The following is a 56,513-nucleotide window of genomic DNA, read 5'->3' as shown; positions in this document are numbered from 1 at the left end:
TCGCGGCCATCAATGAACAGCTGCTGCGGAGCAACGGGAAGATGTCTCAGGGCGTCGATGCGGGCCTGATCAAGCATGGGCCTTGTCCTTGGCGCGGTTGCGCAGATGCGTGGTGATGTGCAGGCCGATCGCCAGGATGATCATGGCAAAGAGGATGAAGGCGATCGGACGGTCGATGAAGTCGAGGGGGGAGTTCACCCGGGTCATGGCCGTGCGCAGCTTGGTTTCCATCAGCCCGCCCAGCACGATGCCGAGGATCACCGGCGACGTCGGCAGGTCCAGCCGCTTCAGGATGAAACCGAAGACGCCGAAGCCGGCGGCGATGGCGCAGTCCGTCAGTGAATTGCGCAGCGAATAGACGCCGATGAGGCTGAAGGTGAGGATCATCATGCCAAGGAAGCGGCTGGGGATGCGCATCACCTGCATGAGGATGTTGGTGGAGGTCATCAGGAACAGGATGACCAACACGTTGAGCACGAAGAGGGCGATGTAGAGCGCGAGGACGAAGTCCATCTGGTCGCGGAACAGCTGCGGCCCGGGGATGACGTTGTGGACATAGAACACCGACAGCATCATCGCCGTCAGTTCCTCGCCCGGGATGCCGAGGGCGAGCAGCGGGATCATGGCGGCGGGCGGCACCGAGTTGTTGGCGGCCTCCGAGGCGACGATGCCTTCCGGGTTGCCCTTGCCGAAAAGGTCCGGCGTCTTCGATGTCCGCTGGGCATAGCTGTAGGACAGGAACTGCGACATGAACTCGCCGACGCCCGGGATCATGCCGCAGATGACGCCAAAGCCGGAGCCGACGGTGGCCAGGCGCTTGTACTTGAAGATCTCGGTGAGGCCCTGCAGGAACTTGCCCTTCACCGGCGGCAGCTCGTAGGTCGTGTCGCGCTGGGTCAGCAGGAAGAAGGCCTGCGACAGGGCAAAGATGCCGAGCACCACCACGATCAGGTCGACACCCGAGGCAAGCCAGGTCTGGCCGAAGGTGTAGCGCTGGGTATAGGCGGTGCCTTCCAGCCCGACCGTCTTCAGAAAGATGCCGAAGCAGACCAGCATGCCGGCGGCAAGGATCTGGCCGCGGTGGGTGAGCACGACCAGCACGATGCCGAGAAGCGCCGCGAGAAAGATCTCCCGCGCTCCGAACATCGGCGCGATGGAGGCCAGCACCGGCGCCAGCAGGATCAGGCAGAGGATGGCAAAGATGCCGCCGAAGAAGCTGGCACCATAGGCCAGGCTGAGGGCGCGGCGGGCCTCGCCGCGGCGGGTCATCGGATAGCCGTCATAGGTGGTCAGCGCGTTGACCGGCGTGCCCGGCGTGTTGATCAGGATCGCCGGGATCGCGCCGCCGAACATCGACGAGCCATAGATGCCAAGCAGGGCCGTGAGGCCGACGATCGGCTCGAGCGAAAAGGTTGCAGGCAACAGGATGGCGATGGCGACCGCCGCGCCGACCCCCGGCATCGCCCCGACGATGACGCCGCCCACCGAGCCGACGACAAGGGCGGCGAACACATCCCAGCGCGCGAGGATCTCAAGGCTGGAGAGAAACAGGTCCATGATCCGCCCCGGTCAGAAGTAGGTGAGGAAGAAGGAGTTGAGCGGCGCCGGCAGCAGCTCGTAGATCGCGCCGCCGGGGATCTTGGCGGCAAGCGCCGTGCGGAAGAACAGCACCACGCCAAGCCCGAAGCCAGCCGCCGACACCAGGGCAAAGCGGCCGCGATAGCCGCAGCGCCAGGTGAGGCTGACGCAGAAGATCAGCGTGGCCGGCAGATAGCCCAGATACGGAACGCTGAAGACATAGGCGAGATACCAGGCCACGAACTCCAGCGAGCGCACCCACACGAGCGCCTCCGCCCAGCGCCCCGGCGTGCGCCGGACCCGCCGGGTGGCGAGGAGATGCAGGGCACCGAACAGGACCATGCCGGCCAGCCCGATGAAGGGCCAGGTGCGCGGCTGCGCGGCGAGCCCCTTGCCGGGCAGCCACTGGGTCTGCCAGCCAATCTGGGCCAGCAGCAGCACCGACAGGCCGAGAAACAGCATGGCGAAGAGAAGTTCGCCCGGCCGCCGGGCAGTGGGGAAGACATGGGGGGTCGGTGTGTCCGGCTGCATGGACGGGCCTGCCTGATCAAAGCGCAACGGAAGAACGACCGGCGCGACACCCCGCGCCGGCCGGGGGGCTCACTGGCCGAGCAGCGTGTTCACGCGGGAGACGACGGCCTTGTCAGCCTCGATCTGCGCCCCCGAGGCAGCCGCATCCTTCCAGTAGAGGATGGCGCCGGTATCGGCAGACAGCTTGCGGGCCCGCTCCGACACCATGGTCTCCTTCGCCACGGCGGCGAGCTTGTCCTTCACGTCCTGCGGCGTTCCCTTCGGCACGAACAGCCCGTTCCAGAGCGACAGTTTCAGCTCGGGCGCGACGGACGACAGCTGCGGCGCATCCGGGATCACGGGGATCGGGCTGTCGGTGATCGTCGCCAGGATCTGCACCTTGTCGAGGCAGGGGAGCAGCTGCTGCATCGTGGTGGTCACGACGTCGAAATCGCCCGAGGCGAGCGTGTTACAGTCCAGCGCGTCATTGGCGGCTTCCGCGCCCCACTCGAAGCCCATCACCTTGGCCGCCGCCAGCGTCGCCTGGGTCGGCAGCAGGAAGGCGCCGAAATGGCCGAGCGCGACGCCGTCGCCCGTGTCCTTCACGTGTTTGGCAAGCTCGGCCATCGTGTCGTAGGGCGCATCCTTCAGGGTGGCGATCACGAAGGGATAGGTCAGGAAGATGCCGACCGGCTCGAACGGATTGGGGTTGAGCGCCGGAATGCCGACTTCGGGCCCGATGACCGGAATGTCCACGACGAAGGAGCCGACCGTGTAGCCGTCCGCCTTGCTGCCGGCCACATCGACCGCCCCGGGGAAGGGGCCGCCGTCACTCGGCTTGTTGATGACAGCGGCGGCGACGCCGTACTTCGCCTGGAAGTCTTCCGCGATCATGCGCGTCAGCACGTCTTCCAGATCGCCCGGAGGAAAGGGCACGACGAAACTGACCGGCTTTTCAGGGTACTCGGCACCTGCCGGCCCGGCGGCAATGAGGGGGCTCGAACATGTCACTGCCGCGGCCAGCGCGGCAAGAAGCGCCTTCTGCATGGATCTGTCCTCGTTTGCTGTTCCCGTGGCCATTCGGCCTTATCGGTTCATTATTTGAACCTGCATTTCAAATATAGACTTGCAAACGAATCCGGCTGCTGTCAAGTTAATTGCGATGTTATTGATCTCGGGAGGATCACGGTGAGCACGGTCGGCAAGGCGCTGTCGCTCCTCAATCTGGTCGCCTCGCTCAGCGAGGACACGGGCCTGTCGGACATTGCCCGGCTGGCCGGCCTGGACAAGGCGACCGCGCGCCGGCTCCTGGTCGACCTGGAGGCGCATGGCTTCATCGAACAGGACAAGGCCAGCAAGCGCTACCGCATCGGCGCCGCCCCGGTGCGCCTTGCCCGGATTCGCGAGGCGCGGTTCCCGTTCCTGCGCACCGCGATCCCTGTGGTGAAGGCGCTCAACGAGGAAACGGAGGAAACCTGCCACCTCAGCGAGTTCTCCGGCCACGAGCTGTGGACCGTGCATGTGGAGACGTCGCCCCGCGCCAACCGCGTCATCGTCGATGTCGGCTCCTGCTATCCGCTGCATGCAACGGCGTCGGGCCTTGCCCTGCTGGCATTCCTGCCCGAGGAAAGCCGCGAGGCGTTTCTGGCGCAGCCGCTGAAGGCCTTCACGTCGCACACCGTCACCGATCCCGACGCCCTGCGCGCCCGCATCGCGGAAACCCGCGCCCGCGGTGCCTCGGTCAGCCGCAACGGCCTCGAGCCGGGCGTGATCAGCACGGCCGCACCGATCCTGTCGCCCGACGGCTTGCCGGTCGGAACGATTTCCATCGCCGCGCCGGAAGTGCGTGTCGATGACGCGCGCCTCGCCGCCCTGAGCGCGGCGGCGCAGGCAGCCGCCAGCCGGCTGGCTGCCGCCCTGTACGGACTGGACATCCGCCAAAAAAGATAACCAGAGGGACCTTGAACCATGACCAGAGGCGAGCGAGCGCCCGCGATCCTGCTTGTCGGAACCGGCGACACCAAGGCCGACGAACTGACCTACATGGCCGAGAAGATCCAGGAGGCCGGGGGACGCCCGGTCATGATGGACGTCAGTGTCCTCGGCAACCCGCCCTACATTCCCGAGCATGACAAGCATGCGGTCGCCGCCGCGGCGGGAACCACGATCGAGGCCATCGCCGACAGCGGCGACGAGAACACCGCCATGGCCGCCATGGCGCTCGGCGCCTCCACCCTCGCCCGGCAGTTGCACGACAGGGGCGAGGTCGACGGCGCGCTCATCCTCGGCGGCACGATGGGCACCGATCTGGCGCTGGACGTGGCGCTCGCCCTGCCGCTCGGCGTGCCGAAGTTCGTCGTCTCGACGATTTCCTATTCCCACCTGGTGCCGCCGGAGCGGGTGGCGGCCGACCTGATGATGATCCTGTGGGCCGGCGGGCTCTATGGCCTCAACGAGACCTGCCGCGCCGTGCTGTCACAGGCCTGCGGCGCTGTCGTGGGCGCGGCCCGCAGCGCCCAGCCGCCGCGCCGGTCGCGCCCGGTGGTCGCCATGTCCTCGCTTGGCAAGAGCTGCCTGTCCTACATGGTCCGGCTGCGCCCGGAGCTGGAGAAACGCGGCTACGAGGTCGTGGTCTTCCACACCACCGGCATGGGCGGCCGCGCGCTTGAGGCCCTCGCCGCGCAGAAGCGCTTTGCCGCCGTGCTCGATTTCAGCCTGCAGGAGGTGGCCAATCACCTCAACGGCTCCGTCGTGACCTCCGGCGCCGACCGGCTGGAAAGCGCCGGCCTTGCCGGCATTCCGCAGATCGTTGCCCCCGGCGCCATCGACATGGTCGACTTCCCCACCTGGCAACCCGTTCCGGCCCAGTTCGCCGACCGCCCCTACCACGCCCACAACCGCCTGCTGGCCTCCGTCACCACCGGCCCCGAGGGTCGGCGCGAGGTGGCCCGCGAGATCGGCCGCAAGCTGGCAACGGCAACCGGTCCGGTCGCAATCCTGCTGCCGACAGGCGGCATCCAGCAATGGGACCAGGAGGGCGAGCCGCTGCACGACCCCGAGAGCCTTGCCGCGTTCCTTGACGAGATGCGCCGGATGGTTCCCGCCAATGCCGAGCTGGTCGAGATCGACGGACACATCAACAGCGCCGCCTTCTCCGACTCCGCCCTCGCCCTGTTCGACCGCTGGGTCGCGGCCGGCCTCATCGAACCGGGCGCCCCGGCAGCAGAGGGAGCGGCTGCATGACGGCCCAGGCTCTTGTCCTCGACTTCGGCGGCGTGGTGACGCGGACGCTGTTCGAGACCCATGACCTGACCGAGGCAGCGCTTGGCCTTGCGCCTGGCACGCTGACCTGGCGCGGACCGTTTGCGCCCGCCGAGGGACCTGAGACAGATGCGCTGTGGCAGGCGATGCAGCGCGACGAGATCTCCGAACGCGACTACTGGATGACGCGCACCCGCGAGACCGGGGCCTTGCTGGGCGAGACCTGGACGAAGATGGAAACCTTCGTCCAGCGCGCCCGGGGGGCTGATCCCGAAGCCGTCATGCGGCCGGAGGCGCTGACGTCCATTGCCCTTGCCAAGGCCGCCGGCAAGCGGCTCGCCATCCTGTCGAACGAGCTGGATCTCTTCTACGGCGCGGACTTCCGGCAGAAGCTGCCGTTCCTCGCCGACTTCGAGGTCATCGTCGACGCGACCTACAGCGGCATCCTGAAGCCCGATCCCCGCGCCTATGCCGCCATCACGGAGGCGCTGCAGCTGCCGGCCGGTGCCTGTGTCTTCGTCGACGACCAGCTTCGCAACATCCGCGGCGGCGAGGCGGCGGGCATGATCTGCGTGCACTTCGATGTCACCCGCCCGGGCCAGTCCTACGCCGAGGCGCTCCGCCACCTCGGCCTTCCCTCCCCCTTCTGATCCTCCAAGAGGAGTGCGCCATGCGCGACATGAACTTCCTGACGGAAAACAACGCCCGGCCGATCTGGCATCCCATGGCCCATCCGGCCGAGATGCAGGCCAGCCCGCCCCGCGTCATCATGAAGGGCGACGGCGTCACCGTGACCGACATCGACGGCAAGTCGGTGCTGGATGCGGTCGGCGGCCTGTGGAACGTCAACCTCGGCTATTCCAGCGATCCGGTGAAGGAGGCAATCGCCCGGCAGCTGGCAGAGCTGCCCTATTACTCCGGCTTCCGCGGCACCTCGACCGGCCCCTCGATCGAGCTGGCCTACGAGCTGGCGGAGTTCTTCGCCCCCGAAGGCATGGTGCGCAGCTTCTTCACCTCCGGTGGCTCGGATTCGGTGGAATCCGCGCTGCGTCTTGCCCGCCAGTACTGGAAGATCAAGGGCGAGGCCGACCGGACCAAGTTCCTCGCGCTGAAGAAGGGCTACCACGGCACCCATTTCGGCGGGGCCTCCGTCAACGGCAACGCCAATTTCCGCCGCAACTACGAGCCGCTGCTGCCGGGCTGCTTCCACATCCCCGCCCCCTGGACCTATCGCAATCCCTTTGACGAGACCGATCCGGCGAAACTCGCCAGGCTCTGCATCCGCGCGCTGGAGGACGAGATCGCCTTCCAGGGCGGCGACACGATTGCCGCCTTCATCATGGAACCGGTGCTGGGGGCAGGCGGCGTCATCGTCCCGCACGAGACATTCATGCCGATGCTGCGCGAGGTGCTCGACCGGCATGGCATCCTGCTGATTGCCGACGAGGTGGTCACCGGCTTCGGCCGCACGGGGGCCTGGTCGGGCTCGCGCCTGTGGGGCGTGAAGCCGGACATGATGACCATCGCCAAGGCCATCACCTCCGGCTACTTCCCGCTGGGCGCCACCCTGATCAGCCAGAAGGTCGCCGACGTCTTCGAGGCCGACCGCACCTCCTTCGGCGCCATCGGCCACGGTTACACCTATTCGGGTCATCCGGTCGGCTGCGCGGCGGGGCTCGCCGCCCTTGCCGAGACGAAGCGCCTGAACCTCGCCGGCAATGCCGCCGCCCGGGGCGAGGAGCTGGCCGCCGTGCTGGCGGACCTCAAGGCCCGCTTCGATGTGGTGGGCGACGTGCGCAGCAAGGGGCTGATGGCCGCGCTCGAACTGGTCAGCGACCGCGCCAGCAAGAAGCCGGTCGACAAGAAGGTGATGGCCGCCGTTGCCGACGGAGCCTACGAGGCGGGGATCATGATCCGCGTGTCGGGCAACAACATCATCCTGTCGCCCCCGCTGGTGATCACCTCTGCCGATGTCGCCACGATTGCGGACGGTCTGGCGGCGGGTCTCGCCCGCGCCTGACCGGCGCCGGCGTTGCCCCGGCGGCTGCGCCCGGTCAGGGGCGCGGCCAGTCAGGCTGCGATCAGTCAGGCTGCGGCAGGTCGGGTGCGGCCGCTGAGGGGCGTGGCCGGCGGGAGGGTCAGTCCTCGAAATCGCCGAACCGGTCCTGCAGGGCCGTGAGCCGGTCCACCCGCGCATTGACGCTGTCGCCCAGCGCCACGATCAGGTTGGCGACCAGCAGGTCAAAGACCGCGACCATGGTCACCGCACCGTCCCAGAGCGGACCGCGTGCACCGGGCATGATGATCGGGATGTCGGCGCATTCGTCGGCAAAGGTGCAGGCATCGTCCGAGATCAGCACGACCTTCACCCCCGCCTCCCGGGCGGCGCGGGCCAGCGGCTGGGCCTTGGACGCGAAGCGGCGCACATCCGCGAGAATGAGCAGCCGGTTGTCCACGCTGCCGTCGAGAAGCTCGGCATAGGTGCCGTTGAGGCCATCGACGAACTGCACGCGCGGCCGGGCGTAGGACAGTTGTGCGGCGAAATACTGCGCCACCCCGCGCACGTTCTGGTAGGCGGCGACATAGACTTCCTCGGCCGCGACGATCGCCTCGATCGCCTGCTGCCATTCGGGCGCGGTGGTGATGTCATACATGCGCGACAGGTTGTCGACCTGCTGCTGGATGAGCTGCGCCAGCAGGCGGCCCTCGCGCGCGTCCTCCTTCAGCCGGTCAAAGCCGCCGCGCACGTCCCAGGCCGTCCGCGCCGAGCCTTCCCTGAGGTCCTGCTTCAGGTCCTCAAGCCCGCTGTAGCCCAGCCGCCGCAGGAAGCGGCCGACGGTCATCTGACTGACGCCGACCCGTTCGGCGATGGACTTGGCCGTCTCGAACGGAACCTCGGCCAGGTTCCGCTCCATGTAGTTGGCGATGAGAATGTCGGATTTCGTCTGCCGCGCCTCGGGCGATCGCAGACGGGTCAGGACGACCGGCGTCATGGCCCCCTCCCGGTGCCTGTGTCGTGATGGGGCTGCGGCAGCAGGCCGCCGCAGCCCCGGTTTCCGTTATGGCGGAAGTTTATTGCGCCGTCTTCACCTGCGTCCAGACCCGGTCCATCTTGCGCAGGTCGGCGCCCAGATCCTCGAAGATCTGCAGCTTCGCCATGACGTCTGCCGGCGGATTGATTTCCTCGGAATTCTTGATGTTGTCGGGGGTCAGGGCGCGGGCGGGCACGTTCGCGGTGCCGTTGGTCTGCTGCGCGATGTTGAGCGCCACGATCTCGGGCTTGGTGTAGAACTGCAGGAAGCGCAGGGCGTTCTCCTTGTTGGGCGCCCCCTTCAGCACGCAGATGTTTTCCTGGTACATCGTCGCGCCTTCCTCCGGGATCACGTAGCCGAGCTTTTCCGGGGCCCCGAACACGTCGACCATGGCGCCGACGAAGAAATGGCCCGCAGCCACGTCGCCGGCCTGGACCATCGGCCGGGCATCATAGGTGAAGGCGGCGACATGCGGCTTCATCGCGATCATCGTGTCGGCGGCCAGCTTCAGGTCCGCGGCATCGGTGGAGTTGACCGACTTGCCGTTGAGGATGAGACCGACGCCCAGAACCTCGCGCATGTCGTCGAGCAGCGTGAACTTGAGATCCTTGGCGCTGACCGTCGCAACGAGATCCTTCCAGCCGGTGATGTCCTTGCCGAGAACCTCGCGGTTGTACACGATGCCGACACTGCCCCAGGCATAGGGCAGGCAGTACTCGCCCTTCGGATCGGATTTCGCCCGCAGGAACTGCGGGTCGATGTGCTTGAAACCCTCATAGGTGTTGATGTTGGTCTTCTCGAGCAGGTCGAGCTTGGCCATGATGTCCTGCATGTGCACGGACGGGAAGACGATGTCGTAATTCGTCCCGCCGGCCTGGACCTTGGCCAGCATTTCCTCGTTGGACCCGTAGGTGTCGAGATTGACCTTGATGCCCGTCTCGGCCTCGAAGGCCTTCAGCACTTCCGGATTGATGTACTCCCCCCAGTTGTAGAGGTTGAGCACCCCGGCAGCGGCGGCGCCCGTCGCTCCCTGCACCACCAGCGCAAGACCGATGGCGGCTCCGGCAAGGATGCGGCTCTTCACGCTTCTCATGACAAACTCCCCTGTTGGCTGTCTGCGACACGCAGGTTGCGTCACGGCTGTCCCGCCCCTGTTCCCCGTCGGGCGGCTGGCACCTTTGCGGCACTCGCTGGATTGACATCCGCACCAGAACGATATCATGATAACCAAAATAGTGAACAGGTATCTTGATAACAAAAAGCCTGTTCCGGGGAACATCAGTGGCGGAGTCCGAAGCATGGACCAGAGCAGCGTCAGACTTGACGGGGCACGGAAGAGTTTTGCCTCACCGGAAGGGGGCATGGTCACGGCTCTCGACGGCATCGACCTCAGTGTCCGGCCCAGCGAATTCCTGACGCTTCTTGGTCCCTCGGGCTGCGGCAAGACCACGCTGCTGCATGCCATCTCCGGCTTCGTGGAGCTGGATGGCGGGCGCATCTTCATCGACGGCGAGGACATGACGCAGAGGCCGCCCAACAGGCGGCCGGTGAACACCGTGTTCCAGAGCTATGCCCTGTTCCCGCACATGAGCGTGGGCGACAATGTCGGCTATGCCCTCGACATTGCCCGGGTGGCACGGGCCGAGCGCGACAGCCGGGTGGCCGCGGCGCTGGAGATGGTCGGCCTCGGCGGGCTGGAAAAGCGCCTGCCGCGCCAGCTGTCCGGCGGCCAGCAGCAGCGCGTCGCCCTTGCACGGGCCATTGTCGCCCGGCCGAAGCTGCTGCTGCTCGACGAGCCCCTGTCGGCGCTGGACCGCAAGTTGCGCCAGGCCATGCAGATCGAGCTGAAGACGCTGCAGCACGAGCTGGGCATCGCCTTCGTGTTCGTGACGCATGACCAGGAGGAGGCGCTGACCATGTCGGACCGGATCGCGGTGCTGAATGGCGGCCGCATCCAGCAGCTGGCAACGCCGGGCGAGGTCTACAACAGCCCGTCGAACGGCTTTGTCGCCTCCTTCATCGGGGCCAGCAACCTCTTCACCGGGATGGCGGAGGCCCGGGGCCAGGGCACGGTGCTGACGACCACGGCCGGCCTGACGATCGAGGCCCGCATGCCCAGCCCGGTCACGGCCGCAGGCTCCGGTGCGGTCACCGCGCTGATCCGGCCGGAACAGTTCTCGCTCACCGCGCCCGGCGCGCATGACGCGCTCGCAACGCTGGAGGTCTCGGTCGATCAGGTGGTCTTCATGGGCATGCTGTTCGAGATCCACGGCCACACGCCGGACGGCCAGAAGGTGGTCGCCGCCCTGCCGGCCTCGCAGCAGGCGCGCATCGCGGAGGCGGAAAGCCGGCGCAGCGCCCTGCTCGGCTACGATCCGGCCTCGGTGCATCTCTTCCCGGCCGTCAGCGAGGCCGCATGAGCACGCTGCGCTCCCGCAAGCGGCAGCAACTTGCGCTGCTGCTCGGCCCGGTCACCCTGTTTCTCGGGGTGTTCCTGCTGCTCCCGCTGGCGATCATGGTCGTCTACAGCTTCCTCATGCCCGGCCTCTACGGCGGGGTGGAATGGAGCTACTACCCGCACAATTACGGCCGGATCCTCGGCTTCGCCGATCCGGAATTCGAGGTCTTCGACCCGGTCTACCTGTCGATCTTTGCCCGCTCGGTGAAGATCGCGCTGATCACCGTGGCCCTGACGCTGCTGGTCTGCTACCCGGCCGCGTTCCAGATCGCCGCCCTGCCGGACCGCTGGAAGAACTTTGCCCTGTTCCTGATCACGCTGCCGTTCTTCGCCAGCCTGATCGTGCGGCTGTTCATCTGGGTGCTGATCCTGCGGCCGACCGGCTTCATCAACCTGACACTGGAAGAGCTGGGCCTGATCGATGCGCCGCTGGACCTGCTCTACACGGAAGGCGCGGTGATCCTGGGGATGGTCTACATCTACATCCCCTTCATGTTCCTGCCGCTCTATGCCAGCGTCGAGAAGCTCGACTGGACCCTGATCCGCGCCTCGCAGGATCTGGGTGCCGGCCCCTTCGACACGTTCCGCCGCATCATCCTGCCGCTCACCCTGCCGGGGATCGCCGGCGGCTGCATCATCGTCTTCATCCCGGCACTCGGCAACTTCATCGTGCCGGCGGTGCTCGGCGGTGCCAAGTCGATGATGCTCGGCAACCTGATCGAGCAGCAGTTCCTGGCCGCCCGCAACTGGCCCTTCGGCTCGGCGCTGGCCATGCTGGTGATGGCCGTCGTGCTGCTGCTGCTCTACTTCGCCATCCGTCAGGAGCGGGCCGACCCGGCCGGTTCCGGTCGCGCCTGAGGGAGACGCGCCATGTTCAGACACCTCGGCATGAAAGCGCTCCTGGCCTTCACGCTGCTGTTCTTCGCCTTCATCTACGTGCCGATCGCCCTGATCGTCGTCTATTCGTTCAACGCCGATCCGGTGAACATGATGCGCTGGTCGGGCTTCACGCTCGACTGGTACCGCCAGATCTTCGGGCTGCGCAACGCGGCCTCGGAGGCCGCGCTCTACATCGAGACGACGGAACAGCTGCTGGCGGCGGTCAAGAACAGCTTCATCGTCGCCTTCTCCACGACGGCCCTGTCGACAGTGCTCGGCACCAGCGCGGCGATGGCGCTCTACCGGCATCCCTTCGCCGGCCAGCGCTTCTACCGGGTCCTGCTGTTCGTGCCGATGCTGATGCCGGACATCGTGCTCGGCATCGCGCTGCTCATCTTCTTTGTCGGTGCCGGCGCCCAGCTCGGGCTCGGCACGATCATCACCGGCCAGACGACCTTCCTCACGTCCTATGTCTTCATCGTCGTTTCGGCACGCCTGGCCGGCATGGACCGCAGCCTCGAGCAGGCGTCGGCCGACCTCGGGGCCAGCGAATGGACCACTTTCCGGCGCATCCTGCTGCCCCAGCTGATGCCGGGCATCCTGGGCGGCGCGCTGCTGGCCTTCATCATCTCGATGGATGATCTGGTGATCACCTACTTCATCTCCGGCACGAACACCCAGACCTTGCCGATCTACATCTTCGGCATGCTGCGACGCGGCATAAAGCCGGAGGTCAACGCCCTCGCCGTGATGATGCTGGTGTTCTCCTTCGCCATCGCCTTCGCCGGGCTCTACCTGCGCAACCGCAAGCGCTGAACCACAAAGACGTTCCAAGGGAAACGCCCATGACCCATTCCGCGTCCCCCGCGCTCCGCAGCCCCCGCGCCCGCGACCTCGGCCTCGACCTGCCCGGCACGCCCGGCCCGTTCAACGCCATCACCGATGTGCCGGGCGTCGCGGTCGGCTACCGCACCGTGATCGAGGATGCCCCGCGCCCCGGGCGCAACCGGCCGGTGCGCAGCGGCGTGACCGCGATCCTGCCCCGCCCGCGCGAGGCCGATCCGTCCCCGGTCTATGCCGGCATCCACCGCTTCAACGGCAACGGCGAGATGACCGGCAGCCACTGGATCGAGGACGGCGGGTTCTTCGTCGGGCCGGTGCTGATCACCAACACCCATGCGGTCGGCGCCTGCCATCAGGCGGCGATCCGCTGGATGCTGGACAGCCATCCCGAGACCTACACCGCGGGCGACCATCTCTGGCTGATGCCTGTCGTCGCCGAGACCTATGACGGCGTGCTGAACGACATCAACGGCCTGCCGCTGACCGAGGCCGACGCCCGCGCCGCCCTCGACGCGGCCCGGCCGGGCCCCATCGCCGAGGGCAATGTCGGCGGCGGCACCGGCATGATCGCCTACCGCTTCAAGGGCGGCACCGGCACCGCGTCGCGGCGGATCAGCTTTGACGGCACCGACTTCACCGTCGGCGTGCTGGTGCAGGCGAACCACGGCATCCGCGAGTGGTTCTCCCCGCTCGGCGTGCCCGTCGGACGTCACATGCCGATGGCAGACAGCGACGGCCCGGAAGACCACGAGCGCGGCTCGATCATCATCATCATCGCCACCGACCTGCCGCTCGCTCCGCATCAGCTGAAGCGTCTGGCCCGGCGCGGAGCGCTCGGCATCGCGCGCGGCGGCACCGCCGGCGGCAATTCGTCGGGCGACATCTTCCTTGCCTTTTCCACGGCCAATGCCCGGCCGCTGCCGCACAAGGCCCCGGCCCGCTACGCGCTGGAGATGGTGAACGACGACCTGCTCGATCCAGTCTATCAGGCGGCCGTGGAGGGCGTGGAGGAGGCCGTGCTCAACTGCATGATCGCTGCCCGCGACCTCGGCGGCACGGCGCATGACGTGGCGCTGGTGAAGGCCATCGACCACGGCGCCCTGGTCGAGGTCATGCGCCGCCACGGCCGGGTGAAGGACTGAGGTCGGGCGCGGCCGGGATCCAGACCGACGCATCCCCCGACGCGGCCAGCGCGACGGATTTCAGCACCACGTGGCAAGGTTCGCCCGGCACCAGGCCCAGCGCAAGGGCGGACCGTTCCGTGAGCGCCGCCAGGAGCCGGTCGGGCCCAAGCCGCACCTGCACCAGCACGCGACCCGGGCCGGCGGGCTCCAGCGCCAGCACCTCGGCCGGCAGGATGTTGAGCGCGGACAGGCCGACGGGCGCGGTCCGCGACAGGATCACGTCCTCGGCCGAAACGCGCAGGCGCACGGGCGCCCCAGCAGCGGCAGGCACATGCGGCAACAGCAGGGATCCGGCGGGAATGCCGACTTCGGTCAGGCCGTCCGCCGTGTGTGTCCTGACGACGCCCTCGAGCAGCGCGCCGGCTCCGGCCGGCCCCAGCGACCCGGCTGCCCCCGGATCGGACAGCACCATCGCGGCAGGCCCGGCACGCAGCACCCGTCCGGCCTCCAGCACGACCACATGCGAGGCCAGCCGCAGGACTTCGGCCAGCGAATGGCTGACATAGAGGATCGGCACCGCACTGTCGCGGGCAAGCTGGTCGAGATAGGGCAGGATTTCCGCCTTGCGGGCCTCGTCGAGCGCGGCGAGCGGTTCGTCCATCAGGAGAAGGCGCGGGCGCGCGAGCAGCGCCCGGCCGATCGCCACGCGCTGCTTCTCCCCCCCGGAGAGATCCGCGGGCGCCCGGTCCAGCAAGGCCCCGATCCCGAGAAGGTCCACCACCCGCGCCAGACCGGTTGCCGCGCCCCCGCCGGTGAACCAGTGTCCGTAGAGCAGGTTCTGGCGCACCGTGAGATGGGGAAACAGCCGCCCTTCCTGGAACACGTAGCCGATGCGGCGGCGATGCACCGGCACCTCGACCTGCCGCGCGGTGTCGAGCAGGGGCGCCCCGGCAAGCAGGATCCGCCCCGCCTCCGGCCGCAACAGCCCGGCCACCGCCTGGACGACGCTGGTCTTGCCCGATCCCGACCGTCCGAACAGCGCGGTGACCCCGTCGCTGCCCGCGAAGGCGACATCGAGCGTGAACCCGGGAAAGCGATGGGTGAGGCGGACATCGAGCGTCATCGTCCGGAAATCCTCCGCGCCACACGCTGGGCCACCACCTCCGACAGGAGCAGCGCGGAAATCGACAGCACGAGGGAAACGAGGACAAGACGGAAAGCGGCTGCGTCTCCGCCAGGAACTTGCAAGAGCGTGTACACGGCCAGCGACATGGTTTGCGTTTCGCCGGGAATGCTGGACACAAAGGTGATGGTCGCGCCAAATTCCCCCATCGCCTTGGCAAGGGCGAGGACTGACCCGGCCAGAATGCCCGGCAGGATCAACGGCAATGTCACAGTCAGGAACACCCAGACCCGCGAGGCTCCAAGCGTGGCGGCTGCCTGTTCCAGCTTTGGATCCACGGCCTCAATGGACAGCCGGATGGCCCGGACCATCAGTGGGAAGGCCATCACCCCGGCAGCCAGGGCGGCTCCCGTCCAGCGAAAGGCGAAGACGACGCCGAAAGTGTCATAGAGAAACGAGCCCAGCGGCGCCCGGCGGCCAAAGGTGAGCAGAAGAAGATAGCCGGTCACGACGGGCGGCAGGATCAACGGCAGGTGCACAAGACCATTGAGCAGCTGGCGCCCCGGAAACCGACCGCGTGCCAGCGCCAGCGCAACACCGATGCCCAGCGGCAGACTGACCAGCGTGGCCCAGAACGCCACCCGGAGCGACAGCACCACGGCCTGCCATTCCTCTGCACTCAGCCAGTCCGGTTGCATGAGCCGGTTCGTCCCTCAGTTGGCCAGAACCTGAAATCCCTGCCGCTCGAATGCGGCCCGAGCTGAGGCGCCGAGAAGAAACGCGAGAAATGCCTCGGCTTCGGGCCTTGCATCCGCCGTCAAGGCGACCGGAAAAACGATGGGGGCGTGGCTTCCGGCAGGGAAAGTGCCGACAACGCTGACATTGCTTTCGGCCCTTGCGTCACTTGCGTAGACAATACCAAAAGGCGCGTCGCCGGAGGCCACAAGGGACAAGGCGATGCGGACATTGTTGGACTGGACCACCTTTGCTTCGACAGACGGCCAAAGCCCGAGCGAGGTCAGGGCAGCCTTGCCATAGACCCCGGCCGGGACGCTGTCGACCAGCGCCATGGCAAGCCGGCCGTCGCCAAGCAGGCCCGCAAGATCAAGCTGACCGGATATCTCGAGCTTCGGCGCGTCGGCCCCATGGGCCACGAGAACCAGCGTGTTGCCGAGCAGATCGACCCGGCTGTCCGGACGGATCAGCTTGCCTTCCGCGAGCGTGTCCATCCAGTCGACGCTGGCCGAGATGAAGATGTCGGCCGGTGCCCCCTGCTCGATCTGCTTGGCCAGCGTCGAGCTGCCGCCATAGGAGACGGTCACCTTGCCGCCGCCCCCCGCGGCATAGGCTGCGGTGATCTCGTCGAGCGCCGTCTTGAGCGAGGCTGCGGCAAAGACCGTGGTTTCCGCTGCCCGGGCGGCCGGGACGGCGCCAAGACCCGCGGAGAGCGTGAGGACGGCAAGCGCACAGGCTGCGGCGAGGGTCTTGCGAAGAGATGGCAGGGCGAGATCGGAAAACGGGCGCACGGGCACCTCCGCAGGCGTTATGGTTCCACGGAAACATCGCAAGGTTCAACAGGTGCTGCAAGCGTTATTTCTCGCCGGAAACATCCCTCAGGAGCGAGCGGATCGTGTCGATCTCCGAGGACCCGGCTTCGGCAATCCGGTCTTCCAGCTTGCGGTATTCCGCGAGAACCCGCTCGCCTGTGGTGGTCAGCTGGGCGCCACCGCCCTTCGCCCCCCCGCGGGAGCTGTCGACCAGCGGCTCGCGAAAGGCGGCGTTGAGATGCTCGACCAGCATCCAGGCGCGCTTGTAGCTCATGTTCATGCGCCGGCCGGCGGCGGCAATCGAGCCTTCCTCGCGGATGAACTCCAGAAGCTCGACCTTGCCGGGACCGAGCATGGCGTCGTCGCCGAAGACCAGACGCAGGCGCAGCCGCGGCCAAGGCGCCGGGACCGTGACCGGATCAGGGGCGAGATCCTGACGGGAGACGGGCGCTGGGGCTGGCACTGCGACGGGGGCGGCTTCATCATGGGTCATGCGCTTGAACCTTTACTGGCGGTCCGGGCTTTGCAACTGTTTTCGCCCATCACCACGATCTCACGCGGAGGTGTCACGACTGCAACTGGGCAAATTGCCACGAATGCACCATATCTTGCCCATTGATGAAGGGAGTCTTCTGACCATGCCGACCTACAAGAAGTCCGAAGAGGCCATCGCGCGGCTCACGCCGGAGCAGTACCGGGTCACCCAGCAGAACGGCACGGAGCGGCCGGGAACGGGCACCTATCTCTACAACAAGGAGCCGGGGATCTACGTCGACATCGTGTCCGGCGAACCGCTGTTTGCCTCGTCGGACAAGTATGAATCCGGCTGTGGCTGGCCGAGCTTCACGAAGCCGATCGTGCCGGAACACGTGACCGAGCTGACCGACACGACCCATGGCATGATCCGCACGGAAGTGCGCTCCGCCCACGGCGACAGCCACCTCGGCCATGTCTTCCCGGACGGCCCGCGCGACCGCGGCGGCCTGCGCTACTGCATCAATTCGGCCGCCCTTCGCTTCATCCATCGCAACGACATGGAACGCGAGGGCTATGGCGCCTATCTCGACCAGGTGGAGGACATCTGACATGACCGAAAAGGCAATTCTGGCCGGCGGCTGCTTCTGGGGCATGCAGGACCTGATCCGCAGGCTGCCCGGCGTGCTGGCGACCCGCGTCGGCTACACCGGCGGCGATGTGCCCAATGCGACCTACCGCAACCACGGCAGCCATGCCGAAGGCATCGAGATCGTGTTCGATCCGGCCCGGATCAGCTACCGGCGGCTGCTGGAGTTCTTCTTCCAGATCCATGACCCCACCACCCCGAACCGCCAGGGCAACGACATCGGCCCCTCCTACCGCTCGGCAATCTATTTCCTCGACGACGCGCAGAAGCAGGTGGCCCTCGACACCATTGCCGATGTGAACGCCTCCGGTCTGTGGCCCGGCCGGGTGGTGACGGAAGTGGAACCGGCGGGCCCCTTCTGGGAAGCGGAGCCGGAGCATCAGGACTATCTCGTGCGCTACCCCAACGGCTACACCTGCCACTTCCCGCGGCCCAACTGGGTTCTGCCGAAGCGAGCAGCGGCAGAATAGGCCGGACAACGGGCACGCGCCTGCACCATCCCCGGTGCGCTCCCTGATCCGCCCCCCTGATCCGGCCCCCGAGATCCGGGCCTCGTGATCAGGGCCTCGTGATGCGCGGCAGGCGCGTCCGCAGCCTGCCGGCACCGCCGCGCAGGCGTCCAACCGATCCCGGACGCCTGCGGACCCGTCCCGATGCTCTTCTCCGGGCTGAGGCACCGGACAGCATCGGCCAGCACAGGGCAGCATCGGGCAGGCCCGTCAGGGGCCCGGCGGCGCCCGACGGCCCGTCCGGCCGGGTTTCGTCAGTCAGGTTCATGCTTCGGTAACCGGTTTCCCCGATCGACCCCTCCGGCACGGAGCTGTGTCCGTCAAACGGCGTGACCTGCCACCGTCGGCGACATAGATTTGAGACAAGTTTTAGGGATTGGACGCCACCGCATGTCGCAAGCCATTTTTTCCTTCGACAACAGCTACGCCCGGGACCTTGAGGGTTTCTACGTGCCATGGCAGGGCGACACGGCGCCTGCGCCGCGCATGGTGCGCCTGAACCGGGCGCTGGCAACGGAGCTGGGTCTCGATGCGGCCGCGCTGGAGGGCGAGGCCGGTGCGCGGCTCCTGTCCGGAACGCTGATGCCGGCCGGCGCCAGCCCCCTCGCCCAGGCCTATGCCGGGCACCAGTTCGGCGGGTTCTCGCCGCAGCTCGGCGACGGGCGGGCACTGCTGATCGGGGAAATCCTCACCCCGGACGGCCGGCGCCGCGACATCCATCTGAAAGGCTCCGGCCGCACGCCCTTCTCGCGCGGCGGTGACGGGAAGGCGACGCTCGGGCCGATGCTGCGTGAGTACATCATCGGCGAGGCGATGCACGCGCTCGGCATTCCCACCACCCGCGCCCTTGCGGTGGTGGCAACGGGCGAGCAGGTGCTGCGCGACACCATCCTGCCGGGCGCCGTCCTCGCGCGGGTCGCTGCGAGCCACATCCGCGTCGGGACGTTCCAGTTCTTCGCAGCCCGGTCCGAGCATGAGCGCCTGCGCCAGCTCACGGCCTACACCATGACCCGGCACGACCCGGATCTGGTTGCCGGCGGTGCCGTGACCGGCGACGCCGTGCTGGCGTTCCTGGACCGCGTGATCGGTCGACAGGCCGATCTTGTCGCCCGCTGGATGCTGGTCGGCTTCATCCACGGCGTGATGAACACGGACAACATGGCAGTCTCCGGGGAGACGATCGACTACGGACCTTGCGCCTTCATGGACCGCTATGACCCGCGGCAGGTGTTCAGCTCCATCGACACCCACGGCCGCTACGCCTATGGCAACCAGCCGGCAATCGCGCAGTGGAACCTGGCCCGCTTTGCCGAAACCCTGCTGCCGCTTCTCGACGCGAGCGAGGACGCCGCCATCGAGAAGGCAACGACCGCCATCAACGCCTTCCCGGCGCGGTTCCAGACCGCCTGGCTCGACGGCATGCGCCGGAAGCTCGGGCTGACCAACGCCGAGGAGACGGACGAAGCGCTCGCAACGCTGCTGTTCGACGCCATGGCGGCCGGACGGGACGGCGTCGCAGCCGACATGACCGGCACCTTCCGCGCGCTCGCCCGCTTTGCCACGGGCGAGATCGGGACCCTTGACGAGATTGGCCTTGCCGGGGACAAGGCCCGCGACTTCGCGGTCCTGTACACCGCGCGCCTGAGCCGGGATGTCCAGGCGCCGGACGACCGCCGCCGGGCCATGGAGGCGGTCAACCCGGTCTATGTGCCGCGCAACCACAAGGTCGAACAGGCGCTGACGGCGGCGATTGCCGGCGACCTGCAGCCGTTCGAGCGGCTGCTGGAGGTGCTCGCCGCCCCCTTCACGGAGCGACCGGGGCTGGAGGACCATGCCGTCCCGGCCCCGCTCGAGTTTGGTCCCTACCGCACCTTCTGCGGCACCTGACCGGGATCAGTCGACCGTCACCCAGCGCAGGTCGCCGGCATAGCGCTCGGACAGCCCGCCGGTCTCGCCGACGAGAACGAGGTGCAGCCAGCCCTTGTCGAAGAGGCTGCGGACGCCGTCGTGCCGGGCCAGGATGTCGTTGATCGCCTCCCTGGGCGCATCGACGACCACCGTGAGCCGCAGCGGCTCGTGGCGCAGGGCGACGCCGTCATGCACGGACTGCAGCGGCAGGCCGACGCGCAGGGCGCCGCCATTGCCCTCGACGACCCCCATGCCGCCGGTGACATTGTGCAGGAGCTTGTTGCCGCCACCGTAGACACCGGGCGCGACCGAGGAGCCGTAATACTGCAGCGAGATCCAGCTCGCGACCACGACCGGGGCCGTCAGGATCAATTCCAGCACCTGAAAGCCTTCATCCTTCTGCCAGACATAGTCATGCAGGAAGACCCGCCCCGACAGGGCGTGCGCCTGTGTCCGCTCGCGCGGGGCGGCGATGAACGCCTCGCAGCCGGCAAGCCCCCACTCCGGCCGGACCTCGGCCCAGTTGCGCGACCGCGCCACCACGCTGGCCCCGTCGGTGGCTCCCGGCAGCCGCGGCGCACGTTCTGCCCGGGCAATCCGCCCCGCCGCATCAAGCCAGCCACGCAGCCGGGCGAGATCCGCCACATGACCGGCAAAGGCGACATCCTTGTCGTAGAGGGTCACCGTGTCCGTGGTGGTGTCGTGCAGCCCGGCGACGAAGAGCGTGTCGAGCGGAATGCTGATCCCCTCGGCGACCAGCCCCTTGCGGACGTCGAGGTCATTGAGAAGACTGACCAGAAGCCGGGCGTTGACCTCGCCGGAATGGCCCCCGCAGGCGCCGCACTGCAGGGCGCTGAGATGCGGATTGTTGGCCGCCGTGGCGCCATGTCCCGTCAGGAGCACGACCCGGGCAAAGGGACCGGTGAGCGACATCGCCCGCAGGATCTTTGCGGCGGCCGCCAGCCGGTCGGCCAGCGGCAGCGGCGGGTTGAAGCACGGCGCAGGTTCCTCCGTCTCCACGTCGGCAAGGCGCAGGGAATCCCGGGCGATCTTGGCGGCATAGAGCGGACCGGCCGCCTCGACGAAGGCAAACGAGGACACCGCCGCCTGCCGGAACCGGCGCCAGGCGCGGCCGGCCCGCGACCGGATCCGGGTGTCCTGGTCCTTGTCGGACTGGGCCGGCGTTCCGGAACAGGAGAAGACGCCCGGCGTCAGCAGCACGGGCAGCCGCTTTTCCACCACATCGGAGGCGAACCGACGATGCGCCGCGCCGATGCCGAAGAACCCGGCAAAGCCCAGCGTCTGGATCGACGTGTCCTGACTTTCCAGTGCCCGGCGGAACACCTCGGAGCGCACATCGATGCAGAAGGCCGCCTGCAGCGCCGGCCGGACCGCGCCGACGCGCGGCAGCACCGGACCGATCCGTGCCGCCAGCCGCGCCTGGGCCGCCCGCTCGGCCGCCTCCTGCACGACCGCGTCGATCACCTCGTCCTCGGACGGGAGGGCCGGGGTCGCGTGGCTTGCGACAATGTCCTGCCACTGCGCCACCTGTTCGGGCTGCAGCCGCAGGAACAGCGCTTCTTCATGCGCCAGCCGGATCGCCAGCAGGTCGAGCAGCGTGTCGTCGCTGCCGCCCTCCAGCTCGGCCTGCCACAGCCGGTACCGCGCCGCCTGGCCCCAGCCGCCGAGCGACAGCAGCAGCTGGTGGAACCAGGACGCGAGCGCCGGGCCCGGGACACCCATCCGGGTGACCGCCCGCAGGATGAGCCCCAGCGAGGTATCCGGGGCATTGGCGACCTGCGCAGCAAAGCCGGTGAGGCCGGCAATGCCCGTGGTCAGGTCATGGCTGGCGACCAGCCGCCAGGTGGCATAGACCGACCCGGCCCGGGCGAGCGGCCACAGCGCCTGCCCCTCGTCGAACAGGGCGGCTGCGAAGGCCCCGACCCGCTCGTCGATCAGGCCGACCCAGTCGCGCCCCTCGGCGGTCCCGGCCAGCGCCGCAACCGAGGCCAGCGGCGTGCGGGCGACATGCGGCCGCCGCAGCGCCGCCTTCAGACCGGCAAGATCCAGCGGCAGCGGATGCGGACTGGCCGCAAGCGCTGCGGCCAGATGGCAGTCCTCGATCCGCCCGGAGGCAACCTCGGCGGCCAGCTCGGTCCGCGGCCGCAGCACCGGGATACCGCCGAGCCGGCCGAGCAGGGCCGCGGTCTCGGCCAGGGTCAGCCCGGACTGGCCGAGGAAGGGATTGACGGCGACGGTGGCGGCGAGCGGAAAGGCGGGCGGGATCTGACGGATCGCGGCCTGGGCTGCGCCTGCGACATCGGCAAGGCCAAGCAGGGGAACGGCGGATCCGAGCGCTTCGGCTTCGGCAGGCAGGGTGTGCAGGGTCATCGGCGTGTCTTTCGATCAGGAGAAACGGGACGGAACGGCAGAGCGGGACGCAGGGCGCGGGGCGGACATCAGCCCGCCTGGCGCGCGACCGGCGGGCGGCCGGTCAGGCCGAGCCAGCGGTCGAGCAGCGCGTTGGCGTAGAAGCCGTTGGACAGGTGCACCCGCAGTCCTGCCGCCGCCGGATGCGCGCCCCAGAGGGGGAACATCGCCTGGGTCACCGCAACCGCGCCGAAGCTGGCCAGCATCAGGACAAGGAGCGCCGTCTCAAGCGGACCGGGCACGAGCGGCTCGGGCAGGGCATGCCCGAAGGCGGCGGCCGAGAGCGCCTGCAGGGCGAAGTAGGACACGGCCGCCGCGAGCGACGCAGCCATGGTGCGCAGCATCAGGCCGCGCGGCGCCGCGCCGGCGAACCCCTGGGCAAGGAGATAGGCCACGCCGAAGATCAGCACCGCCCCGAGCGCCAGCGCCTGGACCGACTTGTCGGCGACGCCGAAGGCAGCAGCTGCCGCCGCATAGACGGCAACCGCCAGCAGGAACGCGCGCCCGACCGCCGCCCCGGAGGGAACCGCCACCGCGCCCGGTCGTGCCGACCGCGCCACTTCGGCCACCGCCGTTCCCGAGGACAGGAAGGCATGGGCCTTGTAGAGCGAGTGGGCAAGGATGTGCAGCAGGGCGAGCGGGAAGAGACCCAGGCCGCACTGCAGGATCATGAAGCCCATCTGCGCCACCGTCGACCAGGCCAGCGCGGTCTTCACCATCGGCTGGGTCAGCATGACCAGCGCCGCGAACAGGGCCGTGAAGCCGCCGAGGATGACCAGCAGCGCCATGACGCCGGGGCTGAGCAGCAGGACATCGGCGAAGCGGATGAGCAGGAAGCCCCCCGCGTTGATCACGCCGGCATGCAGCAGCGCGGAGACCGGCGTCGGCGCCTCCATCACCTCGGTGAGCCAGCCATGCAGCGGGAACTGGGCCGACTTGATGACCGCCGCCAGGGCCAGGAAGGCCGCCGCCGCGATGGCAAGGCCACCGCCCTGCCCCTCGCCGGCCGCAGCCAGGATGCGGGCGATGTCGGTGGTCTGGTAGGCCAGCGCCAGGAAGAGCACGGCGACCACCAGGGAGGCTTCGGTGATCAGCACCGTGAAGCGCTTCTTGGCGACAGCACGCTGTGCGCCCGGCCGGTCGGGATAGGTGAGCAGCAGCCGGATCAGGCCGTAGGACACCGCCGCCCAGGCGAGGACGAGCTGCACCAGCGAGCCGGCCGTGACCAGCAGCATCACCAGCGCCAGCGTCGCCGCCAGCCAGCCGGTAAACGCGCCTTGCACGGCCTCGCCATCGAGGTAGGTGCGGCTGTAGCGCAGCACCGCCCAGCCGACAAAGGCGACCAGCAGCAGCATGGTGACGGAGATGACATCCACCCGCAGCGCCAGCAGCGGCCAGTCCGCCGTTCCGACGATCACCAGCGTCATCGCCCCGTTGGCCAGATAGCCTGCCAGGGTGACGAGCGCCGTCAGCAGCGCCAGTCCCCCCGCCGCTTCGGCGACCAGCGGCAGCGGATGCGGACGGCGGCCCGGGCGCCGGAGGGCGAACACGGCAACGAGACCGAGAAGCAGGGGACCGGCAAGACCGGCGATCCCGGTGACAAGCGCCGGGACAACTCCGGCAAGAACAGGCAATGTGGACATCGAACCCTCCAGCAGTGACGCTGGCAACGGAATAGCAACCCTGTGATCGCCAGAAAAATTCATTGTTTTTGATTTTTCGTTCGATAAAAATGAACCATGCCTGAACTGAACTACCACCACCTCCGCTATTTCTGGGCCGTCGCCCATGACGGCAACCTGACCCGGACGGCCGAACGGCTGAACCTGTCGCAATCGGCACTGTCCGTTCAGATCCGCCAGCTCGAGGAGCGGCTGGGCCACGCGCTGTTCGAGCGGCGCGGCCGGCAGCTGCATCTGACGGAGGCCGGGCGCATCACGCTCGACCATGCCGACGCGATCTTTGCCGCCGGCGAGGAACTGATCGGCACGCTGCGCCAGACGGGCCGGGTGCGGCAGGTGCTGCGGATCGGTGCGATGGCGACGCTGTCGCGCAACTTCCAGATGGCTTTCGTGCGGCCGCTGATCGGCCGCGCCGACGTCGAGATCATCCTGCGGTCGGGATCGCCGTCCGACCTGCTGCGGCAGCTCGAAACCCTGGGGCTCGACGTGGTGCTGCTGACCCAGCCGCCCGCGAGCGACGCGGCCACGGCCTTCGTCTCGCACCGGCTCGCCGAACAGCCGGTGAGCCTGGTCGGCACCCCGGACCGTCTGCGCGACGGCGACGACCTGGCGACGCTGCTCGGCCGGGAACCGCTGATCCTGCCGACGGTGGACAGCAGCGTACGCACCGGCTTCGACGCGCTGATGGCGCGCAAGGGCCTGACGCCGCAGATTGCCGCCGAGGTGGACGACATGGCCATGATGCGCCTGCTCGCCCGGGCCGGCGCGGGCCTGGCAGTGATGCCGCCGATCGTGGTGCGCGACGAACTCGCCTCGGGCGTCCTGAAGGAGGCCGCGCGCCTGACCGGACTGACGGAAACCTTCTATGCAGTCACGGCCTCGCGGCGGTTCCCCAACCCGCTCCTGCGCGAGGTCATCGGACAGAAGCTGGAAAGCAGCCTGTAACGCCGGTCGCCGCGAAACGACGATCCGTGATGAAACGCACAAGCCCCGGTCCGGCGGAGACGCTAAGCTTGCCGGACCACGCCCCCGCGCAACGGAGCGACTGACGTGACACGTGCCGCCTTGCTTCTTCTCGGTTTCGCCTGCCTGCTGGCAGCGCCCCACCCCGCCGCCCTGGCGCAGGAGACACGCAGCGCGCGGGTGGAGTTTGCCCGCGGTCAGTCCTCGGCCGAGATTGCCGGACGCCTGCGGGGACGGGAAAGCATCGACTACGTGCTCGGCGCCAGCGCCGGGCAACGGCTCAGTGTCGACCTCAGCGCGGACAACCCGGCAACCTACTTCAATGTCCTGCCGCCGCGCGGTGACACCGCGATCTTCATCGGCCCGACGGACGGCACCAGCTTCTCCGCCGTGCTGCGCGAGAGCGGCGACTACCGCATCCAGGTGTTCCTGATGCGCAACGCCGCCCGGCGCGACGAAGCCACGCGGTTCTCCCTGTCGGTGGCGGTGCGCGGCGACGGCGCCCAGCGCCCCGCGCCGGAGATCGGCGGGCGGGGAACGTGGGTGGTGACGGGCCTTCAGGCCGGCGACAGACTGAACCTGCGGGCCGGACCGGGCCAGCGCTTTGCCGTGCTCGACGAGCTGCCGAACGGAACCCTGCTGCGCAACCTCGGCTGCGAGGCCGGCGGCCAGACGGAGTGGTGCAAGGTCGCGCTCGGCAACGAGGAGGGGATCAGCGGCTGGGTGAACCGGCGGTTCATCGCGGAAGCGCGGACCTCACCGGGCCAGCCGCCGCAACCGGCCCCACTGCCCGGCCCCGGTCCGATACCAGGTCCGGTACCTGGCCTGATTCCGGGCCCGATGCCTGACCTTGGCCCGGACTTCGCGGACGGCCTGGCCGGAGGGCCGGACCACTGGCTGGTGACCGGTCTTGCGGGCGGCGACACGTTGAACATGCGCAGCGCCCCCGGCACCGGCAACCCGGTGGTCGGCCAGCTCGCCAACGGAATGGTCGTGCGCAACCTCGGCTGCCGGATGGCCGGAGCCAGCCGTTGGTGCCAGGTCGCCACGGGCCTGAACGACCGCATCATCGGCTGGGTGAGCGGGCGGTTCCTCGTCGAGGCAGGTTCCCCGGCCGGACCCGGTGCGCCGGTGCCGGTTCGTCCGGAGCAGGTGCGTCCGGAGCGGCCACGGCCGGGACAGGAGATCACCGGCCTGCTGCCCTGCTCGCCCGGACCGGGCCGGCCGATGCGGACCTGCCCGTTCCGCGCCCTGCGCGGTGACCCCGGAACCGTCTCCATCCGGATCACCCTGCCGACGGGGAGGGAACGCACTGTCGAGTTCCGCGGCGGCCGGGTGGTTGCGACGGACCCGGGCCTGAGCTTTTCCGCCGAACGGACCGGTGACCTCACCCTGCTCCGGATCGGCGGCGAACGCTACGAGATCGCCGATGCCCTGCCCTTCGGCGGCTGAGCGGACGGACCCCGGTTGCCCGGCTGGCCGATGGGTCCAACGCCAGGCGGCGCCTGAAAAAATGGCCCGGCGAGACGCCGGGCCAGGTACCACGGGAGGAGACCGGCCTTGGGGCGAGCGCGGACGGTGTGGGTCCGCCGCGCCGCATGCCGGTTCATGAACACCCGACCACGGGCCCCGATGGGACTAGGGCCACGACGGATCAGGCGCTGTGGCCGGGCAGGAGACGCTGCCAGACCAGAGAGGACCAGACCAGGGGGGCCAGGCCGCAGGACCGGATCCGGTCACGCCCCGCCCCCTGGACCGCCAAGGCCCGTTTCAGGCCAGCGCATGCGGCTTGTCGCGCACCAGCGTGATGTCGAACCGGCGCGGCAGCGCCTGTCCGTCGGCCCGGAAGACATGGCAGTGGTGCGGATCGATGCCGATGTTGACCGGCTTGCCGCGTGCCAGATCCGCCAGCCCGCCGGCGACGAGGGTGACAGCCGTGCCGCCGTCGGCCGCCGCATAGCAGATCGAGACATTGCCCAGGCGCTCGACGACCTCGGGCACGACGCCGAGGCCCGGGACATCCGAGGGATGCAGGTCGTCCGGACGGATGCCGAGCGTCAGGCTCTCGCCCTCGGCCACCGCGCCATCCACCGGAACGACCAGCTCCAGCCCGTTGAAGAGACGCAGGCGCGCGCCCGCCTCGCAGGTGCCGATGCCGGTCGCCGGCAGGAAATTCATCTTCGGATTGCCGATGAAGCCGGCGACGAAGCGGTTGGCCGGCTTGTGATAGAGTTCGAGCGGGGTGCCGACCTGCTCGATCACGCCCCCCTGCAGGACCACGATGCGGTCGGCCATGGTCATGGCCTCGACCTGATCATGGGTGACGTAAATCATCGTGTTGCCGAGCTGGGCATGCAGGCGGGAGAGTTCCAGCCGCATTTCGGCGCGCAGGGCCGCGTCAAGGTTGGACAGCGGTTCGTCGAACAGGAACAGGCGCGGCTCGCGCACAATGGCCCGGCCGATGGCGACGCGCTGGCGCTGACCGCCGGACAACTGGCCCGGACGATGCTCAAGCCGCGTGGTCAGCTGCAGCACCTCGGCCGCCTGACGGACCCGGCGATCAACCTCGGCCTGCGGCGCCTTGGCGACGCGCAGCGGGAAGGCGATGTTCTCGTAGACGGTCATGTGCGGGTAAAGCGCATAGGACTGGAACACCATGGCAATGCCACGCTCGACCGGCGCCAGATCATTGACCACCCGGCCATCAATCTCGATGGTCCCGCCGCTGACGTCCTCGAGGCCGGCGATCATGCGCAGCAACGTGGACTTGCCGCAGCCGGACGGTCCGACGAAGACGACGAACTCGCCATTGGCGATATCGAGCGAGGCGCTCCTGATGACTTCGGCCGAGCCGAAGCGCTTCACAAGGGCATTGAGTTTGAGCTGTCCCACGCATTCCTCCCGTGAGGGGACAGGAGGCAGAGCCTCCCGTCCCGGTCTGGTTGCGGATCAGTTGTTGAGGTCGGCGAGCGCCTCGGCGGCCTTCTTGACCGCATCCTTGGCGGCAACATCCCCCGTGACGACCGACTGGATCGCTTCGTTCATGGCGTCCTGCATGGCGATGTAGTCGACCATCAGCGGCTCCGGGCCCCCGGTCGGGATGGCGTCGATGAACACGCTCCACGACGGATCCTTGGCGACGATGTCCTTCACGCCGGCGACATTGCGGATCGGGGTCCAGCCACCGGCCACGTCGATCTCGAACTGGCGCTCGGGCGTCGTCAGGTACTTGGCAAGGCTGAGGGCTGCGTCCTCGACGCCGGTGCCCTTGAACACCACGATGCTGTCGGTGATGAGCAGCGTCGACTTCTTGCCGCTCGGGCCGGCCGGGATCATTTCCAGACCGTAATTGACGTTGCCGGCCTTCTTCCGGCCCCAGCCGCCATTGGTGTACATGGCGATCGCGCCTTCGGCGAACAGCGGCTCCAGCTTGGCGCGGTCATAGGCAACCGGCCCCGGCTGGGCGTACTTGGCCAGCTCGCCGTAGAACTCGAGCGCCTCCACGCTTTCCTTGCTGTCGAAGGTGACCTTGCCCTCGGCATCCACGACGCTGCCGCCGTTGGAATAGAGCCAGTTCAGGAACTCGTGCATCGTGTTGTCGAACGAGGCAGCCGGGATGCCGAAGCCTGCGGCGCCGGTCTTTTCCTTGATCGCCTTGGCCGCGGCGAGGACTTCCTCGAAGGTCTGCGGGCCCTTGTCGGTCGGCAGTCCGGCCTTGGCGAAGAGATCCTTGTTCCAGTAGAGCGCCTTGGTGGAGAAGGCGCGCGGCAGGCCCCATTCCTTGCCGTCGAAGGTGACGGTGGCCAGAACCGACGGCTCATAGGAGGCCTTCTCCTCGGCCGAGAGGCTGACCGGGATGATCATGTCGGCCGCGCCCAGCATGCGCACGGTGCGCGAGCCCATGTAGGCCAGAGCGGGGGCATTGCCGGCACCGGCGAGCGTGGTGGCGCGCTCCTGGCACTGGCCCCAGGGCAGGTATTCCTCGGCGACCTTGAAGTTCGGGTTGGCCTTTTCCCATTCGGCAATGTGCCTGGCCTGGACCGGGGCGGTCGGATCATCCTTGCCGCCGCAGTTGATGAAGGTGAGCGTGGTCTGGGCCTGAGCGGCGAAGGCGATGCCGGAGAGCACGCCGGCGAGCAGAAGCGTCTTGAGTTTCATATCATCCTCCCGAATGTGACCGTCATTCCTTCACCGCGCCGGAGGTCAGCCCGGCCACGATGTGTCTTTGCAGGAACAGATAGACGAGGAGCACCGGCAGGATGCCGGTCAGGCTCGCCGCCATCAGTTCATTCCACAGCACGCGTTCGCGGCCGAAGAACTGGTAGAGCCCCATGGGCAGCGGGTTGTATTCGTCGACCGCGTTGAAGGTCAGGGCGAACAGGAACTGCTGCGCATAGGCGGCGATGAAGGTGGTGATGGCGACGACCATGATGCCCGGCAGGGACACAGGCAGGATCACGCGCCACAGGGTGTAGAGACGCCCGGCGCCATCGACATAGGCCGCTTCCTCCAGCTCGCGCGGGATGCGCAGGAAATAGCTGCGCATGAGGAAGATGCCGGTGGGCACGGAGAAGGCCGCGCCCGGAATGATCATCGCCAGATAGGTGTTGAGCAGCCCGGCAGCGAGCATCAGCTTGTAGAGCGGAATGATCAGCACGGCGGCGCCGATCATGTTGATGCCAAGGAACGCAGCCAGGATGGCGTCGCGGCCGAAGAAGGTGAAGCGCGACACCGCATAGGCGGCCGGAATGATGCAGGCGAGCGCCAGCACCGTCACCGACACGGCGATGAAGAAGCTGTTGAAGATGTAGAGCGGCAGGTCCGGCACGCTGCTCCACATGGAGACATAGGCCGAGAAGCTCATGTCGTCGGTGAAGAAGCGATAGGGAATGCGGAAGATCATCTCCAGCGGCCTGAGGCTGACCATGAAGGCTTCCAGGAACGGCGCCAGCAGGAAGGCCAGGACCAAGAGAATGCCGGCGTAGATGAGGACCAGCTCGTACCAGCGGTAACGGTCAATCATGGGTGCCTCCCTTCCGCGTCAGGCGCAGCAGCAGGTAGACGTAGACGGAGGTGAAGGCCGACAGGAACAGGAGGATCAGCACCGCCCGCGCCGCGCCCTCGCCGTAGCGGAAGCGGCTGATCGCGGTCTTGTAGGTGTCGATGATCATCGTCGTGGTGGCCCCGCGCGGGCCGCCTTCGGTGAGGATCCAGATGATGTCGAAGCTGTTGAAGGTCCAGATCGCCGACAGCAGCGCCATGGTGGCGATCGACGGCAGGAGCAGCGGCAGCGTCACCCTGCGGAAGCGGTAGAAGCGGCCCGCGCCATCCACCCAGGCGGCCTCGTAGAGCTCCTTGGAAATGCCCTGCATGGCAGCCAGGAAATAGAGCGAGACAAGCGGCACGCCGATCCAGACATCCGTGACGATGGTGGCGATGAAGGCGCTGGTGCCATAGGCCATGAACTCGAAGGGCTCGCTGATCAGCCCGACACGCTGCAGCACGCCCGAGATCATCCCGAACTGGCCGTTGTACATCCAGCTCCACATGAACACGCCGATGGCGATCGGCACGATCCACGGCGGCATCACCAGGATGCGGAACAGGGCACGGCCGGGAACGGCGGCGTTCAGCAGCACGGCCACGAGGAGGCCGAGCAGGATCTTCAGCGCCACCGACAGGCTCGCCCACAGGAGGGTGCGGCCGATGATGTCCTCAAAGCCGCTGCGGAAGATCTTGGTGTAGTTGGCAAGGCCCACATAGGTGGTGACCGGCTTCATCGAGGCATCGGTGAAGGACAGCCGGAACGTCTCCGCCAGCGGCCAGGCGACGATGGCGACGGTCAGCGCCAGCGCCGGCAGCAGCAGGAGATAGGGGAAGGCGTCGCGCCGGCGGGTCATGCGGCCTTCCCTGCCAGCGCGGCGTCAAAGTCCTGCCAGAAGCCGGTAAGGTCGACGACGCGCCCCTCGCGCCGGGCCTCATCCATGGTGAGCGCGGTGACACCGGCCTCCAGCGCGTCAATGACGGACACAGGCAGGCCGGTCTCTTCCCCGCGCACATAGGCGAGGATGTCGCGCGCCATGGCGACATCGGCGCCATAGTGATGCGCATTGCCGCCGCTGCCGAGTTCGACGAGCTCGGTCAGCCGGTCGCCGGTTTCGGATGCTGTCACGCGGAAGGTGTTGCGGATGAAATCCCCTTCCGCCATGCCATCGCGCCCGACGACGCAGAAACGGCGGAACTCGTCCGGGACATTCAGGTTGGTGTGGAAGGCCATGGTCGCGCCATTGGCGTAGGAGACGATGGCGGTCTGGTAGTCGATGAGGTCCCCCTCGCCGGAAAAGGCATCGGTGGTGCCGTTCCAGCGCGGGGACATCACCTTGAGATAGGACGGGTCGGTCGCGGGACGGTGGGCCGGCAGGAACTTCTTGCGCCCACCGAAGCTTGCAACCTGCATCGGCCGCGCGCCGACCACGCCCTGGTAGAGGTCGAGGTCATGGCAGCACTTCTCCAGCATGAAGCCGCCGGACAGTTCCGAATTGCGCCGCCAGTCGCGCATGAAGAACGACCCGTGATAGGGGGCGATGTGCTCCGACGCCTCGATCGACATGATCTCGCCGATCTGCCCGGCGGCCTGCGCCTCGCGCAGCGCCCGGTAGAGCGGGGCATAGCGCAGCACGAGCCCGACCATGAGCCGGCGGGCCCCGTCGTGCTTCGCCATCAGCCGGGCGATCTCGAGCGTTTCGGCCTTGCTGATCACCACCGGCTTCTCGACAAAGATGTGCTGGACGTCAGTCTCAAGCGCTTCGCGGATATGGCCGAGGTGGAGATGATTGGGCGAGCCGATCATGATCATGTCGAGCTCTTCGGCCGCATAGAGGCTCGGCGCATCGGCATAGGCCTTCGGCGACATGCCCAGCGCCGTGAGCACTCCGACGCGATCCGCGCTCGGATCCACATAGGCAACCACCTCGAACCCCGGCGCGACCGACACGAAGTCAGCCATCAGCTTCGCCAGGCGCGCCCCCAACCCGATCACAGCGACCTTCATTCCACCCTCGCTTCATGCCTTCACGAAGAAACAACCCGAGATTTCAATTCCTTGAGCTGCCCGCAACAGGGTTCCGTGAAATTTGAGCAAAGCCAACATAAATTTTAGGACCGCGCAACATATTTTTTGTTGCGGGCTAAAATTTAAGTACCTATTTTAGCTTTACACAAATCCAGAGCGTCCAGACGGGCGCCGGACCGGGAGAGACGGGACACATGGCGGGACCAGTGCGGGACATTCTGGCGGAGATCGAGGCAGGCTACGGCCGGCTGACGCCCAAGCTGCGCCGGATCGCCGATTACGTGCGCGCCGAGCCGGAATCCTTCATCCGCCTGACCTCGCGCGAGATCTGCGCCGCGCTCGACACCAGCGAGCCGACGCTGATCCGCTTCTGCAAGGACTTCGGGTACAGCGGGCTGGCGGAGTTCCGCATCGATCTGGCCCTTGCCCTGGCGGGCGCCAGCGGTGGCGAACCCCGCTTCATCGAGCCGGTCGTGCAGGATCGCCGGACGATCAACCTGGAGAGCAAGCGCCGCATTGCCCGCGCTGCCGCGCCGCTGATCGCCGGCGACAGGGCAATCCTCATCGACAACGGCTCGACCGTGGAACTGCTCGCAGCGCTGCTGGACAAGGCGGATCCGCTCACGGTGATGACCACGGACCTGAACGTGGCCCAGACGCTGATGGGGCACGGCCGCCACGACGTGATGCTGACCGGCGGACGCATCCGGCCGAATGCACGCTCGCTGACCGGACGACTGGTGGAAGCCTCGCTCGCCGGGATGCGCTTCGACAGCTTCATCATGGGGGCGACCAGCCTCGACCCCGTCAACGGCCTCTCCACCTTCCGCGAGGACGAGGCGCATCAGACCAGAGCCATGACGCAGGTGGCCGAGCGCGTGATCGTGCTGGCCGACCGCTCGAAATTCATGAAGCCGAGCCTGCACCGGATCTGCACCTGGGAGGAGATCGACGTGCTCGTCACCGATCTCGACCCGGATGATCCGGTGGCAGCGACCCTCGCTGACCTCGGGGTCCAGCTCGTCTTTGCCCAGGACAAGGAAGCCGCAGCATGACCGAACTCTCCCGTTGGCACACCTGGCGCGAAATCCACGCGCAGCCGGACATCTGGCGCGGCTTTGCCGGCGCGCTGGCCGACCGGGCCCGCGAGATCTCCGCGTGGATCAGCCGCCGCGGCGTCGACGAGGTCTGGCTGTGCGGCGCGGGAACCTCGGCCTTCATCGGCCAGATCCTCGCCGCAGAAACGACCGATGGCCCGCGCCTGGTGGCGGTGGCCACAACGGACTACGTGGCCGCGCCGACAACGATCCGCCCGACGGGCCAGCGCCTGCTGGTGGTCCAGTTCGGCCGCAGCGGCGACAGCTCGGAAACGGTGGGCATGCTGGACCTCATGGACCAGCTGTTGCCCGAGGCTGACCGGCTGCACATCACCTGCAACGCCGGCAGCGCGCTCGCAACCCGGGCGGCTCCCGGGCCCGGCGAACAGCGCGTGCTGGTGCTGCCCGAGGCAACCCATGACCGTGCCTTTGCCATGACCTCGAGCTTCTCCACCATGCTGCTGTCGGCGGCCGCGATCCTGGGCCACGGGAGCGTTCCGCAGCGCCTCGACGATCTGGCCACTGCGCTGGAAGGCGTCCTGACACGCGCGGCGGCGCTGAACCAGCCCCGGCCGGAACGGGCGATCTTCCTCGGCTCCGGCGCGCTGACCGGTACAGCCCGGGAATGCGCCCTGAAGGTTCTGGAACTCACCGCTGGCCAGACCATGACGCAGTGGGACAGCACGCTCGGCTTCCGGCACGGTCCGAAGGCCGCGATCACGCCGGGCAGCGACATCTACGTGCTGCTGCACCCCGATCACCACACCGCGCGTTATGACGCCGACATCGCCGCCGAGATCCGCCGCCAGTTTCCGGACAACCGGGTGCTGACGATCGGTCCGGCCGGAGACATCAGCATCGCCGGAACAGGCGTCGCGGCTGTCGATGCCGTGCTCTATGTCGGCGTGGCGCAGGTTCTGGCGACCCGCTGGTCGGACAGCCTGGGCCTCAACGTCGACAACCCGTTTGCCGGCGGCGCGCTCAGCCGCGTCGTCTCCGGCGTGAAGCTCTACGCGCTCGCCCGATGATCTGCGGCGGCATCGACGTTGGCGGCACGAAGATGGAGGCGCAGCTCTTCGATGAAGGGATGCGCCTCGTCACAAGCCGCCGCAGCCCGACGCGGCACGAGGATTTCGACGCCTTCATCGCGGGTCTCGCCGAGGAGGCGCGCTGGCTCATCGCCCAGTCCGGCCGCGCCGACCTGCCGATCGGCATCGGCCTGCCCGGCATCGTCGACCCGGTGAGCGGGGCCTCGACGGCCTCGAACATCCCGACCTCGGGCCGCGACATTGCCGCCGCGCTGCAGGCAAGCGTCGGCCGGAGCTTCGTCTATGGCAACGACTGCGCGTCCTTCGCGCTGTCGGAGGCCAATGGCGGTGCCGGCGAGGGCTTCGGCTGCGTGGTCGGGCTGATCATCGGCACCGGCGTCGGCGCGGGGATTTCCATCAACGGGACAACGCCACCACGGCACAACCAGCTGGCCGTCGAGATCGGGCATGTCGGTGTTCCGGCGCGCACGCTCCGACGGCACGGCCTGCCGGAGTGGCGTTGCGGCTGCGGCCGGAGCGCCTGTTTCGAGCCCTACATGTCGGGCAAGGGGATTGCGAACCTTGCCCGCTGGAAACTGGGGCAAGAGGTGAGCGCGGCCGAGATTGCCGCCCATCCGCGCGGCGGCGAGGTGCTCGACATCTGGGCCGACGTGACGGCCGAGGCGCTCGACACGCTGCAGCTGCTGTTCGACCCGGACTGCATCACCTTCGGCGGCGGGGTCTCCCGCCTGCCCGACCTCGCTGCGCGGCTGGAGCAGGCACTGCTGCGGCTGCGCCTCGGCACCAGCCGGCCCCCTGCCCTGCGCGTCGCCCGACATGGCGACAGCTCGGGCGGACGCGGCATGGCGCTCATTGCTCTTCGCGCGGCCTCAAGCCCATCGGCCTGAACGCCCCGCCAGCAGAGGACTGACAGATGGACAAACTGACGAGTTTCCTGCGCGCAAACCGCGCGGGATCGGGGAAGGCCATGCCTTCCGTCTGCTCCGCGCATGAACATGTGCTGATGGCATCGCTGATGATGGCGCAAAGCCATCAGCAGACGATCCTGATCGAGGCCACCAGCAACCAGGTGAACCAGTTCGGCGGCTACACGGGCATGGAGCCGATCGACTTTGCGAACTACATCGAGAGGGTTGCCAAGGCGGTCGGAGCGGACATGGATCTGGTGATCCTGGGCGGCGACCATCTGGGCCCGCAGGTCTGGCGGTCCGAGCCGGCGGATGTGGCCATGCGCCATGCGGCGGACATGATCCGCGACTATGTGAACGCCGGGTTCCGCAAGATCCATCTCGACTGTTCGGAAGGCTGTGCCGGCGAACCGGCGCAGGTGGGCGACGCGCTGGCGGCCGCCCGCGCCGCACAGCTGGCGAAGGTCTGCGAGGAGACCGCCCCGGGTCAGGTGCTCTATGTCATCGGGACCGAAGTGCCACCTCCGGGCGGCGCCCGCGCCGACGAGCACGGCATCACGCCGACCTCGCCGGAACGGGCGAGGGCCACGCTGGAGGCGCACCGGCAAGCCTTTGCCGCACTGGGTCTGGACGCCGCCTTTGCCCGTGTGCGCGGGCTGGTCGTGCAGCCCGGACTGGAGTTCGGCCCCGCACATGTCGACCATTTCGACCGGATGCAGCCTGACCTCCTGAGTGCTGCGCTGGACGGCTATCCGGATCTCTGCTTCGAGGCGCATTCGACCGACTACCAGCGCAAAGACGTCTATCCGGATCTCGCCCGCCGTCACTTCGGCATCCTCAAGGTCGGCCCGGCGCTGACCTTTGCCTGGCGCGAGGCACTGTACGGCCTGTCGCATATCGACAGCTGGCTGCACGGCAAGCCGCATATCAGCCAGACCATGGAAAAGCTGATGCTGGCAAACCCGAAGCCGTGGCAAGGGCACTACCCGGATGACCGGGCTCTGCGCCACTTCGGCTATGCTGACCGCATCCGCTATTACTGGAACGACCCGAGGGCGCGGAAGGCGATCAACGCCATGCTCACGCGGCTGGCAGGGACCACCATCCCCGAGCCGCTGCTGCATGCCTACATCCCGAAATTCACGGCGTCCCTGGCCGGGATCATGACCCGGCGCGGCATACCGCTGAGCAAGGCAATCCTGCTGGCGAGCGTGAAGCTGGCGCTGGAGCCCTACATGGAAGACCGCACGAGCTGGCTGACCGCGCAATGACACGGATGATTGCACCCGAGCTTGTCTACCTGGACGGCGACCTGCTGCGCGGGCAAGTCGTGGAGGTGACCGACGGCAGGGTCACCGCCGTGCGGCCCCGCCGCAGCGATGACGCCCGCCCGGAGGCCGAGCCTTACCTGCTGTTGCCGGCCCTGACCGACCTGCAGGTGAATGGCGGCGGCGGCGTGATGCTGAACTCCGAACCGACGCCGGAGGGGATGGCGGCGATCATCGCCGCGCACCGTGGCCTCGGCACGGGCTGGATCCTGCCGACGGTGATCACCGACGCGCCCGAGGTGCTGGCCCGAACGGTCGAGGCGGCGCTGGAGATGAAGGGCACGCCGGGCTTTCTCGGCCTGCACATCGAGGGCCCGCACATCGCCCCGGCGCGACGCGGCACGCACAAGGAAGCCTTCATCCGGCCGCTGGACGACACGACGATCCACCACTGCGAGCGGCTGCGGGCGGCCGGTATTCCCGTGTTGCTGACCCTGGCACCGGAGCGCACGGCCCCCGAGACCATCACCCGGCTCGCCGACCTTGGCGTCATCGTCTCGGCCGGCCACACGGAGGCGGACGCGGCAACAACGGACAGGGCGCTGGCAGCGGGGCTTTCCGCCTTCACGCACCTCTTCAATGCCATGCCGCCGATGACCTCCCGCGCGCCGGGGATCGTGGCGGCAGCGATCCGCTCGCGCGCCCATGTCGGGCTCATCGCCGACGGCATCCATGTCGACTGGCGCATGGCCCAGATCGCCTGCGCCGCCCGGTCAGAGAAGAACCTGACCTTCCTCGTCTCCGACGCCATGGCGACCGTGGGCGGGCCGGAGCATTTCACGCTCTATGGCCAGGACATCTTCGTCCGCGACGGAGCGCTGGTGAATGCGGAGGGCTCGCTGGCCGGCGCGCATATCGACATGGTGACGAGCCTTGCCAACGCGCATCACCACATCGGCCTGCCGCTGGCAGAGGCGATTGCCATGGCCACCGACGTGCCGCGCGCGGCGATGAACCTGCCGCCGCTCGGCATTGCAACTGGCCTGCCGGCGGGCGACCTTCTCGCCCTCGACGCCGCCTGGCAGCGCGTGCCGATCTGAGCGGGTCACGCCCTGCAAAAAGGCACGCGGGACGCTGCAAAGCCCCTTGCAACTTTGTCAGACATTGTTCAATCTTTGTCTGACAAAGACGCTTCCCTTGGAGGCGTGCAAGGGAAGGACGGACCGCGTGGCAGCAGGATCGCAACAGGAAACAGGGTCCCGTGCAGCGCTTGATGCGCTGATTGCCCTGATCGAGGCGCGGGGCCTTGGCGTCGGCGACCGTCTGCCGCCGGAGCTGGACCTGGCCGCTGCCCTCGGCTGTGGCCGCTCCACCATCCGGGAAATCCTGAAAAGCTGGGAGAACCTCGGCCTTGTCTCGCGCAACAAGGGCGCGGGCACCCGGATCACGGCGGAGATTTCCAACCAGTCGCTGCTGCTGCCGGTGACGGTCAAGATCGAGGCCGACAGCCTCTACCGGACCCTTGAGGTGCGCCGGCCGCTGGAGATCGAGGCCGCCCGGCTCGCCTGCCTGCGCGGCACCGACGAGGATCGCCGCCACATCGCCCAGCGCGCCAACGAGCTGCTGGCCGACTATCACGCCGGCCTCGACTGGCGCCCGGCCGACCACCGGTTTCACGCCGCGATCCACGCCGCCAGCCACAACCCGCTGTTCGCCCAGATCATCCGCCAGGTGCACAAGGCCTTCGACACGCTCTACGAGGCGCCTTTCGGGCGGCCGCACCTGGGGCAGAGCAGCATCCCGATCCACCGGGACCTGGCCGATGCGGTGATCGCCGGTGACGCCGCCAAGGCCGAGGAAATCATGGCCGCCATTCTGGACATCACGCACGAAGAGGCCCGCCGGGTCGTGGAGGACGGGCAATGAGTAACGATTTCACCACCCTCGAGACCCTGTTCGCCGCCGCCCACACCGGCCCCGGTGGCTCCGTGACCCCGCCGATCGTGCAGACGTCGCTGTTCACCTTCGGCAGCTATGCCGAGTTCGAGAACCGCATGGCCGGGCTCAGCGACGATCCGCTCTACACACGGGTGCAGAACCCGACCGTCTCTGCCTTCGAGGACATGATGGCGAAGGCAGAAGGCGGCGAGGCCGCCGTGGGCTTTGCCTCCGGCATGGGCGCGATCTCGGCGACGGTGCTGGCCTTCGTCAAGCCGGGCGACCGCATCGCCTGCGTCGAGCATGTCTATCCGGACGCCTACCGCCTGTTCGAGCGGATGCTCCGGCCCTTCGGTGTCGACATCACCTACCACCCGGTGGCGGAGTTCGAGGACAACCCGGATCTCCTGCGCGGCGCGGCCCTCGCCTATCTGGAGAGCCCGACGTCGGTGATGCTGCAGGCCATGAACCTGCCGAAGGTGGCGAGCCACGCCCGCAAGGCCGGCGTCCTGACGATGATCGACAATTCCTGGGCAACGCCGGTGTTCCAGCGCCCCATCGAGCTGGGCATCGACATCGTCGTCCACTCGGCGTCCAAATACATCGGCGGTCACTCCGACACCGTGGCCGGCGTCGTCATTGCCAGCAAGGCCAACATCGGCCACATCCGCGACCTGACCTTGCCGCTGCTCGGCGCAAAACTTGCGCCCTTCGAGGCCTTCCTGCTCCTGCGCGGGTTGCGCACCTTGCCGATCCGCATGCGCCAGCACCAGGCGGCGGCGAACCTCTTCGTTGACCGTCTGTCGGCGCTGCCGCAGGTACGGCGGGTCAATTCTCCCGGAGCCAATTCCGTGCCGGGCCTTGGCGGCCGCTCCGGGCTCCTCTCCATCGAGTTCGACGAGACGGTCGATATCCGCAAGCTCGCCGAGGGCCTGTCGCTGTTCCGTCTTGGCGTGTCCTGGGGCGGCTTCGAGAGCCTGATCCTGCCGGCCGGGATCAGCCTTGCCCAGTCCATGCCCTTCAATTCGATGCAGCGTTTCGGCGTGCCGCGCACCCTGGTGCGGCTCAGCCTCGGACTTGAGAACGAACAGGATCTTTGGGCCGATTTCCAGACGGCCCTGGAGAAGAGCGCCGCCTGAAGCGGCGCCAGATTGGGGAACTGGAGGACAATATGATGAAAAAGAGCGTGGGGCTCGCTGCCCTCGTCGGACTACTCATGTCCACTGCAGCCTATGCCGAGACCCTCAAACTGGTGGAAGTGATCACCAGCCCGGAGCGCACCGAGGTGCTGAAGGGCATGGTGGAGGAGTTCAAGAAGGCCAATCCCGGCACAGAGGTGGAGATCGTCTCGCTGCCCTGGGGCCAGGCCTTTGAAAAGCTGGCGACGATGGTGGCCGGTGGCGACATTCCCGATGTCGTCGAGATGCCGGACCGCTGGGCCGCGCTTTATGCCGGCTCCGGCCAGCTGATGAGCCTCGAGGACAACATTGCCAAGTGGCAGTACGGCGGCAACCTGACCCAGAAGACGCTCGACATGGGCCGTCTTGCTGGCGGCAAGGCCTACATGCTGCCCTACGGCTTCTATCTGCGGGCGATGTTCTACAACAAGAAGCTGCTCGCCGAGGCCGGCGTCGCCAACCCGCCGGCTACGATGGAGGAGTTCATGGCCGCCTCGGCGGCGGTCTCCAAGCTGCCGGGCAAGTCGGGCTACTGCCTGCGCGGCGGTCCGGGCGGCCTCAACGGCTGGATCATGATGGCTGCCACGATGAACGGCACCAACGAGTTCTTCACCGCCGATGGCAAGAGCCGCATCAACGAGCCGGGCTCTGTCGCCGGGCTCCAGTTCCTGATCGACATGTACCAGAAGGGCTATGCCCCGAAGGACTCCGTCAGCTGGGGCTTCAACGAGATCGTCGCCGGCTTCTACTCCGGCACCTGCGCCTTCCTCGACCAGGATCCGGACGCGCTGATCGCCGTACAGGAGCGCATGAAGCCGGAGGACTTTGCCGTGGCGCCGATGCCGCTTGGCTCCGCCGGCAAGGCTTTCCCGACCATCGGTTTCGCGGGCTGGTCGATCTTCAACACGACCAAGTCGCCGGACAAGGCCTGGGCGCTTGTTGCCGCCCTCTCTGCCCCGGACGCCAATGCCACCTGGGCCAAGCGTGTCGGCGTCATTCCGATCCACAAGGGCGCGGAACAGGATCCGTTCTTCCGCACGCCGCAGTTCGCCGGCTGGTTCGAGGAGCTGAACAGCGACAAGTACGTGCCGACGACGATGCCGACCTATCTGGAGCAGTTCGGATATTTCGCCGACTCCATCGCGCTGGAGACCAGCCAGCAGGCGCTGCTTGGCGACATGACCGCGCAGGAGCTGGCCGACGAATGGGCCGCGTTCCTCACCGAGGAGTACGGCAAGTGGAAGGCCAAGCAATGAGCGCCAGCGCGCGCCGCGTGCCCGGGGAAACCCGGGCACGCCCCAACTTCATCTGGCGCCACCTGATCGAGCCCTATCTCTACATCTCCCCGGCCCTCGTGCTGATCGCGCTGGTGATGGTGGTGCCGCTCGTCATCGGCCTGTCCTATGCCTTCCAGTCGGTGGTGCTGCTGCGGCCCTCGGCCGGCGGGTGGGTGGGGCTCGCGAATTTTGCGCAGCTGTGGGGCGATGCCCGGTTCTGGCGGGCGCTTAACAACACCTTCTGGTGGACTTTCGGCTCGCTGGTGTTCCAGTTCGCCTTCGGGCTCGGGCTGGCGCTGCTGCTCAACACGCAGTTTGCCGGCAAAAGACTGGTGCAGGCGCTGGTGTTCCTGCCCTGGGCCGTGCCGACCTTCCTCACCGCGCTGACCTGGTCGTGGCTGTTCAATCCGGTGATCGGCCCGCTGCCGCACTGGCTGGCCGCGCTCGGCATCCTGTCGGAGCCCTTCAACATCCTCGGCGATCCGGCGCTGGCCATGTGGGGACCGATCACGGCGAATGTCTGGTTCGGCATTCCCTTCTTCGCCATCACGCTTCTGGCGGCGCTGCAGTCGATCCCCGGAGAGCTGTATGAAGCCGCCGAGATCGACGGGGCGACGCCCTGGCAGGCCTTCGTCAAGATCACCCTGCCGTTCCTCGCGCCGATGATCGCCATCACCGTGATGCTGCGCACGATCTGGATCGCCAATTTCGCGGACCTGATCTTCGTGATGACCGGCGGAGGCCCGGCCAACTCGACGCAGATCCTATCGTCCTACATTTTCACCACGGCGTTCCGGAAGCTCGACTTCGGCTATGCCTCGGCGCTGGCCATTGCCCTGCTCAGCCTGCTGCTCGCCTATGCCGTCGTGCTGCTGGCGCTGCGCCGCCGCTTCGTGAGGATCTGAGCCCATGGCCCGCCGCACAGCCTCGCCCCTCCTCTCGACCGCCAGGTATCTGGCCCTGGCCGCCTATCTCGCCTTCGCGCTGTTTCCGCTCTACTGGCTGGTTAAGATCGCGATCACGCCGGACCAGCTGATCTTCACCGAAGGCACCCGGCTGTTCCCCTCGGAAACCAGCTTCGGCAACTTCGCCAAGGTCATCACCCAGACCGACTTCCTGGCCTATTTCGGCAACAGCCTGATCGTGTCGCTGGGCACTGCGGGCGTGACGACGCTGATCGCCGCCGGCGCCGGCTATGCCTTCTCGCGCTTCGACTTCGCCGGCAAGCGGGTGCTGGTGGGCATCATGCTGGTGACGCAGATGTTCCCGCTGCTGATGGTCATCGCGCCCATCTACAAGATGGTGGCGGCGCTCGGCATGCTGAACTCGCTGACCAGCCTCATCGTCGTCTACACCGCCTTCAACATCCCCTTCGCCACCTTCCTGATGCAGTCCTTCTTCGACGGCATCCCACGCGATCTGGAAGAAGCGGCGATGATCGACGGCTGCACCCGGTTCCAGGCGCTCAGGCGGATCATCGTGCCGCTGACCCTGCCCGGGCTTGGCGCGACGCTCGGCTTCGTCTTCACCGCCGCCTGGAGTGAACTCCTCTTCGCGCTGATGCTGATCAACTCCAACGATGCGATGACCTTCCCGGTCGGGCTGCTCACCTTCGTGTCGAAGTTCTCCGTCGACTGGGGACAGATGATGGCCGCCGGCGTGCTGGCGCTGGTGCCGTCCTGCCTCTTCTTCCTCTTCATCCAGCGTTACCTCGTGCAGGGCCTGACCTCAGGCGCCGTCAAGGGATAGGAGACGTCACATGGCCCGAATGGAACTGTCCTCTCTCGCCAAGCGCTATGGTCAGGTCGAGGTGCTGCGCGAGATTGACCTCACCATCGAGGACGGCGAGTTCGTCGTCCTTGTCGGCCCGTCGGGCTGTGGCAAGTCCACGCTGCTGCGGATGATCGCCGGGCTGGAGCCGATATCCGGCGGCGAGCTGCGCATCGACGGCCGGCGCGTCAACGAGACGGCCCCGCGCGACCGGGACATCGCCATGGTGTTCCAGTCCTATGCGCTCTACCCGCATATGGATGTGGCGCGGAACATGGGGTTCTCGCTGGAGATCCGCGGCAAACCTGAGGCCGAGCGGCGCCCGCGCGTCACTGCTGCTGCTTCGACCCTGTCGCTGGAGCCTCTGCTGGCGCGCCTGCCCAAGGCGCTCTCCGGCGGGCAGCGCCAGCGCGTCGCCATGGGCCGCGCCATCGTGCGCCAGCCCCGCGCCTTCCTGTTCGACGAGCCCCTGTCCAACCTCGATGCGGCCTTGCGCGTCGACATGCGGCTGGAGATCGCCCGGCTGCACAAGCGGCTGGCGGCGACGATGATCTATGTGACGCATGACCAGGTGGAGGCAATGACGCTGGCGGACCGGATCGTGGTGCTGAACGGCGGCGACGTGCAGCAGGTCGGCTCGCCGCTCGATCTCTACGACCGGCCGGCCAACCGGTTCGTCGCCCAGTTCATCGGCTCGCCGACCATGAACATCCTGCCTGTGACGCTGGATGACCGGGGACTGCCCCGTCTGGCCACCGGCGCGGCCGTGCCGCTTGACGGCCTTGCCCCGGAGGGCGTGGCCGGGCGGATCGCCGAGATCGGGCTGCGGCCCGAACATCTGGTGCCGGGTACGGCTGAAGGCGCACTGGTCAGCGGCACGGCGGATCTGGTCGAGCATCTGGGCTCGGACACCAATGTCTATGTCCGGACAGAGGACTATGGCACGCTGGTGTTGCGCGTGCATGGCCATCACCCGGTGCGCTCCGGCGACGCGCTGCATCTGCACGCAAGACCCGGCACCGTGCAAGCCTTTGACCACAATGGCCTGGCCTTGCCGCGCCGGAGCCGCTGAGACCCGGGCGCACGGAGCCGAAACACGGACGGCCGCCTGCGGCGGCCTGTGCCTGAAGGGGTGGAAGGCCGCCTGCGGCGGCCTGTGCCAGACGGGTTGGAAGGCCGCCTGCGGCGGCCTGTGCCAGACGGGTTGGAAGGCCGCCTGCGGCGGCCTGTGCCAGACGGGTTGGAAGGCCGCCTGCGGCGGCCTTCCGGGGGGCACGCGGAGGATGGGGCTCCGCGTCAGGTGGTGCTGGCCGGAACCCCGTCCGATGCCGCCAGCTTCGAGGCGTTCATCTTGCGATAGATGAAGAAGTACAGGCGGATGTACTGGCCAATCAGGATCGCGTTGATGATCGTGCCTTCGCGGATGAACTTCACTTCGCCCAGGAACGCCAGGCCGATGCAGGCCGAGGTCAGCAGCAGGGTGCAGTCGAAGCCGGTCTTGATGTTGCCCCACTTCCAGCCGGTGCGCTTGCAGATGGTGTTGACGAACATGTCCACCGGCATCAGCACCAGATTGGCGCGGATCATCAGGAACAGGCCGAAGGCCAGAGCCGCATCGGCGAACACCAGCAGCGCCACCTTGGCCTGGTAAAGCTCCAGCTTGATGAACTCGGTCATCATCAGGTTCAGATCGAGGAACACCGCCAGCACGAAGGCGGGCACCAGCGAGAAGAACGCCGTGATCTTGAAGTCCTTCGGCATGACCAGATAGGTCAGCGCCAGCATGATCAGCTCAAGGATGAAATTGTAGGTGCCCTGCGTCAGCGGCGGAAACACCAGCGTCATGGTGCGCGTCAGGCTCGACTGCGGCGAGATGCCGATGCCGGCGCGGATCGCGAGGCTCACGCCGAAGGTCAGGATGTAGATGCCGACCACATACATGATCCAGCGCCGGGTGAGACTGCCGGTGTCGAGAACATCGGCCTCGCCGGGTTTGTGTGCCATGCTTTTCCTCCCAGTTCCTGTCCGGACCGCCTGAGCAACGGGCCGGACCCTCCTTGTTGATGTCTGCGGATGCGGGGCCGGGACCGGTGGGTCCGTCATGCAGCCGCGCCGCGTTCCCCGCCAGCGGGAGCTGCCGCCCCCGCCGGGATTTCGGTGCAAAAGACCGCCGGACGCCTCCTCCGCCGACCGGCGAGCCTGAAGGTCCGGTTCACGCCATGAAGCGGAAGCGGTGCAGCGAGATGAACAGGCTGAGCAGCTTGTTGACGACCGGCTCGCCCTCGTTGCGGTTGCCCATCTCCTCCAGCGCCGCGTCGATGGCGCCGGCAGCAGCGGTGAGCTCGGCGACGGTCATGTTGGCCATGACGCCATAGATCTCGAGCGGCATGACGGCCTTCTGCTGCAGGTTCTCGGTGACCACGCAGGCGCCGGAATAGCCGTCGACCTGCTTCAGGCAATGGCACATTTCCGCGCTGTCGTTGCCGATGGCGACGAAATAGGGCTTGGGTGCCGGCCAGAAGGTCGCCACTGCTCCACGGTCGATGCGCACGCCCTTGAACAGGCCGTTGACCACATGCCGCTCGCCCCTGGGGTAACGCTGCACGACCGAGATGCGGCTGTAACGGACGCCGTCCAGCTCGGGCACGACCTGGCCATCACGATAGGGCACCCAGACTTCCTGGAAGAACCGGGCGTGGCCGCGACCGTAGACATCGAACAGATAGACCTTGGCCTGCGTGCCGTCGGCCGAGATCTCCAGCGGCACGATGTCGAGCTGCTCCGCCCGGAGCGTGTCGAGCCCCGGAACCCCGGCCTTGCACATGCCCGAGTAGTCGATCTCGGCATTCTTCAGCAGCTTGCGGTCCTTCGCGACCAGCTCGCCGTCCTTGAACACGTAGCGGGGATTGATGCGCGACAGGCTGTCGGTCAGCACGATGTCGGCGAACTTGCCGGGCGTCAGCGAGCCGATCTGGTCCTCCATGTGGAAGGAGCGGGCGGTGTTGTAGGTGGCCATCTTGATGGCATGGATCGGGTTGATGCCCATGTCGGCGCAGACCCCGATGATCCAGTCCATGTGGCCCGACTTCAGCAGCCGCTCGACCGAGATGTTGTCGGTGCAGAGCATGAAGTTGTCCGTCGGCCACTTGCGGTCGACGATGGCGCGCAGCAGCACCTTGATCACTTCTGCGGAGCCGACGCCGAACTTGATGTGGGTCGGGAAGCCGTAGCGGATCGACTTCTCGATGTCGTCCTCGTTCCAGACGTCGTGGTTGTTGGAGACGCCGATCGCCGGCAGGTAGTTCAGCACCATGTCGGACAGGGCAGTGACACCCCAGTGGCCGTTCATGAAACCGCCCTTGGCCCGCACCCAGGCCGCCTTGCGGAAGTCGTCGTCGTCGCCCGAGGAATAGGTGAAATGCTCGAACTCGCCGAGGCCGATCACCGGTTCCATCTGCAGCACCGCCTGGGTGACATGGGCGGCCGTCTTCTTGCCCGGGGCAAAGGCGAACAGGCGGTAGGGCAGCTTGTCATGGTCCTTGAACAGGGCCGTTGCCGCCTCGACGCCTTCCTCGCCGGCCGCGCTCAGGAGGTCGAGGCACTCGGCATAGATCGTTGTGGTGCCGCAGGGCACCATCGCCTCCGCCAGCGCCGTCGGATGGGCCAGCTGCGATTCGAAATGGATGTGGGCGTCGATCAGGCCCGGAATGGCGTAGAGCCCCTCGCCGTCGAAAACCTCGCGCACCTTGAGGATGCTTTCGTCCGGCGACAGCGCCACGATGCGCTTGTCATGCACCAGGATGGAGCCCTGATAGACGGTCTCGCCATGCACATCGAGGATGTTGAGGTTCTTGATGAGCAGATCCGCCTCGGCCCTGCCATGCAGGATGTCGAAAATGGTGCGGACCTTGGCGTAGTGCTGCGTTTCCAGGGCGTTCACGGCGGACCTCCGGTCGGTGGTGTGTGGGCACGGAGAGAACCGGGCTTCGGGCAGACGGGCTCCTTCCGCCGGACAGGGCCCGGCAGCCGGACATGTTCCGTCGCCGAACCCGCCCCGACGGGCGGTCAGCCGGACGGATCCCGATGACCTGAATGATCCTCCCCCAGGCGGGCCGCTGTGTGCCGGCGCGCCGTCGCCGTCATAAAAGAAGATTGCACCGCTTCCTGAAAGCAGTATTTTCTGCGCGGAGCGTTCGCTTTTTCAGAACGCAAAAGGAGGCGACATGCTGCACTCGCGGGTCCTGCGCTACATCGACGAAGTGGCCCGCAGCGGGTCGATCCGCGCGGCGGCCGACCGGCTGAACGTGGCGGCATCGGCCATCAACAAGCATGTGCTGCAGCTGGAGCAAGTGATCGGCGCGCCGCTGTTCGAGCGCCTGCCGCGCGGCCTGCGCCTGACACCGGCCGGCGAGATCCTCCTTGCCCACATCCGGCGCACCCTGCGCGAGTACAGCGAGGTGGAAGCGGAAATCCGTGACCTGACGACGCTGGAGAGCGGCGAGGTGATCGTGGCGACGATGAACGGGCTGGCCGGCGGCATCGTGCCGAAGGCGGCCGCGCTGTTCGCCGGCCGTCACCCGCGCATCCGCATCACGATCCGGGTGATGGCCCGCACGGACATCGTTGCGGCCGTGGCGGCGGGCGAGGCCGATCTGGGCCTTGCCTTCAACCTTCCGGCCCATGCGGCGCTGGAAACGGTGGCCGCCTTTGATGCCAGGCTTGGTGCCGTGGTCTCGCCGGCCCACCCTCTCGCCGGGCAGGACAGCGTAACGCTGGCAGCCTGCCTCGCCCATCCGCTGATCTTCCCGGACCGCCGGATGGTGATGCACGACCTGATTGCCGGCAGCTTCACCGCCGCCGGCCTGACCGCCGAGCCGGCCTTCCAGACGAACTCCATCGAGGCCATGAAGCAGATCGCGGCCAGCGGCGACGGCATCGTCTTTCTCAGCCGCTTCGACGTGGCCGAGGACATCCGGCGCGGACTGCTGGTCCACCTGCCGGTGCGCGACGGCGACTTCGCCTGGAACGTGCTCCATGTCGTCTGCCGTGAACGCCGTGTCCGCGGGCTCGGCGTGGAAATGTTCTGCGGCGACCTTGTCCGGGTGGTGGGCCTGGTGTGAGGCAGCGCCCTGCACCCGCCCCTGTGTCTCGCCCCTGTGCCTCGCCCCTCCGCCCCGCCCCTGCGGCGGGCCATGCCGGCACTTGGCCGGCACCGTCAGAAACTGCACATTCAGTCAAGTTTCAGCCTGTTCAAGTTACTTGAACTTCATTGCAAGCCTCTTTACCGTGCGGGATGTACCTGCCGCAGCGCTCGCTCGTCAGGTGCTGGGGGAGGGTCACGGGCATGGCGCGCCATCGCTTGCTCACGCGCGTTGCACCGCACGTTCCCTCATCGGAGGGGAAGTGAATTCGTGCGTTACAAGCGGAGGGAGCCACACCATGAAGACGACCAGGCGACAATTTCTCGCGGGCACGGCGGCGATCGGCGTCGCGGGAGCCATCGGCGCGCCCAACCTGTTCTCGCAGGCCTTTGCACAGGCCTCCAACACGCTGGTCTTTGCGGCCGCCGGCACGGTGACGGGCTCGTGGGACCCGAGCTCGCACACGGTCGCGCCCCAGATCACGGCGGAGGGCTTCCTGTTCGGCCGGCTGACCCGCTGCCCGATGACACCCGAGAATCCGGGCGAAATCCTGCCTGATCTCGCGGTGTCGTGGAGCCAGGTCGACGCGCACACGCTCGAGTACAAGCTGCGCGCCGGCGTCACCTTCCATGACGGCCAGCCGTTCACCGCAAGGGACGTGAAGGCGACCTACGAATACGCCTCCGACCCGAGCCGCCCGGCTTCGGCCTGGTATCCGGGCCGCGTCGATGTCGAGGTCGTCGACGATCTCACCGTGCGGCTGTCCACCAAGGCGCACGGCTATCCTGCGCTGAACTTCTGGTATGTGTCCTCGTTCCTGCCGATCCTGTGCGCGGACGACGTCGCCAACCCGGAGAAGCTGAAGCAGCGCCCGAACGGCACCGGCCCGTTCAAGTATGTCAGCACCACCGGCGACCAGATCAACTTCCAGGCCTTCGACGGCTATCACGGCGGCAAGCCGGCGATCGAGAACCTGGTCTGGGCCTATGTGCCGGACGCCAACACCCGCGTGCTCGGCCTGCTGAACGGCCAGTACCACCTGACCGAACGCCTCGAGCCCGAGCAGTATGTCTCGCTGTCGAAGGAAGCCGGCATCAAGACCGACCGCTCGCTGTCCAGCGAGAACAAGTACCTGCACTTCCGCTGCAACAAGCCGCCGTTCGACGATGTGCGCGTGCGCCTCGCCGCTTTCCACTCGATCGACCGCGATCAGGTTCTCGCCATTGTCGGCGAGGCAGGCCAGGCGTCCAACTGCCACCTGTCGCCGGTGAAGTTCGGCTTCACCGACGTCGAGGGCTACCCGGAATACAACCCGGAGAAGGCGCAGGCGCTGCTGGCCGAGGCCGGCTACCCGAACGGCCAGGGCCTGCCGGAAATCGAGTACATCACCTCGGTCGGCTTCTATCCGAAGACGCGCGAATACGGCGAGCTCATCTCGGCGATGCTGCAGGAGCAGGGCTTCCCGGTGAAGCTCACCACGCTGGAGCCCGCCGCCTGGGAAGAGCAGCTCTACCGCCGCGCCGACGGCCAGGGGCCCGGCCATATCGTCGATGTCGGCTGGCTCACCGGGTCGCCGGAGCCTGATCTGGTGCTGCGCCCGAACTACCATTCGAGCTTCGCGCTGATCAACGGCATCAACGATGCCGAAATTGATGCCTCGCTCGACAAGCAGCGCAATGCCCTGACGCAGGACGAGCGCCTGAAGGTGCTGCAGACCGAAACGCTGCCGCTGATCGCCGCCAAGGCACCGAGCATCTCCCTGTTCTCGAGCGTGTTCCTGCGCGCCATGAGCAGCAAGCTCGACGGCGTGACGTTCTTCCCGAACGGGCCGGTCGACCTGAGCAAGGCGACCCTTTCCTGAGCCTGTCTCTCGCCAGACAGCGGACTGCCGGCCGGATCATCCGGCCGGCAGCATACCCCGTCGTGTCCGTTTCAGGCCCCGGCCCTGCCAGGAACCCCGTCTATGGCATTTGCAATCGAGTTCTTCGTCAGGCGCCTGAGCCAGGGACTGCTGATCGTCCTGCTCGTTGCCTTCGTCATCTTCACGCTGCTGCGCATCGCGCCGGGTGACCCGATCCGCATCATTCTCGGACCAATGGCGACGGCGACGGCCATGGAGGAGACGGCGCGCGAACTTGGCCTGCGCGACCCCATTCCCGTGCAGTTCGGCCGCTTCATCGTGCAGGTCGCCAGCGGCGACTTCGGCCACTCCTTCATTCGCGGCAAGCAGGGCGGGGCGAGCGGCGGCTCTCAGGACGGCGCGCCGGACCTGTCGCAGCGCGCCCCGGTGATGGACCTCATCCTCACCGCCTTGCCCTACACGCTGATCCTCGCCAGCCTCGGCCTTGTCTTCGCCTTCCTAATCGCCATCCCGATCGGGCTCGCCGCCGGCCTCAATGCCGGACGATGGCAACAGAAGCTCGGGCTCTATATCTCGTCCTTCTTCGTCTCGCTGCCCAACATCTGGGTCGGGGTGGTGCTGATCTACCTGCTGTCGGCGAAATCCGGGCTGCTTCCGGCCATCGGCTATCGCGGCATCGCCTATGCGATCATCCCGGCCATCGTCGTGGCCATCGAGATGTCGCCGGTCCTGATCCGCGCCATCGCCGTGTCGATCGCCGCGAACGTGCAGGAAGGCTATTTCAACGTCGGCCAGGTGCGCGGCATCCCGCGCAGCAAGATGATCTACCGGCACGTGGTCCGCAACGCAGCCGTGCCGCTCCTCAATGTCTTCAGCGCGCAGATGATCGGCATGCTGCTCGGCGGCCTGTTCGTGGTCGAATACATCTTCTCGTTCCCGGGCATCGGGCTGCTGACCATCAACGCCGTGTTCCAGCGGGATTTCCCGATCATCCAGGCGGTTGCCATCCTCGCCAGCGCCGTCCTGGTGCTGATCAACATCCTCGTCGACTTCGCCTCGACGACGATCGACCGCCGCCTGAAGTTCTGAGGACCCCGGATGACTGACATCGCTCTCTCTGCCCGGCCCCGCAGCCGTTCGGTCGCCCACCGCATCCTTGCCGGCGCCTGGGCGACGACCGAGATGAAGGTGGCCTTCTTCATCTTCGCAGCCCTCGCCGTGCTGACCGTGGTCGCCCCGTTCGTCATCGACGCGTCGGCCACGAAGATCACGGTGGCCGACCGCTTCCTGCCGCCAATCTTCATGGAGGGCGGGCGCTATCCCTATCTGCTCGGCACCGACCAGCTCGGCCGCGACCTGCTGCTGCGCTCGCTGATCGGCCTGCGCAACGCCTTCGCCATCGGCATCGTCTCGGTGGTCATCATGTTCGTGATCGGCTGCGCCATCGGCATCTACTCCGGCTATCGCGGCGGCTGGGTCGATGTGGTGCTGATGCGCATCACCGACGTGCAGATGTCGATCCCGGTGGTCATCCTCGCCATCACCATCCTCGGCATGTCGCGGCCGAACGCCTTCACGGTGATCGCCGTTCTGGTGCTTGCCAGCTGGCCTGCCTACGCCCGTGTCGCGCGCTCGGTCACGCTCGCCGAGCGTCAGAAGGAGTATGTGCGCGCGGCGAAGATCCTCGGCGCATCGGACCTGCGGATCATGGCGCTGCACATTGCCCCGTCGATCCTGCCGTCGATTGCCTTCGTTGCCGTGCTGGACATCGCGCGGATGATGATCTTCGAGGCGATCTTCGGCTTCATCGGCATCGGCATCCAGCCGCCGACGCCGACCTTCGGCACGATCATCTCGGCCGGCACCCAGTATCTGCTCAACGCCTGGTGGATCACCATCGTGCCGGGCTTCCTGCTCGCCCTCGCCCTCACCAGCCTCAACCTGATGGGCGGCGTGCTCGAGCGCTCGCGCAACCTCGTGCTCCAGGGACAACTGTGATGGCGACCGAACCAATCATGCGGGTGGAGAGCCTGTCGGTCGTGCTCGACAGCGCGGCCGGATCCCGCCCGATCCTCTCCGATGTCAGCTTCGACGTGGCGCCGCGCTCCGTGCTCGGCATCATCGGCGAAAGCGGCTCGGGCAAGACGGTGCTCTCGAACGCGCTGATCAACTGGATCCACAAGCCGCTGCGCCTGACTTCCGGCCGCGTCCTCTATCAGGGCCGCGACCTTCTCGCCCTGCCGGAACAGGCGATGGCGAACCTGCGCGGCCGCGAGATCGCCTATATCGGCGCGAACCCGACCATCGCGCTCGATCCGACCATTCCGGTCGGCCACCAGATCGTCGAGAAACTCAAGGAAGTCGAGCCCGGCATCTCCGAGGCGGATGCCCGCAAGCGCGTCATCGACACGCTCGACGCGGTGCGCATCCCCTCGGCCGTTCGCCGGTTCGACGAGTACCCGTTCCAGTTCTCCGGCGGCATGATGCAGCGGGCGATGATCGTCGACGCGCTGGTGTCCAATCCGAAGCTCCTGATCGCCGACAACATCACCCAGCCGCTGGACGTGACGGTGGCGGCGCAGATCATCCGGCTGCTGCGCGACCTGCAGAGCGCCTTCGAGACGTCGATCGTCTTCATCTCCTCGTCGCTCGGCGTCGTCACCGACACGGCCGACGATGTCATCGTCATCAATGCCGGCCGCATCGTCGAACGGCAGCCGGCAGCACGCCTCACGGCCGCGCCGGAGCATGCCTACACCCGTGAGCTGATCGCCAAGGTGCCCCGGCTGTGGGCCGAGGCCGAAACCCCGGAACCGAGCCCGGGCAACGACATCGTGCTGGAAGTGCGCGACGTCGAGCGCACCTATGTCGTGCGCGACCGCACCCGGCTCTTCGGCGAGAACCGCGTGCGCGCCGTGCGCGGCGTCAGCTTCGATGTGCGGCGCGGCGAGAGCTTCGGCCTGATCGGGGAATCGGGCTGCGGCAAGTCCACCCTGTCCCGGCTCCTGTCCTCCATCGAGCAGCCGGACAAGGGCTCGATCAAGGTCGAGGGCCGCGACATTGCCGGGCTGAAGGGCACGCCGCTGCTGGAGATGCGGCGGCGGTTCCAGCTGCTGCTGCAGGACCCCTACAACGCCATCCCCGCCCATGCCTCGATCGGCCGCACCATCGAGGAGCCCTTGCGCATCCACGGGCTGGCGCGCGGCACGGCGCTGAAACAGCGCGTGCGCGACGTGATGACCGAAGTGGGACTGTCACCGGATCTCTATGACAACCTGCCGGTGGGGCTGTCGGCCGGCCAGCGCCAGCGCATCAACATTGCCCGCGCCCTGATCCTGGAACCAAGCCTGATGATCCTGGACGAGACGCTGTCGGCGCTCGACCAGGTGGAGCAGGCGCGGCTTCTCGCCCTGTTCGAGACGCTGCAGAAGCGCCACGGCATCACGTATCTCTACATCTCGCATGATCTTGCCATGGTGCGGCGCGTCTGTGCCCGCATCGGCGTGATGTATCTCGGCCGCATCGTCGAGCTTGCCGACAATCACACGATCTTCGAGAACCCTGCCCATCCCTATACCCGCACGTTGCTGAGCTCCGTCCTGACGGTCGAGCCCAAGCCTTTCCTGCCGGAGACCTACCTGATGGAAGGCGAGCCGCCGGATCCGATCCATATCCCGGCCGGCTGCACGTTCCGCACGCGGTGCCCGTTCGCCTCCGCCCGCTGTGCGACCGAGGACCCGCATCTTGTTGCCACTGCCGAGGGCAACGGGGCGGCCTGCCATCTCGAGCCCGGTCACCTGCCGCCGTCCTCCCTGCTGCCCGCCCCCGCCGGGCGCACCGCCGCCTGCCTCGAGACGTGACCATGACCCGAGAAACCCCGGATCCGACCCGCTTCCTCACCGAGCGTCTCCCGATCTACCGGGACTGGCGCCAGCATCTGCACCGCCACCCGGAGACGGCCTTCGCCGAGCATGAGACCGCCGCCTTCGTCGCCGGACGGTTGCGCGACATGGGGCTCGAGGTGGCCGAAGGCCTGGCGGGCACCGGCCTTGTCGCCACGCTGCGGGGCACCGGGCCGGGCCGCACGATCGGCCTGCGCGCCGACATGGACGCGCTGCCGATCCCCGAGACGGGCACCGTGCCCTGGCGGTCGCTCCGGCCCGGGGTCTCGCATGCCTGCGGCCATGATGGCCACATGACGATGCTTCTGGCCGCCGCCGACTATCTGAGCCGCCAGGCAGGTCTGGCCGGCACCATCCACTTCGTGTTCCAGCCGGCGGAAGAGGCCGCGGGCGGCGGGCAGAAGATGGTCGAGGACGGCCTCTTCGACCGCTATCCGATGGACAGCATCTTCGGGCTGCACAACTGGCCGGGCCTGCCGCTGGGCCAGGTCGCCGTGCGGCCGGGTGCCATGATGGCGGCGATGGACCTGTTTTCCTTCCGGATCCGGGCGCGGGGCGTGCATGCGGCCATGCCGCATCTCGGCACGGATTCCATCGTCGCGGCCGGCGCGCTGGCCGGAAGCCTGCAGAACATCGTCTCGCGCGCCATCGACCCGCACCATCCGCTGGTGCTGTCACTGACCCAGATCCATGGCGGCCAGTCGCTCAATGCCCTGCCCGACCAGGTCGACCTGCAGGGAACGTTGCGCTACTTCGACGACACGGCCGGCGCCATCGCCCACCGGCGCATGCGCGAGATCGCCGAGGGCATCGCCCGCAGCCACGACGTGGCCATCGATCTCGACATCAAGCCGGCCTATCCGGTGACGCTGAACGAGACAACCGCCACGGCGACGATGGTCAGGGCCGCCCGGCGGCTGCCCGGTGGTCTGGACATTGTCGAGCAGTTCACCCCAAGCACGGCGTCGGAAGACTTCGCCTTCATGCTGCAGGCCCGGCCCGGCGCCTATGCCTGGATCGGCAACGGCCGCGACACGGCGCTGCACAATCCCGACTTCGACTTCAACGACGACCTGATCCCGATCGGCGCACGCTACTGGATCGAGGTCGCCAGCGAGGCACTGGACGCCCCAGGTGCCGGCACACGCACCTGACCCAACCCGGTTCAAGGAGACAGGACATGAGACTTTCCGGCAAGCGAGCCCTCCTCATCGGTGCAGCGACCGGCATCGGCCGGGCCACGGCCATCGAGTTCGCCCGCAACGGCGCAAGCCAGGTGATCGCGGACATCAACAAGGACGCGGCCGAAGACTGCGCGGCGCTGTGCCGCGCGGCCGGCGGCGCGGCCATCGCGCTCCAGTGCGACGTCCGCGACGAGGCCTCGGTGCGGTCCGTCGTCGAGACGGCCGGAGCGACCCTCGGCGGGCTCGACACGCTGGTCTATCTGGCCGGCCTGCAGCGCACCGGGCTGATCGAACAGTTCGATGCGGAGACCTGGGACGCGATCTTCGACGTCAATGCCCGCGGCACGTTCTTTGCCGCCAAATATGCAGGTCCGGCGATCGCGCGGGCGGGCGGTGGCGCCATCATAACCACCTCGTCGCTGGCGGGTCTGCGCGGCGCTGCCGGCATGGCGTCCTATGCCGCGGCCAAGGGCGCGGTGATCGCCTTCACGGTGGCGCTTGCGCAGGAGCTGGCCCCGCACAACATCCGCGTCAACTCGGTGCTGCCGGGCTGGATCGACACGCCGTTCAACGCCCCTGCCATCGACCTGATGGGCGGTGTCGAGGCCCATGCCGAGATCGTGCGCCGCGTCGTGCCGCTCGGCCGGCAGGGCACGCCGGAAGATGTGGCGCCGATCTATGTCTTCCTCGCCTCGGAGGAAGCGCGCTACATCACGGCAAAATCGATGATGGTCGACGGCGGCATGGCGCACTGAGGTGGGCACAAGCCCGGGGAAAGCGGCAGCGACCTCGCGTAAGGGCAGTTGCGCCGCCGCGCGCATCTGCGCTTATATCGCGGCCTGTGGCAGCCCGGGGCGACACCGGCTCGGGCCGCCGCTGGACGTGAAGGCGGCGCAGCGGCGCGCCGGGCATCATCATCTCCGCAAGGGGACAGGGGCATGACACGAAGCAAGGCGGCTTCAGCGGTGGATCTCGACGACGCGCGCCGCAATCTGGGCATCAAGCTCAGGCTGGCGCGCCAGACCAAGGGCTTTACGCTGAAGGAGCTTGCCGAGCGCGGCGACTGTTCCGAGAGCCTGCTGTCAAAGATCGAGAACGGCAAGGTGATGCCGTCGCTGCCGCTGGTGCACCGGCTGGTGCATGCGCTCGAGACCAACATCTCGTGGCTGTTCGAGGAGCAGGGCCCGCAGGACAACGTGGTGTTCCGCAAGGGGCAACGCCCGTTCATCTCGCTCGAGGGGAGCACCGGGCACACCACCGGCGTCATGCTCGAGCGGATTATTCCCTACAAGGAGGGCCACCTCCTGCAATGCAACATCCATCATCTCGAGGTCGGCGGCCGCTCCGGCGGCTCCATCACCCATGAAGGCGAGGAAGTCGGCTACGTGCTCGCAGGCCAGGTGGCCCTCGATCTCAACGACCAGACCTATGCACTCGAGGCCGGTGACGGGTTCTGCTTCCGCTCCAACATCCCGCATTCCTACCGCAACATCGGCAGCGAACCGGCCAGCATCCTGTGGGTCTGCACACCGCCGACGTTCTGAGGCGCGCCACGGGTCCGGACTGGACATGAGGGGATGCAGCGGCTGTGGTTATCCGCGGGCGGTCATGTGCGCGGGGGCGTTCGGCACTGGCCTTGAGACGATGTGTCAGGGTCTGCGAAGCGGTCTCGTCCAGGGTGGTTTCTGCCGGCTGTGTGTCTTTGTTTGCCGTTTTGGTGCGTGTGCCGGCCCTGGCGCCTCCGCGCGGACTGGGAGGCAGGTGTCTGGCGCAACCGGACCAGAACGGTCAGGCTTTCAGGGCGCCTTTCGCGAGCTGCCTGTTTGGTGATCTTTGTTTCCGCGCTGGCCCCTGTCTCCCTTCGCCCCTTTTATGTTCACTTTTTGTTCTCTTTCACA

General features: G+C 67.5%; 51 protein-coding genes (1 of these 51 running past the window's edge). 32 read left to right on the top strand and 19 right to left on the bottom strand.

Features of this window, described 5'->3' with window-relative positions:
- From GWI72_RS15090 to GWI72_RS15075, 4 genes are all read right to left on the bottom strand, one after another.
- Positions 1-77, bottom strand: the beginning of a protein-coding gene (locus tag GWI72_RS15090) for an aldehyde dehydrogenase (RefSeq protein ID WP_161709234.1). Its footprint begins 1,414 nt before the window's first position; 77 of the gene's 1,491 nt are visible here — the first part of the coding sequence; it begins with the start codon at positions 75-77; its stop codon lies beyond the left edge, outside the window.
- Positions 70-1,557, bottom strand: coding sequence for a tripartite tricarboxylate transporter permease (locus tag GWI72_RS15085; protein WP_161709233.1), 1,488 nt, complete (start codon positions 1,555-1,557; stop codon positions 70-72). The genes GWI72_RS15090 and GWI72_RS15085 overlap by 8 nt, the downstream gene beginning before the upstream one ends.
- 12 nt (positions 1,558-1,569) lie before the next feature.
- Positions 1,570-2,109 carry a tripartite tricarboxylate transporter TctB family protein gene (locus tag GWI72_RS15080; RefSeq protein ID WP_161709232.1) on the bottom strand — a complete coding sequence of 180 codons (540 nt, stop codon included), beginning with the start codon at positions 2,107-2,109 and terminating at the stop codon, positions 1,570-1,572.
- 69 nt (positions 2,110-2,178) lie between these two features.
- A complete protein-coding gene (locus tag GWI72_RS15075; RefSeq protein ID WP_161709231.1) occupies positions 2,179-3,135 on the bottom strand; it encodes a tripartite tricarboxylate transporter substrate-binding protein in 957 nt (318 codons plus the stop codon).
- Positions 3,136-3,276: 141 nt separating this feature from the next.
- Between GWI72_RS15075 and GWI72_RS15070 the strand changes: the two genes are divergently transcribed.
- The 4 genes from GWI72_RS15070 to GWI72_RS15055 are packed head-to-tail and all read left to right on the top strand — an operon-like array spanning position 3,277 to position 7,369.
- Positions 3,277-4,038, top strand: coding sequence for an IclR family transcriptional regulator domain-containing protein (locus GWI72_RS15070; RefSeq protein ID WP_161677398.1), 762 nt, complete (start codon positions 3,277-3,279; stop codon positions 4,036-4,038).
- Positions 4,039-4,056: 18 nt separating this feature from the next.
- On the top strand, positions 4,057-5,331 hold the full coding sequence (locus GWI72_RS15065) for a Tm-1-like ATP-binding domain-containing protein (protein WP_161709230.1): 1,275 nt from the start codon (positions 4,057-4,059) through the stop codon (positions 5,329-5,331).
- Positions 5,328-5,999 carry an HAD family hydrolase gene (locus GWI72_RS15060; protein WP_161709229.1) on the top strand — a complete coding sequence of 224 codons (672 nt, stop codon included), beginning with the start codon at positions 5,328-5,330 and terminating at the stop codon, positions 5,997-5,999. The genes GWI72_RS15065 and GWI72_RS15060 overlap by 4 nt, the downstream gene beginning before the upstream one ends.
- Positions 6,000-6,019: 20 nt before the next feature.
- Entirely contained in the window at positions 6,020-7,369 is a 1,350-nt protein-coding gene (locus tag GWI72_RS15055; RefSeq protein WP_161709228.1) for an aspartate aminotransferase family protein, read from the top strand.
- Positions 7,370-7,487: 118 nt separating this feature from the next.
- Here GWI72_RS15055 and GWI72_RS15050 read toward each other — a convergent pair whose 3' ends face one another.
- Positions 7,488-8,342, bottom strand: coding sequence for a MurR/RpiR family transcriptional regulator (locus GWI72_RS15050; protein ID WP_161677402.1), 855 nt, complete (start codon positions 8,340-8,342; stop codon positions 7,488-7,490).
- Positions 8,343-8,421: 79 nt separating this feature from the next.
- Complete coding sequence (locus tag GWI72_RS15045; RefSeq protein WP_161709227.1) at positions 8,422-9,474, bottom strand: polyamine ABC transporter substrate-binding protein; 1,053 nt, start codon at positions 9,472-9,474, stop codon at positions 8,422-8,424.
- 268 nt (positions 9,475-9,742) lie between these two features.
- On the opposite strand from GWI72_RS15045, the gene GWI72_RS15040 reads away from it, so the two are divergent.
- From GWI72_RS15040 to GWI72_RS15025, 4 genes are read left to right on the top strand one after another with little or no spacing between them, the layout of a single operon-like run.
- Positions 9,743-10,801 carry an ABC transporter ATP-binding protein gene (locus tag GWI72_RS15040; RefSeq protein ID WP_348272700.1) on the top strand — a complete coding sequence of 353 codons (1,059 nt, stop codon included), beginning with the start codon at positions 9,743-9,745 and terminating at the stop codon, positions 10,799-10,801.
- Positions 10,798-11,697: an ABC transporter permease gene (locus GWI72_RS15035; RefSeq protein WP_161677405.1), complete on the top strand. Its 900-nt coding sequence runs from the start codon at positions 10,798-10,800 to the stop codon at positions 11,695-11,697. The genes GWI72_RS15040 and GWI72_RS15035 overlap by 4 nt, the downstream gene beginning before the upstream one ends.
- A 12-nt stretch (positions 11,698-11,709) precedes the next feature.
- Positions 11,710-12,534, top strand: a complete 825-nt coding sequence (locus GWI72_RS15030; RefSeq protein WP_208995918.1) for an ABC transporter permease — start codon at positions 11,710-11,712, stop codon at positions 12,532-12,534.
- Positions 12,535-12,563: 29 nt separating this feature from the next.
- Entirely contained in the window at positions 12,564-13,703 is a 1,140-nt protein-coding gene (locus GWI72_RS15025; RefSeq protein WP_161709225.1) for a DmpA family aminopeptidase, read from the top strand.
- Here GWI72_RS15025 and modC read toward each other — a convergent pair.
- The 4 genes from modC to GWI72_RS15005 all read right to left on the bottom strand — a co-directional run bounded on the left by modC (position 13,672) and on the right by GWI72_RS15005 (position 16,848).
- Positions 13,672-14,808, bottom strand: a complete 1,137-nt coding sequence (gene modC / locus GWI72_RS15020; RefSeq protein ID WP_161709224.1) for a molybdenum ABC transporter ATP-binding protein — start codon at positions 14,806-14,808, stop codon at positions 13,672-13,674. The genes GWI72_RS15025 and modC overlap by 32 nt on opposite strands.
- Entirely contained in the window at positions 14,805-15,506 is a 702-nt protein-coding gene (gene modB, locus GWI72_RS15015) for a molybdate ABC transporter permease subunit (RefSeq protein ID WP_161677408.1), read from the bottom strand. The genes modC and modB overlap by 4 nt, the downstream gene beginning before the upstream one ends.
- A gap of 15 nt (positions 15,507-15,521) precedes the next feature.
- Positions 15,522-16,334, bottom strand: coding sequence for a molybdate ABC transporter substrate-binding protein (gene modA, locus GWI72_RS15010; RefSeq protein ID WP_348272699.1), 813 nt, complete (start codon positions 16,332-16,334; stop codon positions 15,522-15,524).
- A 64-nt stretch (positions 16,335-16,398) separates the two neighbouring features.
- On the bottom strand, positions 16,399-16,848 hold the full coding sequence (locus tag GWI72_RS15005) for a LysR family transcriptional regulator (RefSeq protein ID WP_161709223.1): 450 nt from the start codon (positions 16,846-16,848) through the stop codon (positions 16,399-16,401).
- A gap of 145 nt (positions 16,849-16,993) precedes the next feature.
- Here GWI72_RS15005 and msrB point away from each other — a divergent pair, with 145 nt between their 5' ends.
- The 3 genes from msrB (at position 16,994) to GWI72_RS14990 (ending at position 19,874) form a co-directional block, all read left to right on the top strand.
- Positions 16,994-17,440 carry a peptide-methionine (R)-S-oxide reductase MsrB gene (msrB, locus tag GWI72_RS15000; RefSeq protein WP_161677410.1) on the top strand — a complete coding sequence of 149 codons (447 nt, stop codon included), beginning with the start codon at positions 16,994-16,996 and terminating at the stop codon, positions 17,438-17,440.
- A 1-nt stretch (position 17,441) separates the two neighbouring features.
- Positions 17,442-17,948 carry a peptide-methionine (S)-S-oxide reductase MsrA gene (gene msrA, locus GWI72_RS14995; protein WP_161677411.1) on the top strand — a complete coding sequence of 169 codons (507 nt, stop codon included), beginning with the start codon at positions 17,442-17,444 and terminating at the stop codon, positions 17,946-17,948.
- Between the two features lie 429 nt (positions 17,949-18,377).
- On the top strand, positions 18,378-19,874 hold the full coding sequence (locus GWI72_RS14990; protein ID WP_161677412.1) for a protein adenylyltransferase SelO: 1,497 nt from the start codon (positions 18,378-18,380) through the stop codon (positions 19,872-19,874).
- 6 nt (positions 19,875-19,880) lie between these two features.
- Here GWI72_RS14990 and GWI72_RS14985 read toward each other — a convergent pair whose 3' ends face one another.
- Both GWI72_RS14985 and GWI72_RS14980 read right to left on the bottom strand, forming a co-directional pair.
- Positions 19,881-22,286: a YbcC family protein gene (locus tag GWI72_RS14985; protein ID WP_161709222.1), complete on the bottom strand. Its 2,406-nt coding sequence runs from the start codon at positions 22,284-22,286 to the stop codon at positions 19,881-19,883.
- Positions 22,287-22,354: 68 nt separating this feature from the next.
- A complete protein-coding gene (locus GWI72_RS14980; protein ID WP_161709221.1) occupies positions 22,355-23,968 on the bottom strand; it encodes a proton-conducting transporter transmembrane domain-containing protein in 1,614 nt (537 codons plus the stop codon).
- Between the two features lie 96 nt (positions 23,969-24,064).
- Here GWI72_RS14980 and GWI72_RS14975 point away from each other — a divergent pair, with 96 nt between their 5' ends.
- Both GWI72_RS14975 and GWI72_RS14970 read left to right on the top strand, forming a co-directional pair.
- On the top strand, positions 24,065-24,952 hold the full coding sequence (locus GWI72_RS14975) for a LysR family transcriptional regulator (protein WP_161677415.1): 888 nt from the start codon (positions 24,065-24,067) through the stop codon (positions 24,950-24,952).
- A 105-nt stretch (positions 24,953-25,057) separates the two neighbouring features.
- Positions 25,058-26,422 carry an SH3 domain-containing protein gene (locus tag GWI72_RS14970; RefSeq protein ID WP_161709220.1) on the top strand — a complete coding sequence of 455 codons (1,365 nt, stop codon included), beginning with the start codon at positions 25,058-25,060 and terminating at the stop codon, positions 26,420-26,422.
- A 318-nt stretch (positions 26,423-26,740) separates the two neighbouring features.
- On the opposite strand, the gene GWI72_RS14965 is transcribed toward GWI72_RS14970, so the two are convergent.
- The 5 genes from GWI72_RS14965 to GWI72_RS14945 are packed head-to-tail and all read right to left on the bottom strand — an operon-like array spanning position 26,741 to position 32,021.
- On the bottom strand, positions 26,741-27,862 hold the full coding sequence (locus tag GWI72_RS14965; protein WP_161709219.1) for a sn-glycerol-3-phosphate ABC transporter ATP-binding protein UgpC: 1,122 nt from the start codon (positions 27,860-27,862) through the stop codon (positions 26,741-26,743).
- Between the two features lie 57 nt (positions 27,863-27,919).
- Entirely contained in the window at positions 27,920-29,128 is a 1,209-nt protein-coding gene (locus GWI72_RS14960; RefSeq protein WP_161677418.1) for an ABC transporter substrate-binding protein, read from the bottom strand.
- A 22-nt stretch (positions 29,129-29,150) separates the two neighbouring features.
- Positions 29,151-29,993 carry a carbohydrate ABC transporter permease gene (locus tag GWI72_RS14955; RefSeq protein ID WP_161709218.1) on the bottom strand — a complete coding sequence of 281 codons (843 nt, stop codon included), beginning with the start codon at positions 29,991-29,993 and terminating at the stop codon, positions 29,151-29,153.
- The gene (locus GWI72_RS14950) at positions 29,986-30,870 is read right to left on the bottom strand and encodes a carbohydrate ABC transporter permease (RefSeq protein ID WP_161677420.1); all 885 of its coding nucleotides are present in this window, start codon (positions 30,868-30,870) and stop codon (positions 29,986-29,988) included. The genes GWI72_RS14955 and GWI72_RS14950 overlap by 8 nt, the downstream gene beginning before the upstream one ends.
- Entirely contained in the window at positions 30,867-32,021 is a 1,155-nt protein-coding gene (locus GWI72_RS14945) for a Gfo/Idh/MocA family protein (RefSeq protein WP_161709217.1), read from the bottom strand. Before GWI72_RS14945 ends, GWI72_RS14950 begins: the two co-directional genes overlap by 4 nt.
- 215 nt (positions 32,022-32,236) lie before the next feature.
- Between GWI72_RS14945 and GWI72_RS14940 the strand changes: the two genes are divergently transcribed.
- The 11 genes from GWI72_RS14940 (at position 32,237) to GWI72_RS14890 (ending at position 43,599) form a co-directional block, all read left to right on the top strand.
- Positions 32,237-33,097 carry a DeoR/GlpR family DNA-binding transcription regulator gene (locus GWI72_RS14940; protein WP_161709216.1) on the top strand — a complete coding sequence of 287 codons (861 nt, stop codon included), beginning with the start codon at positions 32,237-32,239 and terminating at the stop codon, positions 33,095-33,097.
- Positions 33,094-34,167: an SIS domain-containing protein gene (locus GWI72_RS14935; protein ID WP_161709215.1), complete on the top strand. Its 1,074-nt coding sequence runs from the start codon at positions 33,094-33,096 to the stop codon at positions 34,165-34,167. The genes GWI72_RS14940 and GWI72_RS14935 overlap by 4 nt, the downstream gene beginning before the upstream one ends.
- The gene (locus GWI72_RS14930; RefSeq protein WP_161709214.1) at positions 34,164-35,075 is read left to right on the top strand and encodes an ROK family protein; all 912 of its coding nucleotides are present in this window, start codon (positions 34,164-34,166) and stop codon (positions 35,073-35,075) included. The genes GWI72_RS14935 and GWI72_RS14930 overlap by 4 nt, the downstream gene beginning before the upstream one ends.
- A 26-nt stretch (positions 35,076-35,101) precedes the next feature.
- A complete protein-coding gene (locus tag GWI72_RS14925) occupies positions 35,102-36,367 on the top strand; it encodes a class II D-tagatose-bisphosphate aldolase non-catalytic subunit (protein WP_161709213.1) in 1,266 nt (421 codons plus the stop codon).
- Positions 36,364-37,464: an N-acetylglucosamine-6-phosphate deacetylase gene (locus GWI72_RS14920; RefSeq protein ID WP_161709212.1), complete on the top strand. Its 1,101-nt coding sequence runs from the start codon at positions 36,364-36,366 to the stop codon at positions 37,462-37,464. Before GWI72_RS14925 ends, GWI72_RS14920 begins: the two co-directional genes overlap by 4 nt.
- 127 nt (positions 37,465-37,591) lie before the next feature.
- Entirely contained in the window at positions 37,592-38,290 is a 699-nt protein-coding gene (locus GWI72_RS14915; RefSeq protein ID WP_348272698.1) for a FadR/GntR family transcriptional regulator, read from the top strand.
- Positions 38,287-39,441: a PLP-dependent transferase gene (locus tag GWI72_RS14910; RefSeq protein ID WP_161709210.1), complete on the top strand. Its 1,155-nt coding sequence runs from the start codon at positions 38,287-38,289 to the stop codon at positions 39,439-39,441. The genes GWI72_RS14915 and GWI72_RS14910 overlap by 4 nt, the downstream gene beginning before the upstream one ends.
- Before the next feature lie 35 nt (positions 39,442-39,476).
- Positions 39,477-40,736, top strand: a complete 1,260-nt coding sequence (locus GWI72_RS14905; protein ID WP_161709209.1) for an ABC transporter substrate-binding protein — start codon at positions 39,477-39,479, stop codon at positions 40,734-40,736.
- Positions 40,733-41,662, top strand: a complete 930-nt coding sequence (locus GWI72_RS14900; protein WP_161709208.1) for a carbohydrate ABC transporter permease — start codon at positions 40,733-40,735, stop codon at positions 41,660-41,662. Before GWI72_RS14905 ends, GWI72_RS14900 begins: the two co-directional genes overlap by 4 nt.
- A gap of 4 nt (positions 41,663-41,666) precedes the next feature.
- Entirely contained in the window at positions 41,667-42,506 is an 840-nt protein-coding gene (locus tag GWI72_RS14895) for a carbohydrate ABC transporter permease (RefSeq protein ID WP_161709207.1), read from the top strand.
- Positions 42,507-42,516: 10 nt separating this feature from the next.
- On the top strand, positions 42,517-43,599 hold the full coding sequence (locus GWI72_RS14890) for an ABC transporter ATP-binding protein (RefSeq protein WP_161709206.1): 1,083 nt from the start codon (positions 42,517-42,519) through the stop codon (positions 43,597-43,599).
- Between the two features lie 224 nt (positions 43,600-43,823).
- On the opposite strand, the gene GWI72_RS14885 is transcribed toward GWI72_RS14890, so the two are convergent.
- Both GWI72_RS14885 and GWI72_RS14880 read right to left on the bottom strand, forming a co-directional pair.
- On the bottom strand, positions 43,824-44,531 hold the full coding sequence (locus GWI72_RS14885; protein ID WP_161677433.1) for a YczE/YyaS/YitT family protein: 708 nt from the start codon (positions 44,529-44,531) through the stop codon (positions 43,824-43,826).
- Positions 44,532-44,739: 208 nt separating this feature from the next.
- On the bottom strand, positions 44,740-46,467 hold the full coding sequence (locus GWI72_RS14880) for an amidohydrolase family protein (RefSeq protein WP_161709205.1): 1,728 nt from the start codon (positions 46,465-46,467) through the stop codon (positions 44,740-44,742).
- Positions 46,468-46,750: 283 nt separating this feature from the next.
- Between GWI72_RS14880 and GWI72_RS14875 the strand changes: the two genes are divergently transcribed.
- The 8 genes from GWI72_RS14875 to GWI72_RS14840 all read left to right on the top strand — a co-directional run bounded on the left by GWI72_RS14875 (position 46,751) and on the right by GWI72_RS14840 (position 56,159).
- The gene (locus GWI72_RS14875) at positions 46,751-47,647 is read left to right on the top strand and encodes a LysR family transcriptional regulator (RefSeq protein WP_161709204.1); all 897 of its coding nucleotides are present in this window, start codon (positions 46,751-46,753) and stop codon (positions 47,645-47,647) included.
- Positions 47,648-47,966: 319 nt separating this feature from the next.
- Positions 47,967-49,529, top strand: a complete 1,563-nt coding sequence (locus tag GWI72_RS14870; protein WP_161677436.1) for an ABC transporter substrate-binding protein — start codon at positions 47,967-47,969, stop codon at positions 49,527-49,529.
- A 102-nt stretch (positions 49,530-49,631) separates the two neighbouring features.
- On the top strand, positions 49,632-50,618 hold the full coding sequence (locus GWI72_RS14865) for an ABC transporter permease (RefSeq protein ID WP_161677437.1): 987 nt from the start codon (positions 49,632-49,634) through the stop codon (positions 50,616-50,618).
- 9 nt (positions 50,619-50,627) lie between these two features.
- Complete coding sequence (locus tag GWI72_RS14860; RefSeq protein WP_161709203.1) at positions 50,628-51,527, top strand: ABC transporter permease; 900 nt, start codon at positions 50,628-50,630, stop codon at positions 51,525-51,527.
- Positions 51,527-53,389: a dipeptide ABC transporter ATP-binding protein gene (locus tag GWI72_RS14855; protein ID WP_209000148.1), complete on the top strand. Its 1,863-nt coding sequence runs from the start codon at positions 51,527-51,529 to the stop codon at positions 53,387-53,389. The genes GWI72_RS14860 and GWI72_RS14855 overlap by 1 nt, the downstream gene beginning before the upstream one ends.
- A gap of 2 nt (positions 53,390-53,391) precedes the next feature.
- Positions 53,392-54,585, top strand: a complete 1,194-nt coding sequence (locus tag GWI72_RS14850; protein WP_161709202.1) for a M20 aminoacylase family protein — start codon at positions 53,392-53,394, stop codon at positions 54,583-54,585.
- 26 nt (positions 54,586-54,611) lie between these two features.
- Positions 54,612-55,370, top strand: coding sequence for an SDR family NAD(P)-dependent oxidoreductase (locus GWI72_RS14845; protein ID WP_161709201.1), 759 nt, complete (start codon positions 54,612-54,614; stop codon positions 55,368-55,370).
- A gap of 183 nt (positions 55,371-55,553) precedes the next feature.
- The gene (locus GWI72_RS14840) at positions 55,554-56,159 is read left to right on the top strand and encodes a cupin domain-containing protein (protein WP_161677441.1); all 606 of its coding nucleotides are present in this window, start codon (positions 55,554-55,556) and stop codon (positions 56,157-56,159) included.
- Positions 56,160-56,513: the final 354 nt, after the last annotated feature.

It is taken from the genome of Pannonibacter sp. XCT-53, assembly GCF_009915765.1.
GTDB classification, from domain to species: domain Bacteria; phylum Pseudomonadota; class Alphaproteobacteria; order Rhizobiales; family Stappiaceae; genus Pannonibacter; species Pannonibacter tanglangensis.
The sequence above is the reverse complement of the archived record's forward strand: the minus strand, read 5'-3'. Positions and strand labels throughout refer to the sequence as shown.

What these genes read in the sequence shown, in the direction of transcription:
- GWI72_RS15085 (WP_161709233.1), bottom strand. Translation starts at nt 1,557, where the DNA reads ATGGACCTGTTTCTCTCCAGCCTTGAGATCCTCGCGCGCTGGGATGTG.
- GWI72_RS15080 (WP_161709232.1), bottom strand. Translation starts at nt 2,109, where the DNA reads ATGCAGCCGGACACACCGACCCCCCATGTCTTCCCCACTGCCCGGCGG.
- GWI72_RS15075 (WP_161709231.1), bottom strand. Translation starts at nt 3,135, where the DNA reads ATGCAGAAGGCGCTTCTTGCCGCGCTGGCCGCGGCAGTGACATGTTCG.
- GWI72_RS15065 (WP_161709230.1), top strand. Translation starts at nt 4,057, where the DNA reads ATGACCAGAGGCGAGCGAGCGCCCGCGATCCTGCTTGTCGGAACCGGC.
- GWI72_RS15060 (WP_161709229.1), top strand. Translation starts at nt 5,328, where the DNA reads ATGACGGCCCAGGCTCTTGTCCTCGACTTCGGCGGCGTGGTGACGCGG.
- GWI72_RS15055 (WP_161709228.1), top strand. Translation starts at nt 6,020, where the DNA reads ATGCGCGACATGAACTTCCTGACGGAAAACAACGCCCGGCCGATCTGG.
- GWI72_RS15050 (WP_161677402.1), bottom strand. Translation starts at nt 8,342, where the DNA reads ATGACGCCGGTCGTCCTGACCCGTCTGCGATCGCCCGAGGCGCGGCAG.
- GWI72_RS15045 (WP_161709227.1), bottom strand. Translation starts at nt 9,474, where the DNA reads ATGAGAAGCGTGAAGAGCCGCATCCTTGCCGGAGCCGCCATCGGTCTT.
- GWI72_RS15040 (WP_348272700.1), top strand. Translation starts at nt 9,743, where the DNA reads ATGGTCACGGCTCTCGACGGCATCGACCTCAGTGTCCGGCCCAGCGAA.
- GWI72_RS15035 (WP_161677405.1), top strand. Translation starts at nt 10,798, where the DNA reads ATGAGCACGCTGCGCTCCCGCAAGCGGCAGCAACTTGCGCTGCTGCTC.
- GWI72_RS15030 (WP_208995918.1), top strand. Translation starts at nt 11,710, where the DNA reads ATGTTCAGACACCTCGGCATGAAAGCGCTCCTGGCCTTCACGCTGCTG.
- GWI72_RS15025 (WP_161709225.1), top strand. Translation starts at nt 12,564, where the DNA reads ATGACCCATTCCGCGTCCCCCGCGCTCCGCAGCCCCCGCGCCCGCGAC.
- modC (WP_161709224.1), bottom strand. Translation starts at nt 14,808, where the DNA reads ATGACGCTCGATGTCCGCCTCACCCATCGCTTTCCCGGGTTCACGCTC.
- modB (WP_161677408.1), bottom strand. Translation starts at nt 15,506, where the DNA reads ATGCAACCGGACTGGCTGAGTGCAGAGGAATGGCAGGCCGTGGTGCTG.
- GWI72_RS15005 (WP_161709223.1), bottom strand. Translation starts at nt 16,848, where the DNA reads ATGACCCATGATGAAGCCGCCCCCGTCGCAGTGCCAGCCCCAGCGCCC.
- msrB (WP_161677410.1), top strand. Translation starts at nt 16,994, where the DNA reads ATGCCGACCTACAAGAAGTCCGAAGAGGCCATCGCGCGGCTCACGCCG.
- msrA (WP_161677411.1), top strand. Translation starts at nt 17,442, where the DNA reads ATGACCGAAAAGGCAATTCTGGCCGGCGGCTGCTTCTGGGGCATGCAG.
- GWI72_RS14990 (WP_161677412.1), top strand. Translation starts at nt 18,378, where the DNA reads ATGTCGCAAGCCATTTTTTCCTTCGACAACAGCTACGCCCGGGACCTT.
- GWI72_RS14985 (WP_161709222.1), bottom strand. Translation starts at nt 22,286, where the DNA reads ATGACCCTGCACACCCTGCCTGCCGAAGCCGAAGCGCTCGGATCCGCC.
- GWI72_RS14980 (WP_161709221.1), bottom strand. Translation starts at nt 23,968, where the DNA reads ATGTCCACATTGCCTGTTCTTGCCGGAGTTGTCCCGGCGCTTGTCACC.
- GWI72_RS14975 (WP_161677415.1), top strand. Translation starts at nt 24,065, where the DNA reads ATGCCTGAACTGAACTACCACCACCTCCGCTATTTCTGGGCCGTCGCC.
- GWI72_RS14960 (WP_161677418.1), bottom strand. Translation starts at nt 29,128, where the DNA reads ATGAAACTCAAGACGCTTCTGCTCGCCGGCGTGCTCTCCGGCATCGCC.
- GWI72_RS14955 (WP_161709218.1), bottom strand. Translation starts at nt 29,993, where the DNA reads ATGATTGACCGTTACCGCTGGTACGAGCTGGTCCTCATCTACGCCGGC.
- GWI72_RS14950 (WP_161677420.1), bottom strand. Translation starts at nt 30,870, where the DNA reads ATGACCCGCCGGCGCGACGCCTTCCCCTATCTCCTGCTGCTGCCGGCG.
- GWI72_RS14945 (WP_161709217.1), bottom strand. Translation starts at nt 32,021, where the DNA reads ATGAAGGTCGCTGTGATCGGGTTGGGGGCGCGCCTGGCGAAGCTGATG.
- GWI72_RS14940 (WP_161709216.1), top strand. Translation starts at nt 32,237, where the DNA reads ATGGCGGGACCAGTGCGGGACATTCTGGCGGAGATCGAGGCAGGCTAC.
- GWI72_RS14935 (WP_161709215.1), top strand. Translation starts at nt 33,094, where the DNA reads ATGACCGAACTCTCCCGTTGGCACACCTGGCGCGAAATCCACGCGCAG.
- GWI72_RS14930 (WP_161709214.1), top strand. Translation starts at nt 34,164, where the DNA reads ATGATCTGCGGCGGCATCGACGTTGGCGGCACGAAGATGGAGGCGCAG.
- GWI72_RS14925 (WP_161709213.1), top strand. Translation starts at nt 35,102, where the DNA reads ATGGACAAACTGACGAGTTTCCTGCGCGCAAACCGCGCGGGATCGGGG.
- GWI72_RS14920 (WP_161709212.1), top strand. Translation starts at nt 36,364, where the DNA reads ATGACACGGATGATTGCACCCGAGCTTGTCTACCTGGACGGCGACCTG.
- GWI72_RS14910 (WP_161709210.1), top strand. Translation starts at nt 38,287, where the DNA reads ATGAGTAACGATTTCACCACCCTCGAGACCCTGTTCGCCGCCGCCCAC.
- GWI72_RS14905 (WP_161709209.1), top strand. Translation starts at nt 39,477, where the DNA reads ATGAAAAAGAGCGTGGGGCTCGCTGCCCTCGTCGGACTACTCATGTCC.
- GWI72_RS14900 (WP_161709208.1), top strand. Translation starts at nt 40,733, where the DNA reads ATGAGCGCCAGCGCGCGCCGCGTGCCCGGGGAAACCCGGGCACGCCCC.
- GWI72_RS14895 (WP_161709207.1), top strand. Translation starts at nt 41,667, where the DNA reads ATGGCCCGCCGCACAGCCTCGCCCCTCCTCTCGACCGCCAGGTATCTG.
- GWI72_RS14890 (WP_161709206.1), top strand. Translation starts at nt 42,517, where the DNA reads ATGGCCCGAATGGAACTGTCCTCTCTCGCCAAGCGCTATGGTCAGGTC.
- GWI72_RS14885 (WP_161677433.1), bottom strand. Translation starts at nt 44,531, where the DNA reads ATGGCACACAAACCCGGCGAGGCCGATGTTCTCGACACCGGCAGTCTC.
- GWI72_RS14875 (WP_161709204.1), top strand. Translation starts at nt 46,751, where the DNA reads ATGCTGCACTCGCGGGTCCTGCGCTACATCGACGAAGTGGCCCGCAGC.
- GWI72_RS14870 (WP_161677436.1), top strand. Translation starts at nt 47,967, where the DNA reads ATGAAGACGACCAGGCGACAATTTCTCGCGGGCACGGCGGCGATCGGC.
- GWI72_RS14865 (WP_161677437.1), top strand. Translation starts at nt 49,632, where the DNA reads ATGGCATTTGCAATCGAGTTCTTCGTCAGGCGCCTGAGCCAGGGACTG.
- GWI72_RS14860 (WP_161709203.1), top strand. Translation starts at nt 50,628, where the DNA reads ATGACTGACATCGCTCTCTCTGCCCGGCCCCGCAGCCGTTCGGTCGCC.
- GWI72_RS14855 (WP_209000148.1), top strand. Translation starts at nt 51,527, where the DNA reads ATGGCGACCGAACCAATCATGCGGGTGGAGAGCCTGTCGGTCGTGCTC.
- GWI72_RS14850 (WP_161709202.1), top strand. Translation starts at nt 53,392, where the DNA reads ATGACCCGAGAAACCCCGGATCCGACCCGCTTCCTCACCGAGCGTCTC.
- GWI72_RS14845 (WP_161709201.1), top strand. Translation starts at nt 54,612, where the DNA reads ATGAGACTTTCCGGCAAGCGAGCCCTCCTCATCGGTGCAGCGACCGGC.
- GWI72_RS14840 (WP_161677441.1), top strand. Translation starts at nt 55,554, where the DNA reads ATGACACGAAGCAAGGCGGCTTCAGCGGTGGATCTCGACGACGCGCGC.